This window comes from Candidatus Spongiihabitans sp., from assembly GCF_965237845.1.
Taxonomy (GTDB): Bacteria; Pseudomonadota; Gammaproteobacteria; order Arenicellales; family Poriferihabitantaceae; genus Spongiihabitans.
Genome location: NZ_OZ250154.1, coordinates 2,303,595 through 2,361,265, shown reverse-complemented (window position 1 = coordinate 2,361,265; position 57,671 = coordinate 2,303,595). Strand labels below are relative to the sequence as shown.

Genomic DNA, 57,671 nt, shown 5'->3' with positions numbered 1-57,671 from the left:
ACAACGCCGTGCAAATCGCCACAATCAACATGGCGAGCAAAACAACACCTATCGCTTCAAGCATGTTAATGAAATAAAATACTATAGTATCTAAAGTGAGCAATTATAGTAATATTATCAAATCACGAACATAAATCATGAGCATAACAGTAAGATTTTTCGCCAGCCTAAGCGAGGAGCTTGGCTTTGATCAAAAAACACTTGATCGAAAAACCGTGGCGCATAAATTTCCGTTAACGATCGAGGATGTCTGGCGCGAGGTTGCGCACCGTCCACCGCCTGAAAACCTGCTTTGTGCGCTTAATCATGAATATGCTGATTTCAAACAGCATCTGGAAGATGGCGATGAGGTTGCGTTCTTTCCGCCGGTGAATGGCGGTTGAGCATGTTAATCGAAATACGAAATCAGGCATTTGATCCGTGGCAAGAGGTCAGTCGTTATCAGGAAAATTGCGGATTGGTTGCTGGCAGCTATGGTGCCTGTGCGACATTCGTAGGTACTCTGCGGGATTTCAACCAGGGTGATAAGGTAAAGCGGATGCGACTGACGCATTATCAGGGCATGACCGAACACCAGTTATCCAAGATAGCCGAGCAAGCGTTGTCGCAATACCAGCTCCTCGATTTGATGATTGTGCACCGAGTGGGAGACCTCAATCCTAACGAGCCTATCGTTTTGGTGGCGGCGTGGTCCGCTCACCGGGCTGCTGCATTTGATGGCTGTCGGGAAATAATGGAGTACTTAAAATCAAGGGCAACATTTTGGAAAAAAGAAATTCTCGAATCCGAACAGCGTTGGGTGAGTCAATAACGGCTCGTTTAGATATTTAATTTTGTTCGGGCGCGAGTGTTTGTTTAAATAAAGTGTTTAATAAAGAAAAGGCTCGGGGCTCGAATCATCTAAAATATTAGTCCGAAGCGCGGCTTTGGTAATGTTTGAGAAAGCGTGGCTTTTCTCTACGGTTTTTAGAGCAAGGGATTAACCAGGGCGTTTAGTTCCTGGACGGAAATTATGCCGAGTTTCGTTCCAACCAGTTTTCCGTTGCGATCAAAAATAGCGGTAAAGGGCAGTGCGCCCAGTCTATTTCCGTGGCTTGCCAGCAACTCGGTTCGGCCAGCGATTACCCACAAAGAAGGGTAGGTAATGCCAATTTCATCGCCGAATATTCGGGTCGCTTCTAGTGAATCGTAGGCGATTCCCACTACCTGTACGCCCTTGGCTTGCATTTGTTGCTGGTAGTCGATTAGCATGGGTATTTCTTCCCGGCATGGCGCACACCATGTGGCCCAGTGATTGACCACCACCACCTTGCCTAACCATTCTTTGCCTTTTCTAAGGTTTTTGTGTACGTCAGGTAATTCGATTGCCTGCAAAGTCGCCGAAGTCGAGGATGTCCTTTCCGGCGCGAATTTTTGCATGCCAAAATAGCCGCCTATCAGGATGCCGGCCAAGCCGAGCAGCAAAATTAATACCGATCTTTTCATCATTGATATTTCAATTTGCCGTATTTCGCTTCGCTATACCTCGTTTAATCATTCTTTGAACGTGGCACCGAGTATAGGCTTTGTTTAAGTTTGTTCGTGAATTCATGCTCGTGCTTGTTCCTTTAAAACATTAGGGTGCGAAGTGCAACTCGGTTATCAGCGACAAAAACTCATCACTTTCCATATAACCGTAGAAATTCATCCGCTTTAATGGCGTGCCATCACGATCAATAAATAAAGTTGCAGGCGGCCCAAAAACATCAAAGCGCTGTTTTAATGCTCTATTGTCGATATCTTGTGGGTCGGTCACGTCAATTTGCACGGTTATAAACTTTTCATCTAACACCGCCTTTACCTGAGGGTTTGCAAATGTGGTTTTTTCCATGCGTATGCAATCCACGCACCAATCGGCGTAGTAATCGATTAACACCAGTTTGTTTTGAGCGCGCGCGAGCGCGAGCTGCTGCTCTAGCTCATCATTATTACTCACTCGGATAAATTGGTGGTTGGTGCTTTGTTCGACAAATCCGGCAGTACCCGAAATTGAGTACAATAAGTTTGGCGGGAGGGGTCTTAATATATCCCGTTGGCCAAAAAGTCCGCCAGCGATTAGCAAGATGCCCCATACCAGAAGTATGATACCCAGGCCTTTTTCAATTCGCCTCCAGTTTGATGCGCGTTCATGAATTTTCTGGGCAGGGGTTTTTTGGGTAGCGCCTAAAAATATGCTGAGAATGATAAAGAAACTACCCCACAGTAGCAGAACAGGCACTTGGGGAAGGAGGCCTAACAGGTAGATTGCTACGGCAATAAGCATCACGCCAAACCCCTGCTTTACCCTTGCCATCCACTTGCCGGCCCGGGGTATAAAATGGCCAGCGCCAAATCCGAGAGCGATTAGAGGCAGTCCCATACCTACGGCCATTACCATCATTAGCTGGGCACCGAGTAGCGGGTCGCCTGTGGTAACCGCAATACTGAGGAAAGAGATCAAGACCGGCGAAACACAAGCACCGAGAATCAAAGCCGAGACCAGTCCCAATAAAAACACCAGGGGAATGGAACCGCTCATGCCGCTGGTTTTAGCCTGCACTTTGGATTGAATAAATTCCGGCATCCGGATTTCAAATAGTCCAAACATGGACAATGCCATGATAAAAAACAAGGCGCTTAATATGCCGATAGCCCAGATATTCTGAAAATAAGCTTGCAGTTGGTCGCCGGTAGCGCCCGCAAGGGCACCCATTCCTGCATAAGTCACCACGGTTCCCAAAACATAGGTTGCGGCCAGTATTCCGCCCTTGGTCTTGGTCAAATTATTGCCTTGACCGGCGATGACGCTGGACAAAATAGGTATCATCGGCAAAACACAGGGCGTGAAAGTAAGCAGAATACCGGCAAAGAACGCGCCCAATAGCAAAGGCAACCGAGCCTTGAAGGATACTGCCATATCCGTGTATTGGTCCGTGTATTGGTCGGTGTATTGATCGCCGCCCCTGGACGCTGACTCGGCGACTTCGATGGCCGCCGCCTGGTCTTTGAAAATTTCCGCATTCAATCTTGATGTTGTTTGGTGGTCGGCTTGAGCGACAGGAATCACGGTGAGACCGGAAATGTCGAATGATTTGTTCACCGGGGCATAACATATTCCGTCTTCTGCACAGCCCTGGTAGCTAGCATGAATTATCAGGTTACTCAGGTCATCATCCGGTTCATCATTAGGGCCGCTCAATTCGACAGGAAAGGAAAAATCGCTATTGAACACAGTGACTTCTCCGAAGTATTCATCTTCTTTAACCGTTCCCGCTGGCAAAGCAACCCGGTTAATGCGATTTTCCCCGTCGTTGCTGAACGTGATTTTATCCCGATACAGGTAATATCCATCCGCAATTTCAAACGTCGCCATGATTTTATTTTTCTGAATGGCCTGGATACGCAACTCAAAGGCTTGGTCAACATCCAGAAAATCCTGCTGCTGAAATCCGGTTGCGAGCAACCAGCGCAGGTCGTCCACGGTACTCAAGTTGCTCAGGTCGATAGCGTTGTCGATAGCGCTTGGCGGCACCGGGATAATTGGTTGTTCATTGGAGCCTGCCGCCAGCATTTCGCCGCCAATGCGGCTGAACCTGAATGCCTGCTCGGCTGGCAGAATCTCAGCAGTGCTGGAACTAATAACCCCAAGGGCGCCAGCGGCCTGCAGTAATAAAACGATCAGTAATAATAGTATTCTAGTCAACGGTGATAATTTTTAAACCTGAAAGTAGTTTCAAAGCAGCTATGTGGATTGCCGTGCTGGATTGCCGTGCTGGATTTCCGTGTATAGTATTGCCGGGGTAGATTAGTTGACCCTATGATAAAGTTGAAGTTCACAGTTGAACAAATCTTGCATGACCCTGTTACCGGGGCGAGTCTAATGGTACCCTAGTAATGATTGCCGAATACGGGAATATGCCGTACCAGCCTTGGTATCGGGGTAATGAACCAACATATTATAACGCAGGATGGACGGCATCCTTGACATTGCCTATAAGTTGATTAGATTATTAAATGAAAACACTATTTTTGATTTTCCTCATCGTTCCGCTAATTGAAATCTATTTACTGATAAAAATAGGCAGTGTGGTGGGGGCCGGCACAACTATATTTCTCGTTGTGTTTACCGCGGTACTGGGTGCGTTTCTGGTGCGGAAACAAGGTTTTTCTACCTTGGCCAGCGTTCAAATGCAGCTGGCTCGGGGGCAGATACCCGCGCTGGAAATTGTAGAAGGATTGTGTTTATTCATCGCTGGCGCTTTGCTGCTAACCCCAGGATTTTTCACTGATACCATTGGTTTCATACTCCTGACCCCGCCCCTGAGGCGACTGATCATCCATAGCATGATAAATCGCGGACTATTTCGTGCCTTTGCGGGTGCGCCGATACAACCTGAATATGACAGCAACGACCATGGCGGCCCGCAAAATCGCCAGGGCAATAAGGGTGGTAACAGGGGTAGAGTGATCGATGCTGACTACAGGAAGATAGACTGATTTGTGGTCTTGCCCATCTATATTGATTTTGTATTGAGGTAGTTTGAGAGGTTCTTTTCGGCACCGGCGCACAGTAAATACCAGGAAATCGAGGCGATTGGACCGGTCAGTTATGAGATTGTGTTTGTCTCGGAAAACGAAGGCGAGGCGGCATCACTGATAACTTGGTATATCAACAACCGCGGCGAAATTAGGCCGGAAAACGAACCGCTGCGGTTTTGGGTTATTTAGGCGGTAATGGTGTATACGAAAAGCGGCGAGGTAACCGCAGATTTCTCATTCATTAATTTACGAGAGAACAACAATGAAAACGCTAACTGTAAACACAATTTTTGCCGCTCTTGCCATAACCTTATTAACCGGTTGCAGTTCCGAATAGATAGCCAAAATTAATAAAGGTTGGGAGGAAACAAGACTATCTGACCTTATCTATTACGATGATACGGAGTTGTGATCTAGTCTCGTTAATCCCGATTGGCATAAGTTTCCTAAACTTATAAAAGGTATTGATGAAGAGATGGAGCATAGATGCCTATTAAACGAAGTTGATCGTGACTATGTCCATAAGAGGAAATTTACAATCGGTTCGCCATTTTTCTCGCAAACAGGAAAATGCACAATGAACGCTATTCAGGCGTAACAGTGCATCGTATGTCCGAACAAATGGACACCGGGGAAGTTGTTATCCAGCGTTCTATTTCCATTTCACCTGACGAAACGGCTTGGTCTCTGAAGTATAAGCATCTTGACTTATACCCTGATTTATTACTCAATGCTATTAATCTAATCGGGATTGGTAATATGAATTTTACCCAGTATGATTCATCAGCCTATCATAGGTTTCATGCACTTAATCATAGTGATTATCAGTACGATTTTTCCCAGGATCAATTTTACTTAAAGAGGTTTATTAGAGCGACAACTGACGACAAACCAAAAGGCTATATTATAGTAAAGAATACAACATTTTATCCGATGTCAATTGAACTTCCAGAAGTCAATTTTAGGGGCATTCCAGGTAGAGTGATTGGCCGTATTGAAGGAGCGATAGGCGTGGCTACCAATACTGATGAAAGTGGGCGATCTGGAGTGCTTGTCGATAAATGTTATGACGTTAATGGAAATATAGTTGCTGCTGCATCTATTCTGGAGACCGGCAATCAGCTTTAACCGCTTAACAACAGATGGCAACTGAATAACAAAGAATATCGCCTCAATGAAGTAAACGCATGAAAAGTCAACCCCATAAATTAGGCACAATGGGCTTGACTGTGCACTATGTTGCATCCGTGCTGGGCGTGGGTGTATTGATATTGCCGGGCGCGGTGTATCGCATAGCCGGCGAAAGCGCAATGCTTGCTTGGCTGTTGCTGGTATTGTTTTCCTGGCCCTTCGCCAGAGCATTCGCGGAAATTTCTATTCGGCATCCAACAGCTTCAGGCGTTATTGACCTTATCGAACAGGTTTTTGGCAAAACAGTTAGCAGCGCCATCGCCCTGTTCTTATTGGCGACACTCATCATCGCCAATCCTTTGCTGGGCGTTGCAAGCGGCCGATTCGCGCTGGAGGCTTTTGCGATTCCGGCCGAGGGCGGCGTTTTCTATGTTGCCGGATATGCCGTGATCTTGATCACCGCCATGCTCAACATTTTTGGATTAAGAGCGAATATCGCAGTTCAAAGCACTGTTCTGATTTTATTGATACTGGTGTTATTGTGGATCTGCACAGCCGCTTTAGTCAGCATGCCTGGGAAATTTCTAACCGGAAATTTTTTAATCCTTGAAAAGATCGATCCTTATCTGGTTGTTAGCGGTATGCTCCTCGCGTTTTTCGGTTTTATTGGATGGGAAAACGCGGCGCCGGTGGCAGGGGATGTGAAAACCCCATCCGCGACCTACCCAAACGCCATAAAACTGGGGATTGGCCTGGTCGGCGGCTTGTATATTTACATGGCTTATGTTGTGTCTCAAACCATGGAAATCATCGATGCCGATGTCGACGGATTACTATTTTTCAAAAACCTCATTGCCTATTTATATGGCGCGGATGCCGCCCAATATGCCGCTTTGATAGCGGCATTGCTTATGTTTCTCACGATGAATGCCTGGACGCTTGGCACCTCAAAATATCTGCACGGGTTAGTCAGCAAAGGTGAATTTGGCCAAGTCAAATCAGACAGAGGCAACCTCCGAACAATGAATGAAAAAACGGCCATTATTCTTGTGGTTGCCGCTTATGGTTTAGTCGTTTTATGTCTGGCTTTTACCGGCGGCGCCGAAATCTCGTTAATAAAACTATCCAGCGGTTTGTTTCTTTTATTTTTTATCATCTCGCTATTGTCCGTTTGCATTATCTTAAAAGAATGGCGCTATAGAGTGCCAATTATTTTTGTGATTAGTTTATTGATTATTCTATTTTGCTCGTCCGTTGCCAACATATTAATTTCATTAAGCCTGCTCTCATTAGCATTTTGCATTGTCGCGGGAATAACGAAATACAAGACTGGTGCTATCGCGGTGCGTCGATAGCACCAGGGTAACAAGGATAATAGGGGTAGAGTGATCGATGCTGACTACAGGAAGATAGACTGATTTGTGGTCTTGCCCATCTATAATATTTTTAGGTCCAGGATAACTTGCTGTTTATTTTCAAAAGTAGATATTTAAAATCATGTCTCGGAGTATCTTTCCATTCAAGGTTATACTTGTCGTGTAAAACAATACGGGCTTCACGGCCTTTCGTGGTTCCTGCTGATGCGCCTGATCCCCAGGCTAATTTCCCTGACACCGTCCTATTATGAATTCTAAAATCTTTGTCGGCTGTATTTGTTTTTTTAGGGCAAGTCCAATACAAGCGGTCATTAGTTAGCAGTATTGCATAGCCAGAGCCGATTCTATTTTCGATACACCACCTTTTCAACCTAGACACATCCTTCAAAAAATCATATCTGCCAAGATCTTGCGCTGCCTGATTTTTTAACTCAAAGCATTCTCCATTTATATTGATGCTCATGGATCTTGTTTTGTATTTCAATTCAATACCTATACGGGAAGGCGACTTCAAGACAATGTCGCAATACTCCCGATGATTTGAATCACTTTTTAGAAAAGGACGCCCAAGTCTTATTTCTCCATTTCCCAATTCATTATGAATATGCCATGCCAGATGATGTTGAAAATCTGCCTCAGAGTGAAAAACGCATCTCTCTTGTAGTGCTGCCATTAAAATTTGTTCGATATTTATCATTATTGAACGCTCGCATTAAAACTAAACAAGCAAAGCATACCATCCCCTACGGCGTTATGCGTAAATAGACAGGATATTTTGGCTGGCTTTTTTTGCTTAAACCATAGTATTTAAAGGTGATTTCACTGCCGATGCCGGGCGGATTTTCTCTTTCTTTATCGCTAAAACCGGTGCCTATTTTAATCTGTTGTCCGTTGTTCATTTGACATAATACTGCCCCCATTTTGTTTTTATATTTACCTTTGCCAGCTAATATTTCTTGCACAATACATTCGGTATCTGAATGCTGTTTAACTTTCAACGCAGAAGATAATCGCCCTGTTTGATAGGGCGTGTTGGGGTTGCGAAGCACAATTCCCTCGCCGCCTTTTGCGACGATTTCACGCAGAAAATTATTAACTTGCGTTTGTTTTGTTATCGGTATTTGATTGATTATGCGAATCGGCGTGTTGCGGTGTTTTGTTAAATAATCAGCCAATATCGACAGCCTGTTCAATAAACCGCCTTGCTGATCAGGCGCTTCAAATATTTGGTGGGTAACATGGCGCCAGCGTTCATCGGGTTTTTTAGTACGCACAATAGACACAAGATGCTCAAAATCCCCGCGCTTTGTCCACAATTCGCCATCAATGGCGAACGGCGGATAATCTGCCACAAACCAAGCGGGCGGATTCAATGCCTTACCGCCTCTGGTCAATAATTGCTGCCCGTCCCAAAACCCCCGGATGCCATCGAACTTTTCACTCATCACCCAACCCACTACATTTTGGTTGCTGTCATATGTTTTAAGCAAGAAGAGATCGGGCTTATCCGCAAAAACAGCGGGGGATAATAATAATAGAATTAAAAATAATTTGATTGATTTGTGTGTCGCGCAATGGTTCGTTATCGCAGCAAACCCGATAAACCGCCTCCCAAAGCCTGTTTGAGTTGAACCTGTATTGTCCGGTGATTTTTCCATAATAAATATGTCTCCATGTCATTGTTAATCAGATAACTGCCTTGTAACTTCACCCATTTTAATTAAGAGAATAATAAGGAGCCGCTGTGCACCCTAATCAATTCCCTTTTTTATTATAAGATAACGGCGAATTATAGCCCTTCTAAATATAATAATTTCAATAATTTCTACACATTAAGTAACAAGTGTTCCCGTTCCCAGGCACTCACAACATTCAGGAAAATATTGTATTCATGGTGTTTGACGCTGCTATACAGACGAACGAATTTCTCGCCAAGGATGGGGTGCAGGGCTTTGCAGTCGAGTAATTCGTTTACCGCTTCTCTTAATGTATGGGGCAGGGTGGTTTCCATACTATACGCATCGCCCTCAATCGGTTGCTTGGGCTTGATTTGTTCCCTCATCCCCAAATAACCGCAGGCAAGGGATGCGGCGATGGCAAGGTAAGGATTAACATCGGCGCCGGCGATACGGTTTTCAACTCGCCGCGCCTGCGAGTTTGATACCGGGACGCGCAGCCCTGCGGTTCTATTGTCATAACCCCATTCAATATTGATAGGCGTACCAAATTCATCGGGCGCTAATCGCCGATAGGAATTTACGTTGGGGGCAAGCAATGCCATCGCTGCGGGCAGATATTTTTGCAGACCGCCGATGTGCCATCGAAACAACCTGCTTTCTTTACCATTCCTGCTGCTGAATATATTTTTGCCGTCTTTCCCGTCGACGATGCTTTGGTGGAGATGCATCGCGCTGCCAGGTTGTTTTTCCATGGGGGCAGCCATAAACGTGGCATATATTTCATGGCGCATGGCAACTTCTCTTAGCCCGCGCTTAAAAAGAAAAATCTGATCAGCAAGCTCCAACGCATTACCATGCAAAAGATTAATTTCCATTTGCGTGACCCCGGATTCATGAATCAGGGTTTCGATAGCGATTGCCTGAGTTTCGCAATAATCGTAAAGCTCTTCAAATAAGGGATCGAATTCATTCACCGCAGCAATGCTAAACGATTGCCGACCCGACTCCGGGCGACCGGAGCGACCTATCGGCGGTTCCAGGGGATAATCGGCATCGGGATTGGGTTTTACAAGATAGAACTCGACTTCTGGCGCAACCACGGCATCCCAGCCTTGTTTTTTATATAAATTCAATACCCGTCGAAGAACTTGCCGGGGCGAAACCTCCACAGGCTTGCCATCGAAATGATAGCAGTCGTGAATAATCACCGCCGTTGGTTCGCTGGCGAAAGGCACTGATCTGACCGTAGAGGGGTCGGGTTTAAGAAAAATATCACCATCCTCTGCATCCAGCACATCCCATTCCCTAGGGTAGTCACCGTTAACGGTTTGACCGAATATGCTTTCAGGGAGTCGCAGCCCGACATCTTCCTGATATTTTTTTGCGGGCAGAATTTTCCCTTTTGCGATGCCGGTCATATCTGGAATGACGGCCTCGATTTCTTCGATGTGATTGCTGTCAAGCCAGTTTCTTAGATCAACAGATAATTTTCCGCTGGCTTTGTTTTCCTTTTGGGGGTTGTTAGGCATTCGGTTGTGCGCGCGGTTGTTGGAAAGGTAGGGGTCAGCTTGTATTATACTGGTTCACGATATTAAAAACGATTGCTTCAGGCAATTGCTTCAGGCAATTCTTATAAAAAACGGCCCTGTTTGAAAACCGATGTTTAAAAACGACAATAAAACCGCAGCGTCATATTATGAACACACCCGCAACTTCAAAATTGACGCGCCGAAATTGCAACAGGACATCAAAGCTAATGTGGTCATAATCGGCGGCGGCTTAACCGGCTGTTCCACCGCCTTGCATCTGGCTTCGAGTGGCGTGGATGTGGCGGTAGTCGAGTCGCGGCATTTTGGATGGGGTGCGTCTGGACGCAGTGGCGGCCAAATTATTAACGGTTTCTCGGTTGGTCAGGATGTTCTGGAAAAACTGGTTGGCATGGATAGCGCTAAAGAACTTTGGGATCACTCTGTGCAATCGGTCGAATATACCCGACAGTTAATACAAACCTACAATATAGACTGCGACCTGACCATGGGTTATTTGCATGTTGGCGTCAAGCAACGCCAGGCCAAAGAGTTGGAACAATGGGCTGAGCGGCTGTCCAGCGCCTACAACTACCCGGTCATGGCGTACCACAATAAAAGCGAGTTGGCTGAGTTTCTTGGATCTGATCGGTATCAGGGTGGGGTATCCGATCCGGGCAGCGGCCATCTACATCCATTGAATTATTGTCTGGGCATATCCAAAGCGGCCAAGGACGCGGGCGCAAAGCTGTTCCAAAATTCTGCCGTGGTTAAAGTTGAATCAAGCGCGACCGGTAAGGTCGTTTATTGCGGTAATGGAACCATACGTTGCGATCAAGTCGTCTATGGCTGCAATGCCTATCTCGCCAGCTTTAATAGAAGCGGGCTGGCGCCAAAAATCAGCAACAAGATTATGCCGGTGGGCACTTATATCATTGCCACAGAACCGTTGCCGGAAGAAGTCGCCCTCGGTTTGATTTCCAACCGCGCGGCGATAGCCGATATTAATTTTGTGCTGGACTATTATCGTTTGTCGGCAGACAACAGAATGTTGTTCGGTGGGCGGGTTAGCTATTCCACATTGGAGCCCTTGAAACTGACACAATCACTGTACAACAGAATGCTCAGAGTGTTTCCGCAATTACAAGGCGTCAAAATTGATTTTTCCTGGGGCGGTTATGTGGCGATTACTCGCAACCGTGCGCCCCACATTGGCCAGATGGATGACCGCAGTTGGTTTGCTCATGGGTATTCCGGGCACGGTATGGCACTGACCGGATACATGGGTAAATTACTTGCTCAGGCGATTTTGGGAGATAGAGAGGGTATCGCTTGCTTCGAAAAAGTGCCGCATAAAACTTTCCCGGGCGGAAAGGTCTTGCGAATCCCGGCACTGGTGGCGGCCATGGGTTACTATAAATTAAAAGATTATTTTTAGGCGCATAATTTTCAGGAGCAACCATTGTCCGTGCACAAGCAACAGACCGCGCCACCAAAAGCAAGACTTCGGGCAGTCAACACGGAGGAACAGGGACAGCGGATTGATAACTTTTTGATAAAGGTTTTAAAAGGCGTGCCAAAGACCAGAATCTATAAGGCAGTGCGTAGCGGGGAGGTGCGGGTAAATGGGTCGAGAATAAAAGTATCGTATAAATTAAAATCTGGAGATAAAGTACGCATACCGCCGATTCGCTATGCTCAGGTTAATCAACCCGCGGTGGTGCCCCCGAATCTGCTGGATAGCATCCCCGTGCTTTTCGAGGACCAGCACTTCCTGGTAGTGGACAAACCAGCCGGGTTGGCGGTGCATGGCGGCACCGGTATGCAGTACGGGTTAATCGAAGCGTTCAGGCAATTGCGACCTGAAACCGAATTTCTTGAGTTGGCGCACCGCCTGGACCGGGAAACCTCAGGCTGCCTGATGTTGGCCAAGACCAGAAAAGCATTGCTTGCATTGCAACAACAGCTGGGTCAGGAAAGAACGATTGGTAAATATTATTTAGCGTTGGTGGAAGGGGTGTGGAAGGGAGAAACCAGGACGGTCAATTTATGTCTGACCAGAAAGACCGAAACGGGAAAGGACAAACGCTCGGTGATTGATCGCAACGGTCAGCAGGCCACGAGTAAAATTTCGCCGATAACGCGGTATCATCACTTGACCCCGGCAACTCTGGTGGAAATCGAACTCAAAACCGGCCGAATGCATCAAGCCCGTGTACATTGCTCAAGCAGCGGATATCCCATCGCCGGGGATCGCTTGTATGGCGAAAATGAGTTTAACAAGAAAATGAAAAAACTCGGTCTTGGCCGCTTGTTTCTGCATTCCCACCAACTAAAAGTACGCCACCCCATAACCAACAAACCACTCGCTCTGGAAGCCCGGCTGCCTTCGCGGTTACTCTCGGTGCTCAGTAAATTAGAGAGTTGAAAGAAAACATGCTATGCCATATGGCTATGATACGCACAATCCAGACGGCCGCCAGGCAGATCAAAACTTGCGGTGTTAGCCGCGACATTCAGGTTAGTGATAGAATCAGGCATTGTTGTAATTACAATCATAGTTAAGTGGCCAAGGTTAGACAACGTACACGGAAATCTCAATTTAGTTCCGTCATTCCAGGAAAAATGCCAAGAAAAATCTCGGGCAAAATCACATCGCTGCTACGCGGCGTGGGCTTGCTATTATTACTTGCCGTGGTGGGGTATTTGTTGGTCTGTCTGGCGACCTATTCCTCTGCCGATCCTGGACCAACACATACCGGCAGCGGCAAGGATATTGCAAATAGGGGTGGCGCGGTGGGTGCCTGGATCGCCGATCTGTTGTACACCGGTTTCGGTACCATGGCTTATCTATTTTCAGCTTTGCTGGGGATTACGGTTTGGCGGATTTATAAGGACCGTGGGGCACGGGGAAATCATGGGAAAATTTATGACTGGAACTATTTCCCGCCCATCGCAGGATTGTTCGCGGCGATAATCGGCGCCTGTGGTTTGGAGCAAATCTATTTTCCGATTCAGAATCCCGAATTCATGTTTCACGCCGGCGGCATTGTCGGGCAATTCAGCGCGCAAGGCTTGAAACCAAATTTTGGCATTATTGGCGCAACAGTTATTCTTATTGGATTACTGATTACCGGGATAACATTGGTGGGTCGTGTTTCCTGGCTCGATTTAATGGACCGGGTTGGATATGCCGCATTTGTGTTCGCCGGATGGATTAAATTGCGTATTAGCGATTCGAGCGATCGTAAAAAAGGCGCAGAGGTAAGGCGGCAACGGCAAGCGTCCGTTAAAAAATTTAGAGCGGTATTGTCGGGGAAAAAGCCACCAAAGATTGAACCGAAAATTGATGTTCCGGTGCAAAGCGAACGAAAACAAAAGGAACAACAGGCGAGTTTGTTTTCTGAGCAAATTTCCGCTGGCGTGTTGCCCGAGCTGTCCTTGCTCGACTCGCCGATGCCGAATAGCCAGGGTTATTCCCGGGGGGCGCTGGAATCCATGTCTCAGGTGCTGATAAAAAAACTAAAAGACTTTAACGTCGATATAACTGTTGAGACCGTGCAGCCAGGGCCGGTAATCACCCGATTTGAAATTGAACCTGCGCCAGGCATTAAAGCCAGTCAAATTGTCGGGCTATCCCGGGATCTGGCTCGATCATTGTCTGTGGTCAGTGTGCGGGTGGTGGAAAATATTCCTGGAAAAACCGTGATTGGTATCGAAATCCCAAACCAATACCGCGAGACGGTGAGGTTGGTGGAAGGCTTGTCTTCCCGGGAATATGAAAAGAGTCCTTCGCCATTAACGCTGGTGCTTGGCAAGGACATCGCCGGCAATGCGGTGGTTGCGGATTTAATTAAAATGCCTCACGTCTTGATTGCCGGGACTACGGGCTCCGGGAAATCGGTATGTATCAATGCGTTAATTCTAAGTTTAATCTATAAGTCCACACCGGAGCAGGTGCGAATGATTATGGTAGATCCAAAATTTTTGGAGCTTTCGGTGTATGACGGTATTCCGCATCTGCTGGCGCCGGTGGTAACCGATATGAATAAAGCAGCCAATGCGTTGCGATGGTGCATTGTAGAAATGGATAGACGCTTTCGACTGATGGCGGCCATTTCTGTTAGAAACATTGCTGGCTTTAATAAGAAAGTCGAAGTAGCAAACAAATCTGGAGAGCCGTTGTTTGATTCCACACAGGAACTTGAACCCGGCATACAGCCCGATGTATTAGGTTCGTTACCCTATATCGTCGTGATTGTGGACGAGCTGGCGGATTTGATGATGGTTGCCGGGAAGAAGATTGAAGAGATAATTACCCGCATTGCTCAACGAGCGAGAGCGGCGGGAATTCATTTGGTATTAGCAACCCAACGGCCTTCGGTGGATGTGGTAACCGGATTGATTAAAGCAAATGTGCCCACACGGATTGCATTCCAGGTTTCTTCGCGCGTGGATTCGAGAACGGTATTGGACCAAATGGGCGCGGAGCAATTGCTGGGGCAGGGGGATATGTTGTTTCTACCCCCGGGTTCCGGATTTACCCAAAGGGTTCACGGCTCCTTTGTTTCTGATGATGAGGTGGCAAAAGTCGTAGGTAATTTGAAAAAAATGACGCAGCCGATTTACCTGAATGAAATAACCGAGGGAGGCACGGAAGGTTTTGCGGGCAACGGAGGATTCTCAGAAGGCGAAGGCGAAAATGATCCGTTGTATGATGATGCGGTGAATTTCGTTACCCAAAGCCGCAAAGCCTCCATTTCTGCCGTGCAGCGCGCATTGCGTGTAGGTTATAACCGCGCCGCGCGAATGATTGACACTATGCAGCAAAGTGGTGTGGTTTCCGCTCCGGATAACGGCAAGCGTGAAGTGTTGGCGCCGCCTCCGCCGGAAAATTGATCAGGTAAAGCGAATAATGCAAAAAATTATTAAGCGTGTCATAACTTGTTTGGCTGCGATACTGACCGCTATCGCCATCGCCGGTACAGGTGTCGCTAATGCCAGTCCGGGAGTGGAGTCATTGGATTATTTCTTTAATCAAATTAATACCTTTGAGGCGAGATTCAGACAAAAGGTGTTAGACGAGTCGATGGTGGAAATTGACGACGGGCAAGGCAGGGTGTGGATACAACGGCCGGGTTTGTTTCGCTGGGACTATGAGCCGCCGGAGGCTCAGGAGATTGTGGGCGATGGTGAAAATGTGTGGATATACGACATTGAACTCGAACAGATTACGGTTCGCAACCAGAATCAAACTCTGGGTAAATCGCCTGCCATATTGTTGGCCGGGACCGGTAATCTGGAGGAAAACTATAAAATTGAGGATATAGGCGCGCACGGTCGTTATGATTGGGTCAACTTAATGCCTAAAAACGAAGACAGTGGATTCAAGGAGATTCGCATCGGATTTGAAGACAAGCGATTGAGGTTGATGGAGCTGCTGGACAATCTGGGTCAGACAACGCGAATACTCTTTGTTGATTTAAAGGAAAACTCGCTCATCCCCCTGACTACATTCGATTTTATTCCGCCACAGGGCATGGATATTATTGACCACAGAAATCCATGAACGACACGTTCAGTCCGGTATGATTACGATCGGGTTATCAATTATTAAATCGCTTCAATAAAGCACAACCCGATATGAAATTTATGGTCATTGCATTGGGGGGCGCTATGGGTTCTGTTTTGCGATTTTGGCTGTCAACATCCATACAAACCCGATTCCCGGCAAACTTTCCATTAGGCACTCTGTCGGTCAATGCCATCGGGTCGTTATTGATCGGCATATTGTTCGTGATAATTCAGCAGCGATTCCATGGTAATGAAATCTTGCGAGGACTGATAATTGTTGGCCTGTTGGGCGGCTTCACCACTTTCTCAACCTTCTCTCTGGAAACACTTCAACTGATACAAATTGGTTTCTGGAACAAGGCATTGTTGAATATAATCAGTAGTGTTTTGGTCTGTATTCTTGGGGCCTTAGTCGGCATGGGCATTGGACGTTTGGCAACTTAGCCTAGAGAAAATAACGTCCCGATCAATAAATTTCAATTAAATATGCCGAATTAATATGTTAGATGCACAATTATTCAAACAGGATATCGGGCAAATTGCAGAAAAATTACAGGTGCGAGGTTATACCCTGGACATTGCTCGCTATCAAAACCTGGAGAACGAGCGCCAGGTTTTACAAAGTGAAACAGAATCTCTCCAGGCCGAGCGTAATAAAACATCTAAACAGATCGGCGCTGCAAAAGCAAAGGGCAAGGAGGTGCAAGAGATTTTGGATTCCGTTGCCAATCTTGGAGAGCAATTAAAAATAAAGCAAACTGCATTGAATGTCGTTCAACAAAAATTGAACCAGCTGTTTAGTGAAATCCCGAATATTGCCCATCAAAGTGTTCCTGTGGGCAAGGATGAACAGGATAATGTCGAAGTCAGGCTTTGGGGGACGCCGAAAGAATTTGATTTCGAAATCAAGGATCATGTCGATTTAGGGGAAGGTTTGCAGATGATGGATTTTAAAGCTGCCAGTAAACTTGCGGGTTCGAGGTTTGTGGTGATGCAGGGATCCTTGGCCCGACTGCACCGTGCTCTGGCCCAGTTTATGCTGGATCTGCATGTCAACGAGCATGGATATACAGAAGTCAATGTGCCCTTGCTGGTCAATCCTCAAGCCCTGTTCGGCACCGGCCAATTACCAAAATTTGAGGAAGACCAGTTCTCCACCAGTGACGCTCCCCCCTATTATTTAATTCCCACCGCCGAAGTGCCGCTGACTAATTTGGCGGCGAATCGCATCATTGATGCACAACAACTGCCCATGCGATTTGTTGCCCATACACCGTGTTTCCGCCGCGAAGCCGGCTCTTATGGTCGCGATACCCGCGGCATGATTCGGCAGCATCAGTTCGAGAAGGTGGAAATGGTGCATATTGCCAATCCCGCCGATTCCTACGACGCGCTGGAGTCGATGACCAGCCACGCCGAAGCAGTTTTGCAAGAACTGGCGTTGCCTTACCGGGTCATTGTGCTGTGTACCGGGGATATGGGCTTTGCTGCAGCTAAAACCTTCGATTTGGAAGTGTGGATACCGAGCCAGAATCAATACCGGGAAATTTCATCTTGTAGCAATGTGGAAGGCTTTCAAGCACGGCGAATGAAGGCGCGCTGGCGAAATCCGCAAACGGGCAAGCCGGAGTTAGTGCATACCTTGAATGGTTCGGGTGTTGCAGTCGGGCGTGCCCTGGTGGCGGTTATGGAAAATTATCAAAATGCCGACGGCAGTATTGCCATCCCTTCGGTTTTGCAGCCCTATATGGGGGGGGTGACTTGCATTGCCGCGTGCAAATAATGGGGCGGCGTGCCATACAAAGGTAAAATATTTCTGGTAACCGGGGCCAGCTCCGGTATCGGGGCAGCGGTATCCAGGCTACTGCTGGACAATGGCGCGCAGGTTGTCGCGGTTTCTCGTCGAAAGATTACCGGTGAAAGTTTCTCCAATCGTGAACAGCAAAATTTTCAATCCTCCCGCAAGGGGATACTTAAAATAATGCAGTGTGATTTGTCAGACTTCGAATCATTGGATAAGTCGATTGGTCAGACCCTTAAAAGCATCTCTTATTTGGATGGCGTGGTTTTGTGTCATGGCTTTGGTGATTTTGGTTCGCTGGAGGAATTTTCAGTTGCCAGAATCAAACGTCAAATAGACACTAACTTAACCAGCATCATGCTGATTTCCAGGCTGGCAATGCCAATAATGAAAAAGCAAGGTTGTGGTGATTTAGTCATTATCGGGTCTAAATCTGGTCTCGAAGGGAGTAAAAAAGGCGCGGTATATTGTGCTGCTAAATTTGGACTAAGCGGATTTGTCCAGGCTTTGAGAAAGGAATGTGCCGCCAGCGGAGTCAGGGTCGCCATCGTTAATCCTGGAATGGTTGATACCGAATTCTTCGATGAATTGGATTTTACGCCAGGGCAATCCAGAGACAATGCGCTGCAAGCGGATGATGTCGCCAACGCGGTAAAAACGATTCTGGATATGCCGGCCGGGTCGGTGATCGACCAAATCAATCTTTCTCCGCAAAAATCCGTGGTCAGAAATAAGAGCTGGAAATCATGATAATGTTGTGTCAGGAGATGTCCATTGCCCTTGCCAAAATAATTTATAACACTATTTCCATAAATCTTGCCACTGCATTTTGACATTATAAGTACCCCTATCCTCGATTAAATCCACATATTGATGCAGGAAATCATGCGGGTTCTCCAATAAGCGTAAGTAATATTTCAGACTTGTTTGAATGCCGTTAACTATCATCTGGCAACCATGATTCTTTTGAATATTCAATATCCGTTCACTAATTTCCTCGGCATCCTTCAATGTTTCATTAGTGCTAAGGAGATAATAGGTTTTCACGGGCGCAGATTTAAATTTGTCATAGCAGTTATCCACCAAATCCGGACTAAGTTTTATATTATGTTTAATCTCGACAATTTCGAATGGCTGTTGATCTGGTCTGTTTACTTGAACATCGCCCAAAAACCCCGACCTGCTGTCAGCTGTATTATGTTCTTGTAAATCACACAAAACGCAGTTTTTGTATCGGTGCAATTCTACAACGAGTTGTTTATATACCGCATATATTGCCAGTACAGGCAGTTTAGATCCTTCACCACCGCACTTTTCGAAGTGCTCGTTTATCTTTGAAACTATGTCCCTAATAGACATATTAATGGGCCTGTTCAATTTTATATTTTTATCTAAATCACGATATTCAATCAGTTTTGTGAACAAATAAATTAACGTATCATTCGGGTTAATATTTTTTATCTGCATCGCGTCCGCCAAAAATAAAAAAGCATCTTTTACACATTGCGGTTTTATGTGCCCGGCATAATCTTTATCATATGGCACGGCTTGCTCTAATGATCTGGTTAATGCTCCGGCCCCCGACACCATATAGGGAAAATCTTTGTCTTTAAGAAACGGCGTTACCGTGCTGGAATCCAAACCTCTCGCGCTGAAGCCATCTTGCATACCCGCTTGATGTTTCCGAATATCTTGATTTGGGGATATGATCTTTTTAAGCATGAGCGTGACGATTACCGCAAGCACGGCCTTGCATCTCTCTCTGTTCTCGACAATGATGTCTAGATTACTTATTGTATCGGGATCAATGGATATCGAAGCCCCAATACTGGAATGTCGGTATGCCTTATCCAAATATTGAACTGGTTGTTTGTTGTTCATCTATTCTATCTTTAGAAAAATTGCAGTATTTGGGGTTTATATCAATCCCAATAAATTTCCTGCCTTTATTCTTAGCCGCCAACAAAGTTGTGCCACTCCCACAGTACGGATCTAAAACTACTCCATCTGGCGGACATGTGAGACCAACAAATTCCTCAATTAGTTGTAATGGAAACATCGCAGGATGTTCAATGCCTTTAGAATTTTCAACGGGAAACTCAATATAGTCTTTTTTAATAGGGTTGCCTAAAATTCGTATAACAGTAAACCCTTTCTTCTCGATTTGTATTTTTCTGCCCCCGTCTTGGCCACCAAAAGCTGGTGCATGAATCCCCCGTATTTTCATTCTAAAACCAACTATTTTCTCTCTTCTTACATCATCAATCGCTTCTCTGACTGCACATTTTGCATCTAGTTTTTCTTTGTCCGACAGACCAGACCCGTCGATCAGAGGAAAGTATCTTGTGCCAAGTTTATTGGTAGGCTTATTTCTGCGTATCGTTTGCGGGGAAGGCATAAATTCGCTCAAGGAATAGTAATATTTCTTGGATTTGACAAAATGAAAAAAGGGTTCAGTGCTACTAACAAGTCGCCTGTTAAATTGTCTTGGTGTCGGGTTTTTCTTTGCCCACATAATGTTATTCAACAATATCAAATCAGGCATTCTTTCAAGCGCGGATATTGCAAATTTATATGGAACAAGCATGGTTCCTCGCTCTTTGTCAATTTTGTCTCCGATGTTGTACACTATGCTCCCGGTTTCCTTCATGACACGAGTTAATTCATCAAAACTTTCATGCAGAGATTCCAGATAATTGCATACATCACTTTCCATGCCAATGCCAATTCCTGTGTATTCCCGCTGTTGAAAATACGGGGGCGAAGTGATAATGGCATCTATGCAATTATCTGGGAAACTTTTAAGAATAGTCGCACAGTCGCCACAGTGGACTACGTTGTGTTTTATTTTCGGTTTGGATTCCATTTCAATAGATTTCAACCATTCGGATTTGGTTAGAATTAATTATGATAATACTAAATTCTGGTTTGTGCGGCAAGGATTTGGGAGATGATAATGTTATTGTTATTGCGCGAATTGCGTTACTGTCGTATTTTACACACTCTGACAATTAACTTATTCCTATGATCAAACTCGCAATCTCTGGTGCCTCAGGCAGAATGGGTCGGGCTATCATCCGTGAGCTGGATCAATCCGGCGACATGGAGGTGGCGGCGGCGCTTGAGCACAAAAGTTGTAGTGTTATTGGGCAGGATGCTGGCCAGGTTGCGGGCAGGGATAACATGGGTGTGCCAATCTCCGCCAATGTCAGCGACATGGCTTTCGATGTGATGATAGATTTCTCTAAACCCGAGGCGGTGCCAGAACATCTGGAATTATGTAAAGCCGGGAATGCAGCCATCGTTATTGGTACAACTGGGTTGAATGAATCTCAGAATCAACAGATCGCAGATGCAGCCAGCCACATTCCGGTTTTGTTTGCCGCAAATACCAGCGTTGGCATCAATTTATGTGTTTCTCTGATCGAGACGGCCAGCAAAGTTATCGGTAATGTTACAGATATTGAAATAATCGAATCCCACCACCGCCACAAAGTGGATGCGCCATCAGGCACGGCGCTGTTATTAGGTGAGGCAGCGGCAGGGGCGTTAGCTACCGACCTGAGTCGCTGTGGCGTATTCTCCAGGGAAGGGCACACCGGAGAAAGAAAACCCGGGAGCATTGGATTTGCGACCATTCGCGGTGGCGATATCGCCGGGGAACATACCGTAATGTTTATTGGCGACGGCGAAAGAATCGAGATTACCCATATGGTCACGGATCGAAAAATTTTTGCCCAGGGCGCGATTCGGGCTGCGCACTGGTTATCGACCCAACAAAAAGGGCTGTTTAATATGCAGGATGCTCTCGATCTTCGTTGATACTGTCCTGGCTCAGACACAAATGAGACTATTAAGAGGATAAAAAATCGGGCAGTCTGAGGTGAAATCAATTCACTTAAATCACAGGCGCCTGCGCGATGCAGATTAACAGCCTGCGAATCCAATCATATGACCGCCAAGGATATCGGAAATGCAGGTTTTGTATGACCGCCAAGGATATCGGAAATGCAGGTTTTGTATGACCGCCAAGGATATCGGAAATGCAGGTTTTGCAGGAGCGGAAACCGGTCCGCAGTTGGGTGATTGCCGACACCGCCAGTGAACCCGCAATCAATCGAATGAGGAAATCGGCACTGTATGCCAATCTCAAATCAGCAGCGGCACGATGGCGTTATGCTTGAAAACCATCGGCGGGACAAAGGCGGCCTGCTGCCGTTGGCTAGCCCGTTATCGGCGGCGTGGCTGGAGAGGCTTGGAAAGCCAAAGCCGTTGTCCGCAGCGCGTGCGCGGATGACAATGGACAAAACAACAGGAGCGCCAAGTGCTGCACTTGTGCAGGGGTTATCCGCTGCGGGGTAAACGCAAGCTCTGGAAGGGGTTGTCCAGGGCTCAGGGTCTGAGCCTCAGCACGGTCGGGCGCATCCTGGCCCGGCTGGCGCGCTTGAAGCGGATCAGGTTGGCATCGTTTGACGGCCGGGCCGGTCAAGCCCAACGGCATTGATTCCAAGGCTACGCCAAGCGTTGGCAATAGGGGATGCGCTCCAGGCAGCCGGGCGAGCGGGTGCAGATCGACCGCCTGAGGGTTGGTTTCACCGCGGGCTTTGGCGTCAAGGAATTCAAGGCAACCGGTCCGGCTGCCGGGTTTGTTGCCTTGAAAGCCTATAGTCGCGCGACCAGTCGTTGCGCCAAGGACTTCCTGGCCCATCATCGAACCAGCGCGGTTCAAAATCTGCTCAATACAAGACGATGGCGGCAGCGAGTTTCGGGATGCGTTTGAGCAAGCCCGCCAGGCTTTGGCCCTGCCGCTGTTTGCGCTACCGCCTGAACAGCCTGAATGGAGCGGTTGCGTCAAGCACGCCAATGCAGTCGTTATGAGTGCTGCCCGTTGTATGAAGGCCGGTTGACGGTGACCGCGATCAACCAGGAACGGGTGCATTACCCGTGGCCCTATAATCATTACCGACCACACGATAGTTTGGATTTAATGACGCCGATGGCGTATTATCGGCAACTCGCCTTGGCGACCTGATTTTGTCTCATATGGGGTGAACCCGGACAGATGCTGGTTCTAAATCACAGCATGTGGGATAATTTCGGGGTTGTTTGCTCAACGAAACCAAACCTATTAACACGAGAAATTAAATTAAATGGATGAAAATAAACGTAAAGCGCTGGATGCGGCGCTGGGTCAAATTGACCGACAATTTGGCAAAGGATCTGTAATGCGACTTGGGGATTCTAAGGTCGATCAAGATATACAATGTTGTTCCACTGGATCATTGGGGCTTGACATCGCCTTAGGGATCGGCGGGCTGCCACGGGGACGGGTTATAGAGATTTACGGACCAGAATCCTCAGGCAAGACCACGCTAACGCTATCAGTTATTGCCGAAGCACAGAAAATCGGCGGCACCGCTGCGTTTATAGATGCGGAACATGCCCTGGACCCGGCATATGCGGAAAAACTCGGCGTTAATATCGATGATTTACTGGTCTCCCAGCCGGATACCGGAGAGCAGGCTCTGGAAATTACCGACATGTTGGTACGCTCCGCGGCCGTGGATGTGGTGGTGGTGGATTCTGTTGCCGCTTTAACACCCAAAGCTGAAATCGAAGGTGATATGGGTGACCACCACGTCGGTTTGCAGGCGCGATTAATGTCTCAGGCGCTGCGTAAGCTAACCGCAAATATCAAACGCTCAAATACCATGGTGATATTCATCAATCAGATTCGCATGAAGATCGGCGTGATGTTTGGAAACCCGGAAACCACTACTGGTGGCAACGCGCTTAAATTCTATGCTTCCGTTCGTCTGGATATTCGCAGAATTGGCGCTGTCAAAAAAGGCGATGAGGTATTGGGTAACCAGACTCGGGTTAAAGTGGTTAAAAACAAAATTGCGCCACCCTTTAAGCAAGCCGAATTTGATATTCTTTATAACGAAGGGATTTCAAAGCATGGCGAACTTGTCGACCTCGGTGTGGCAGTAGGTTGCGTCGAGAAATCAGGGGCGTGGTATAGCTACGGCACTGATCGAATTGGTCAGGGTCGTGACAATGTTCGGGAGTTCCTTAAGGAAAACCCGGCAATGGCGGATGAAATCGAAGCAATAATTCGGGAGAAGAAATCGATTAAAACGGCCCGCGCCCAGGATACCGCAATTAAACCTAAAGCAGTGGCTGAGATATAGCCGAGATATAGATAGCAATTCTTTGAATAAAAATTATTATTCAGAATCTTCTCGATCGGAGACTGACGAGTTAATCCGCCGGCTGAAAGACAAAGCATACCGATTATTGGCGCGACGGGAATATAGCGCATTTGAACTGCGCCAGAAATTTGAAAATCTGGCGCCCGCCTCTATTTGTACTCAAATACTGGAGGACCTTATTCAGCAGGGGATGCAATCGGATGCGAGATTTGCAGAAATGCTGTGTCGTTCACGGTTTAACGGTGGCAAGGGGCCGGTTATGCTAAGACATGAGCTTAATGAACATAAAATCGACCCGGATTTAATTGAGCGTGCCCTAGCTGTTTATCAAGACCAATGGACCGAGTCAGCGGCACGGGTGCGGATTCGAAAATTTGGTGAAAAACCCCCTGCGAACTTGGAGGAATGGGCCAAGCAGGATCGGTTTCTGCAACAAAGGGGATTCTTCTCAGCGCAAATTGATCAATTTGAAAATGCCATTGTCGATTAATTGTTGTTGATTATGACGGACAGATGAAAACCACCGAAATCAGGCAACGATTTATTGAGTACTTTGTCAGGCATGGGCATGAAGCTGTGCCTGGCAGTTCCCTTGTGCCTGGCAACGACCCAACTTTATTGTTTACAAATTCGGGCATGGTGCAGTTTAAGGATTTGTTGTTGGGGCGTGAAACCCGCGCCTACAAACGGGCGGTCACTTCGCAACGATGTGTAAGAGCCGGCGGAAAGCATAACGATCTGGAAAATGTTGGCTATACCGCACGTCACCATACTTTCTTTGAGATGTTGGGAAACTTCAGTTTTGGCGATTATTTCAAAAGCGACGCAATACGATATTGCTGGGAGTTGTTAACTGTTGAGTTCGGATTACCTCCGGAAAAGCTCTGGGTGACGGTTTTTGAGGATGACGATGACGCGGAGTCGATTTGGATAAATGAAATTGGCATGGCCAAGGATCGGGTAACCCGGAAAGGGGCAAAAGATAACTTTTGGCAGATGGGTGACACCGGACCTTGCGGCCCATGTTCGGAAATTTTTTACGACCATGGCGCCGATGTAGCCGGAGGTCCGCCAGGGTCGCCTGAACAGGACGGTGATCGTTATGTGGAAATATGGAATTTAGTGTTTATGCAGTTTAATCGCAATAGCGACGGTCAGCTTGAACCGCTTCCAAAACCTTCGGTGGATACGGGAATGGGTCTGGAACGCATTGCTGCCGTGTTGCAGGGGGTTCACAGTAACTATGAAATTGATTTGTTCCAAAACCTGACTGGTGCCACGGCAGTTATTTTAGGAATCAAGGATACCGAGAATAAATCGTTGCGCGTAATTGCGGACCACATTCGCTCTACCGCGTTTTTGATCGTTGACGGCGTAATCCCCTCGAATGAAGGAAGAGGTCATGTGCTGCGTCGGATTATTCGCCGAGCCATTCGCCACGGTTATCAACTCGGTTGCAAAAAAACGTTCATGCATAAACTGGTGGTGCCGCTGGTCGATGAAATGGGCGCCGCTTTTCCAGAATTAGCGGCATCCGCTAAGCGGGTTGAACAGACACTAAAACAAGAAAACGAAAAATTTAATGAAACACTGGGCCAGGGATTAAAGATGCTTGATCAGGAAATCGCCAAGCTGCAAGGTGATACCTTGTCAGGTGAAACCGTATTCAAGTTATACGATACTTTCGGTTTCCCCGCGGACTTAACCGCCGATATCGCTCGGGAACATGAATTAAGCATCAATAATGATGAGTTTGAATCTGCTATGCAGGCGCAGCGCAATCGCGCCCGCTCAGCCAGCCAATTTATCGAGGGAGACCAGATCAGGATTGACGGATTGGAGCGCACCCCATTTGTCGGTTACCAAAATCTGAAATATGAGGTTGAGGTTATTGCATTATTAAAAGATAAGAAAGCGGCACAAAAATTAGAGCAGGGCGACCAGGGTATTGTGGTGCTGTCCGAGTCACCGTTTTACGCACAAAGCGGCGGTCAAATCGGCGATCACGGATTGATCACGCTACCCAACGGGGTTTTTAAGGTTACAGATACTCAATACATTGCCAACAAGGTGATTGCTCAATTCGGTCGGGTAGTGTCGGGAGTAGTTGAGTTAAAGCAAACAGGCGAGGCCGAGGTTGAAGCAAATAGACGTCATTTAAGCGCCAACAACCATTCCGCAACACATTTATTACACGCGGCATTGAAATCTGTACTTGGGCCTCATGTTGAGCAAAAGGGCTCATTGGTTGAACCGCAGCGATTACGTTTTGATTTTTCCCATTTCGAGCCGATTAGTCCCTCGAAATTGATTGAAATTGAGTCTTTGGTTAATCAAAATATTCGTGCCAACCATCAGGTTAGCGTGGATATTATGGATCTGGACGATGCAAAATCCGCGGGTGCGGCGGCGTTATTTGGCGAGCAATACAATTCCGAGGTGCGCGTCGTCCGCATGGAGGAATTTTCATTTGAGCTGTGTGGCGGTACCCACGTCAATCGCACTGGTGATATCGGCCTGTTCAAAATTAACGCCGAGTCTGGCGTGGCCGCCGGGGTGCGGCGTATTGAAGCGCGAACCGGCGAATTAGCTGAAAGATATGTCGGCAAACAACTCAAATTATTGGACAAAGTTACTTCCGTATTAAAGACAACGCCCGCGAATCTTCCAGACCGGGTAAAGTTTATACTGGAAACCCAAAAGCAACAACAACGTCAAATCCAGTCTTTGCAAACCCGATTGGCGACTGGGGGCGTGACAACCGATGTCGTTAAGGAAATTCAGGGTGTTAAAGTAGTCGCCATTCGCCAGGATGATGCCGATGTACAATCAATGCGTCTGGTGGTTGACCAATGGCGTAATAAATTACAAAGCGGCGTGGTGCTGGTTGCCGGGGCCAACAATGGCAAAGTTACATTGATAGCCGGGGTCAGCAAGGATTTGAGCAATCAGTTCCAGGCGGAGAAATTAATTCGCAAAATATCATCGCTGGTTGACGGCAAGGGAGGAGGCAGCCCGGATCTTGCTCAGGCCGGGGGAACTAACGCCCAAGGCATAGAACATGCCATTGAAGCGACTTACAGGTGGGTGGAAGATTCAATCAGGCGTAATTGAAAACTATAGCTCGTCGAATTTTCCTGCCGGGTCGGATTAAGTGTTCCGGATCGAATCCACTTACTTTGGTTTGGCGCAAGAGACTTGGTATAAGGATGATGCTACCTTATACTAAATGCTAAACTAAGAGTGCAACATGAAGAAATGTGATACTAAATGCTAAACCAAGACGGTAACATAAAGAAACGTGCTTCACGTAACAGAACATTGACCTGTACCGAGGCGGAGTTGACATCGCTCTCGACGGATTTGTGGTGCCTGACTGCGCCAGTACGCCCGGAAGCGCTGCCGCATCGCATCGTCAATCAAGACATTGACCAGGCACTCCCGTTCCTGCCGACCGGGTTCGTCGATCTCCTGATTTTAGACCCCCCGTACAACTTGACAAAAAACTATAACGGCCATCTTTTCCGTTCCCGTGAAGCGGAAGACTATGTAGCCTGGTTTCGCCGAGTGTTCTCGTTGCTTCTCCCTTTGCTACGGCCCAAAGCGTCTGTTTACGTTTGTAGTGACTGGAAGACCTCTAATCTTGTCTTTCCCGTACTGGATAAGCATCTCCGTGTCCGCAATAGAATCACTTGGGAAAGAGAAAAGGGGCGTGGTGCGAAGACAAACTGGAAAAACAACACCGAAGATATCTGGTTCTGCACGGTCGGTGATGACTATTTCTTCAATATTGATGATGTTAAGCTTAAGAGGCGGGTTTTGGCACCGTACCGGTCTGAAGATGGAAAGCCCAAGGATTGGGAAGAATCGCAAAATGGAAACTACAGGCTTACGCACCCGTCAAACCTCTGGTCTGACATCACAATCCCTTTCTGGTCAATGCTGGAGAACACGGACCACCCTACCCAGAAGCCGGAGAAACTGATAGCAAAGCTCGTTCTCGCAAGCTCGAACCCTGGCGATTTCGTATTTGACCCATTCCTTGGGAGCGGCACAACGGCAGTTGTCGCACACAAGCTAAACCGACAGTTCTGTGGAATTGAAATGAACCGAGAGTACTGCTGTTGGGCGGTAAAGCGATTGAGGCAAGCTGAAGCCAACAGGAGCATCCAGGGGTACGCGGAAGGTGTGTTTTGGGAGCGAAACAGTTTGAGCGACCAGATACACATAAGGCGGTCAAGTCATCCGGTAGCCAGATGAAGCTATTCAATGACTGATACCCTTCACCGCCTGTTGGCATTGATCAATGAGAATAACGGGATTAACGACAAGGCGAGATTAGCAAGCATAGTGAGAGATAATCTTGGTCTCGTCAAAGATCGGTCTGTTTACTATTGTGCCGACTACGCTTTACGGTTCAGTTCGGCTACTGGGCGAAATTTCGGGAACACAGTCTTGTCTCTATCCAATCTTCGCAAATACGACAACCGTCCCTTCATCGTGTGTCTCGTAACGCCTTCACAGAATCACTGCCTGATCACCAATACGACATTCCTGAAGAAGGTAAGTCATAGCTCACACGAACTCAGACAGAACAATATCAGAGGGAGCTGCAACGGATCGGATATTGTTCGGGACTTTGAGGGAATTTCTAACGTGGCTGAAAACATCGGCAGGCTCTTTGCTATTCATGCAGAGATTGGATTTGAAGGCAATCTGGTCCGTCTCGTGGAAGCGACGAACGACATTTCCCCATCTGGAAACAAGTATCACATGAACAACGAAGCATCAGTCACAATACTTGAGGCTCCAGGGCGAGCGATGCGTTTTGTTCGCGATGAGGATTGCGCCGTACTCAAGGAAGGGCTGGATACGCAGGTTGAAAAATTCAAGATGGAGATACTGTTGGCTGCACTCATTGAAAATGTCAATGTGCGCGGTCGGATTATTGAGTATCTCATTGCTGGAGAAGATGAATCGCTGCGACAACAAATTCTCTCTGCTTTGAAGGATGGTGATAGCATACCCCCATTCATGACAGACAATACGCTGGGCGACTACCACAGGAGTTTCGACACTTTCGACACCGAAACGGACATAAAGACGAATATCATGATTCTGAATTCAAACCCAAAGGCATACAATCTGGATAAGATGCTCGAGTTTCTCGCTGGGGATAGATCTGTATTCATGTTCTACTTTGTCGGTGTTGATGCAGGGAAGAACGTCAACACAGTTTTGATCTCAATGTTTCAAAAAGACCTGCTTAGTTCCACAATTCTGCTTCGTCACTGGGCTGGTCGGAATTCACGGGGTGTGACGCAGTTTGAGGGTAAGACGATCAACGACCTGATGGTCACGCCAGACGCAACGATTGATGAACTCAAATCCGTCGAGTTTCTGAAGCGGGTTATGGAGATTTGATCGGCGATATGGATAAAATCTCGGCTGATACGAGGCGCAGCTACTAATTCATCAATCGTTTTAGCGGTTTATAAGAATATCCTAATCAGTTAATTCACTTGGCCAGGTAGCTCAGTCGGTAGAGCAGTGGACTGAAAATCCTCGTGTCGGCAGTTCGATTCTGTCCCTGGCCACCATCATTTCAAGAGTTACCATAACTAGGGCATTAAGGTATTTTTCTGTGCGAAAATTTTACGCCCCAAGCCTCGAATTGACGTGCAACCAGACTAGTTTGTCCAGTTAAATTTGCTGGGTTAAATGGGCGGTAAAATCAAAAATTCGTAAAAAAAGTGCCAGAGGGATCAAATATTAGGTAGAGTAAGTATTTACTTTTATCTTGATAACAGTTTAAATCCCGCGCCATTTTTACCGATAAACAAACATTGACTTTAATTGTTGAAAAATATGGGGGTACTTCCGTAGGCTCTGTGGAGCGGATAAATGCGGTCGCGCAAAATGTTGCCAACAGCGTAAAAAGTGGCGACCGACTGGTGGTCGTGGTTTCTGCAATGAGCGGCGAAACCAATCGGCTGATTGGGTTGGCCAAGGAGGTTTGCGAGCAGCCGTGCCCAAGAGAAATGGATGTGCTGACTTCCACAGGCGAGCAAGTCACCATTGCGCTATTATCTTTAGCGCTTCAGCAAATCGGGATTTCGGCATGTTCCTATACCGGATATCAGATTCCAATTCGTACCGACAGTGTCCATGGTAAAGCAAGAATTGAACACATTGACGCCGACCGGGTACATGCTGACCTGGATAATGGTAATGTGGTTGTGGTTGCCGGGTTTCAGGGCATCAGCGAGGAAAACAAAATAACGACTCTGGGGCGCGGCGGTTCGGATACCACCGCAGTGGCAATGGCGGTTGCGCTTCATGCCGACGAGTGCAGAATATTTACCGATGTCGATGGGGTTTACACCGCTGATCCCAGAATGGTAATGGATGCCAGGCGTTTGGAGAGCATTACTTTCGAAGAAATACTGGAGTTATCCGGCGCCGGGGCAAAAGTGATACAAATTCGTGCGGTCGAATTTGCCGGAAAATACAATGTTCCACTACGGGTGCTGTCATCATTTGAACCCGGCCCGGGAACCCTGATCACCTACGAGGACAAAAATATGGAACAACCATTAATTTCCGGAATCACAGTCGTTGAAAATGAAGCGAAAATAACCGTTCGCGGAGTCCCGGACAAACCAGGAATTGCTTACAGCATCCTGGGACCGATTTCCGCTGCCGATATAAATGTGGATATGATTGTCCAAAATATCGGAACCGACGGATTAACCGACTTTACGTTTACGATAAATCAGGAGGATTTGCAGAAAAGCATGGATTTGCTGGAACCTGTGGTAAAGGAATTAAAGGCTGAAACGGTGGTCGGAGACACTAATCTGGCGAAGATTTCCGCGGTTGGAGTGGGTATGCGATCTCACGCAGGAATAGCGACTGCGATGTTTCGAGCTTTATCAGAAAAGGGGATAAATATTCAGATGATTTCCACCTCTGAAATTAAGATTTCTGTTACCATCGACAAAGAATATACCGAACTCGCAGTACGGACACTTCATAAAGCGTTTGGGCTGGAACAAATTGGCGCAAATCGGTGAGAAGTTTTGGGCTGCAATTGAAAACTTGTTGGATATTCTATGCTTCCCCGTTTTGACATCCGGGGAGCCAGGAGGTTGTTGCGATTTGGCGAATAGGGTGTCGAGAATATGGTATCAGAATATGGTGTCGGTGAAATTGAAATCTATAATCAGGAGCAGAGAAAAATGTTAATTCTTACTCGCCGCATAGGCGAATCGGTTTACATCGGAGACGATGTTCGATTAACAGTTTTAGGTGTGCGTGGAACTCAGGTTCGAATCGGTATAAATGCGCCCAAAGAGATACCCGTTCATCGAGAGGAGATATACTATCGAATCAAACATGAACAAGCGGCTAGTTATGGCCAGGATAACGGGCACGATCAAGGTGGTCAATATAATGGTAATCAATCAGATGATGATTCAGATGATTATGATGATGACCAACTGGATATGGAAGCGGGTGATCCGCACAACGCATAACCCTGGCAACTTTAAACTGTTTTGACTTGTGGTTAGTTTGTCCGATGGTGCGAGTTCGATAGTACGGGAGAGATGGCCGAGCGGCTGAAGGCGCTCCCCTGCTAAGGGAGTATACGTTAATCGCGTATCGAGGGTTCGAATCCCTCTCTCTCCGCCATCCGCGTAAGCGGCTGGGCGATGATTACATATTCCTTGATTGCGCGACCGCCTATCAAGTGCTCCATAATAATTCTTTCAAGCACATCCGGCGTGCAAGAGTGATACCAAATGCCCTCCGGGTAAACCAGGGCGATGGGTCCATGAGCGCAGATTTGCAGGCAATTTGCCTTGGTTCGGAAAATCCCTCCTTGTTTAACCAGCCCGAGTTCTTTTAGCCGTGTTTTCAAATAATTCCACGATTCAAGACTTTTCTCCTTTGGAGAGCATTTTGGTTTGGTTTGGTCGCAGCACAGAAAGATATGGCGCTTGATTCGATTAACCTTGAGTTCATCCACAGCGGCTGCGAGATTTTTTTCCCGGTTTGCTATTCTGCGGTCTTCGGTGTTCATTGGTTAGCGTCTCTGATTGGTAGATTGGGGGCAAATCGCGATCATTGGTTCAATGATAATCGGTTGCGTTAGTGGAAATTTGATTGCGCCATTGATACCGATTATTCCCGGAATGAATATATAAAGTGCCGTACAGTAACTCTATTGTCATTGAAATAACATCACAATTTCTGTACTGTTAAACTAATGACCAAGTTGCGCCCGTAGCTCAGTTGGATAGAGTACCTGGCTACGAACCAGGGGGTCGGGAGTTCGAATCTCTCCGGGCGCGCCATTAGACATGACCCGAAATATCACTTGTTGCTTCAAAAAATTTTGATGAAACTCATCACCGCCATAATCAAGCCGTTCAAACTGGACGAGGTCAGGGACGCGCTTTCGGAAATAGGCGTACAGGGAATGACAGTAACCGAAGTCAAAGGATTTGGACGACAGAAGGGACATACCGAACTGTACCGTGGTGCGGAGTATGTGGTCGACTTTGTTCCAAAAGTCAAACTTGAAGTTGCGGTATCAAGCGATAGGCTGGATCAGGTAGTAGATGCCATTGTTCAGGCTTCGCAAACCGGTAAATTGGGAGATGGCAAGATATTTGTCTATGATTTGGACCGAGCGATTCGGATCAGGACCGGTGAACTTGATGATGATGCATTGTGATGTTTGCACTGGGCAAGAATGTTTTTAACGGTGATCGAAGTGTTGTTTGATATAATTTATTGGAAAGTCATGGTGCGATGCTAGAATCCTTAACCAAAATCCCTGAATTGATCCTGAATCAATTGCTTCCATAAGCATCGCGGTAGGCTGCGACGGCATCATAATATTGTCGATACTCCTGAGTCGAGCGAAGATAATTAACCAAATCGTCCATATTCAGTAGCGATAATACAGGCATGTTGTATTGTTGTTCAATTTTTTGAACTGCGGATTGGGTGTCGCCATCTGCGATTTCCTGGCGATCCAATGCGATGGCGATTGCACAGGGTTTTGCGCCGGCCGATTTAATGATTTTGACTGATTCATTGATTGATGTTCCCGCGGTTATGACATCGTCAACGATGACTACGTCGCCGTTAAGCGCGGCGCCGACTATATTGCCGCCTTCGCCATGATGTTTGGTTTCTTTGCGATTAAACGCATAGGCCACGTTACGTTTTTGGTGGTTCGCTAGCTGTACCGCAATGGCGGCGGCCAATGGGATGCCTTTGTAAGCCGGGCCATAGAGCATGAAATCATTTTTTAATTCAGCCGATATGAGTAACGCGTAGAACTTTGCGAGTTGCCGCAAAAGCTCACCGGTATTGAATAGTCCAGCGTTAAAGAAATACGGGCTGGAGCGACCGGATTTCAGGGTAAATTCACCGAAGCACAAAATTTTGTTTCTAACACAGATATCGAGGAATTCGCCTTTCAAATTTGACATGAATTGGAGGTTCACAAAGTATACGGATTAGTGGATATTATAGGATACTTGAGCGCCAATAAGTCTGTCGGTGGCAGGATGTCGGTAACAATTAAACCAGCCAAACAAAACCTGACCAAAAACTTAAGCAGAATAAAAAATTGATGAGTATAAATTTGCATTCAACTGCGGAAAAACTAAACTGGAAAGATTCGTTTCGCGCTTTTTCCCATCCTCGGGTGATCGCCATGCTGTTTCTAGGTTTTTCAGCCGGGCTGCCGTTGTGGTTGATATTTTCCTCACTGTCATTTTGGTTGCTGGAAGCGGGCATAGATCGTTCCGTTGTCACGTATTTTAGTTGGGCTGCGTTAGGTTATTCATTCAAGTTTGTCTGGGCCCCTTTGGTTGACAATCTGCCGTTACCGATTTTGACCAGCGCGCTTGGCAGGAGAAGAGGTTGGATTTTGTTTGCCCAGGGGTTGGTTGTGACTTCTCTTATCTTAATGGCTAATCTGGATCCCGCAGCCGATCAAACAAACTTGATTTATTTAGCTTTGGCAGCAGTGATGCTTGGTTTTTCTTCCGCCACTCAGGATATTGTTATCGATGCTTACCGAATCGAATCTGCTGGCGTTCAGCTACAAGCATTGATGTCGGCAACCTATATCGCTGGATATCGTATTGGAATGTTGGTAGCGGGTGCAGGCGCGCTCTATCTGGCAAGTTATTTCGGTTCTACCGCTGAAATGTATTCATTTTCCGCTTGGCACAAAACCTACTTGCTCATGGCGGCTTGCATGGTTGTGGGCGTTGCCACGACCCTTTTGATCCCGGAGCCTGACACTTCCAAACACCGTTCACATTCAAACTTGCAGCATAGCGCTCAGGCGGTGGTGCTGTTTATTTTTTGTGTGTCGGGTTTCATTTTAACGTATGTTTATTCCGCCGCAGTGGGCGCAAACTTAAAAATGTTTGTTATGGAATTAACCAACAATAAAGGACTGGCAGGATTTGTTGTCGAATGCTTAAAATTAACGGTGGGCCTATTCGTTGCGTTTACTATTGCTATACTGCTCACAAAAACCCGCTTGGTTGATTCCTCGACCCTTCAAGGTCTTTACTTAAACCCGGTGCGGGATTTTTTTCAGCGGTATGGCATCCATAGCGCGATATTGCTTTTAGCGTTGGTCGGACTTTATCGAATTTCGGATATCGTCTTAGGGGTTGTATCCAATGTGTTTTACCATGATATGGGATATTCAAAGAATGAAGTTGCAACCGTCGCCAAGGCATTTGGATTGGGTATGACTTTGCTTGGCGGGTTTCTTGGCGGTCTGCTGTCATTGCAATTTGGCGTATTGCGAATATTGCTGTTAGGCGCGATTTTGTCCGCGGCAACCAACTTGCTGTTTATGATATTGGCGAAGTTGGGCTACAACATTGTGATGTTATACTTGGTAATCGGCGCGGACAATTTAAGCGCGGGAATAGCGAGTGCCGCTTTCGTTGCATTTTTGTCGGCACTTACAAATATAAGGTTTACGGCTATGCAGTTTGCGATATTCACCTCATTGATGACCTTGATACCTAAAGTGTTAGGTGGTTATTCGGGCAGCATGGTAAACGAAGTGGGTTATACACAGTTCTTTTTGATTACCGCGATTCTCGGGTTGCCTGTCATTCTGTTGATCTTATTGATCTCCCGGGATTCCAGATTTTCCTGACCAGAAAAAAGCCCGGAGAAAAAGCCCGGAGAAAAAGCTAGAAGAAAAAGCTGCGCCCGAAATCGGTAATTGGGAGTATCACCAATCTCTGGATCAGGTTCAATGCCAGCAAAGCCAGCAGGGGGGATAGGTCTATGCCCTGAATCGGCGGAAGAATTTTTCTGAACGGACTGATAATCGGATGGCTCATGCTGTTGATTAGACGAGCCGCGGGGTGTTGCGACATGGGCGCCACCCAGCTCAGGATGGCGCTGCCGAGAATTACAATGATGCAGGTCCATGTTATGGTAGTGAGAACTTCGGCAATGGTTATCATCAGCGTTGCGGCAATATTAAACTTATAACCGGATATGGCGAGCAATAAACCTGTTTTAATAAACCCAATCATCAGAATCAGCGCCGCCGCCGATAGGTCAATGCCGTACAGTCCCGGGATATAACGACGTAATATTTTTAGTGGTGGATTGGTTGCAGTAATAATAAATCGGGAGAAAGGATTGCGGAAATCCACTTGCAGCAACTGAAACAGAAAACGTAGTATGACCGCAGTTAAATACAATCCCACTATGGTTTCAATGGTAAAACTCAACGCGTTTTGTATGTAAGGCATTTACATTGCTCCTAGCGTTGTTGCCAGCTCGGCTGATTTTTCAATGGCGGCATTAACGCCGAGGGTGATTGTTTCATCGATACCGTGTTTCTCCATAGTCAGTAATGCGGCCTCGGTAGTGCCGCCCGGCGAGGTGACCTGGCGTCGCAATTCGCCGGGCAAATGCTCGCTCTTGCTTGCGAGTTTGGCGGCGCCTAAGGCGGTTTGTAGCACCAGCGTTCTCGCTGCTATGCCACCCAGCCCGTTCGCCTGCGCCGCATTTATCATTATTTCCATCAGTTTAAAAAAATACGCGGGGCCACTGCCGGAAATTCCGGTAACCGTATCAATATCGCTTTCGTTGTCGACCCATATCACCTGTCCCACGGCTTGCATAACTTGCGCTGCCGATTGCTTGTGAAAACTGTTTGTATGTGCATTAGCGAGCAATCCAGAGACGCCACAATTCACCAGTGCAGGGGTGTTGGGCATCGCCCGGACAAAAGGCACTTCCTGTCCAATCCATTTCACTATATCGCTGGTTCTGATGCCGGCTGCAATGGATATTATCAAAGGATTATTCTTAACCAAGGTTGTTCGAATCGATTCCACGGCTTGTTTCAATACCTGTGGTTTTACCGACAATACAACGATGTTTGCCCGACTGATACATTTTTCGTTGTTTTCGTAAATCGTAATGTTAAATTGCTTTTCCAGTAAATTACGTTGCTCTTTTGACGGGTCGGAGACAAAAATATTTTTCGATGGCCAGCCAGAGGAAACCAATCCTCCAATAATGCTGCGCGCCATATTTCCTCCCCCAATAAATGCGATTCGGTTGTTTGCAGATGGTTTCATTTTGGATTTCTCTAAAGGAAGCCTTGAATAATGCCATCCTGGCGTTGTCAGAGCAAGAACACCGAAAATAACAGAACAGCCAAAACGGCCCGTGTAGATTTGCTGTCGGATTTTGCACGCACATCCTTATGCTGATAAGGACACTCTAAATTAATCATTCCTACGTTGGACGAGGACCGAAAATTGCAGTCCCTATTCGTATTTGTGTGGCGCCTTCCAGGATGGCCGCTGCCATGTCGCCGGTCATGCCCATCGACAGTTGATCCAGATCGAAACCCTGTTGGTTGAGTTGTTCAAGGACTTTTCTGCAACGCCTGAAAATTGCGCGCTGTTTTTCAAAATCCGATTCTATTTCAGGAATAATCATCAGTCCGCGGAAATTCAAGTTTCGCATTCCATTGATGGAATTGGCCAATTCCGGAAGTTCATTTAAGCAAACACCGGATTTGGATAATTCCTGTTGTAAATTGAGTTGAATTAAAACCTTTAATGGCGGTCGGGCGCCTCTGTGTCGATTCAATTTTTCAGCAACTTTTGTGCTGTGTACGGTGTGAACCCAGTCGAAACACTCGGCGATCTTGCTGCATTTTCTGCTTTGTATATGGCCTATGAAATGCCAACAAATGTTATTTTCGACTCCCCCGTTTTCCATAGCCAGGTTTTCAAGAGCAAGGTTTACCCGGGCAATTTTTTCAACCCCTTCCTGCACATAGTTTTCCGCGAAATCCCGATGCCCCAGCTTAATCAGTTCAACCACTTTATCAGCATTGTGGCGCTTGCTCACTGCAATCAATTTTACCGCGGATACTCGACCTTGATATTTGTTCGCGTACTCCGCCACCGCGTCCAGCGTTCGCTGATATCTTTTAGCCAGAGGCGGTTGTTCTACGGGCATATCATTGCGGGTGATTTATTCTGCGGGCAACTTTCAATTTAATTTGAAGGTATACTAATAACAATCAAAAATGCACGGTTACTCGTGCTATGTTTGATTCTATCAGAGCGGCTACAAGTTTAATGCACACATAAACCATAGAAATTCGGGGTGAAAAATTGGATTTATCTGAACTGTTCGCTTTTGCGGTAAGGGGTATGATTTCCTGAAACGATGGAAAAATTGACCTCGATAAAGATCGGAATTATGGGTGGCACGGGTTATGCCGGCATTGAGCTACTGCGAATTCTCGCCAATCATCCTTATGCCCAGGTAACGGTTATTACCTCTCGGGGTGAATCCGGGCAGTCGGTATCTGAGTATTTTCCCTCTTTAAGGGGGCGCTGCAGTATCGCATTTTCTAATCCAGATAATTGTGATTTGACTCAGTGCGATGTGGTATTTAGTGCAACGCCAAAAGGGGTCGCCATGCGCCATGCTGAACAATTAATCGCAGCTGGCATCAAGTTTATCGATTTATCAGCGGATTTCAGATTAAAAGATGCAGCCGAATGGGAGACATGGTATGGCATGAAACACCATTGCCCGAAATTGATTGCCCAAGCGGTATACGGGTTGCCGGAAATTTACCGGGAGCGGATTAGTGATGCCCGGTTGGTCGCAAACCCGGGGTGCTATCCCGCGGTCGTGCAACTTGGTTTTCTGCCATTGCTGGAAAATAATTTAATTGAAACTGATAGCCTGATTGCCGATGCAAAATCAGGGGTTTCAGGGGCCGGCCGAAAAGCCGCCTTGGCGACATCATTCGCTGAAGTTTCGGATTCATTCAAAGCTTACGCCGTTTCCGGGCACCGCCATTTTCCTGAGATTAAGCAAGGGCTGCAAGCCATCAGCAACCATGCGGTGGAACTGATATTTACCCCACACCTGCTGCCCATGATTAGAGGGATTCACGCGACTTTGTACGCGCGGCTAACCGATGAAAGTAATCATTTAACCACCGCTCATATTCAGTCAATCTTCGAAAGACGTTTTGAGCATGAACCCTTTGTTGATGTGTTGCCATCAGGCTCTCATCCAGACACAAGAAGTGTTCGAGGAAGCAACCATTGTCAGATTGCTGTTCATCGGCCGCAAGAGGGAAGAACTGTCGTGGTGCTGGCAGTAGAAGATAATCTTGTCAAAGGCGCCGCTGGCCAGGCTGTTCAGAACATGAATTTAATGTTCGGTTTAGACGAAACCTGCGGCTTGCAGGATATTGCTCTGGTGCCTTAACAACGCTTGCAGAGCAACGTAAATTGCTAAAAGAATTGCGTGAAAAACCCGACTAATCCTGAGGTTAATGTGGAACTGGATATAGAACAAATTCGGCGACATACGCCGAGTTGTGAAAGTATGATTCATTTCACTGCTGTCCCATTAACTTTCACAGCAATGAGAATTGATTGTGATTGAAGCCGGGCATGGGGGGCGGGTCGCCACGCAAGAGAGCCATCAAGTCGCGCTTGTCGAACAAGTTAAGATGCAACAGGCGGAGCATTTGTTGCATGCTTTTGCCCAGCTTCGACTGGAATTTGATGAACGCCAAGAGTAAATACACGCACAGCGCGATCCAGACTTGCGTCATCACCGCGTTATTGCTGCGATGAAGGACTTTATCTTCAGGTTTTGCTTGATCCACTTAAAGAACAATTCCACCTGCCAACGCGCTTGGTAAAGGTCGGCAACAGTCATGGCTGCCAGTTTCAAATTATTGGTCAAGAAAACGTAATGCTTGCCGGTATCGGCATCGCGGTAGCCGATACGACAGTGGGATGGGGCATTGTCTTGATGCCTTGACGCCGGTGAACACGATGCTCTGGTCGCATGTTAATCCCTTGCCTTCAACACCGTAGCGCGACCGACAACGCGATACGCCGCATCTCATCTTTCCTTCATCGGGGAAATTGCACTTATGAGTTGAATCCGCAGTTCACCACACGATAGTTTGAATTTAATGACGCCGATGGCGTACTATCAGCAACTCACCCTGGCTACCTGATTTTTTCTCATATGTAGTGAACCCGGACAATTTTGTTCACGATTTTTGAGAGACCTTGTGTTTTTTTGATGAACCCTGACTTGCTTTTAGCGGCCCATAAGCCCAACGTAATGATTAAAAAAGATACTATTAGTTTTGAATTAAAGTCTTCGGATAAAACTAAACTTCCCGATTTCAGAATGCGGCAGATGGCGGCAACAAATCCAGAAACAATCGTCTGATATTGTGGCCCATTATCTTTTTGATGTCGTTCTCAGAATAACCCTGTGCCAGAAAAGCCTGTGTTAGTAGCACCAGTTGATCAGAGGCAAATGGTGTTTGCACGTTGCCATCGAAGTCAGACCCCAAGGCTATATGGTCGATCCCGACAAGATTTACAGCATATTCTATTGTACGCATAATGTCTTCAATACTGTTACCGCAGACTGCATGCGGCCAGAAGCCAATGCCTAATAGACCTCCTGTGGCAGCAATGCCTAACGCTTGTTCGTCGGATAAATTCCTCGGCGAATCATTGCAAATAGTTGACAAGCCAGTGTGGCTCGATACCACAGGTTTTTGCGCGTAGCGAAGAATATCAGCAAGTAAGGCATTCGATGCATGTGCTACATCAACCACAACACCGAGTTGCTCCATGCGTCTCATCACTGCCAGACCAAATTCAGTTATGCCACCTTTTTCAAGGCCGTGGGCAGATCCACCCAATGCATTATCAAAAAAGTGAGTGAAACCCACCATACGAATCCCATTTTCAAATAAAACATCAAGATTATTAAGGTCTCCTTCAAGTGCATGGCCTCCTTCAACCGCTAATATTCCAGCAATTTTACTATCAGATTTAGAAGTTTTCTCCAAATCCTCTTTGGATAGGATAATTTGTAGTTGTCCTTTGGACTCGGTCTCTAGTTGATGCAACTTGTCAGATTGATACAGAGCGCGTTGTAACAAGCTATTCCAGGTGCGCACTGGCCACCGACTCAGCACAGCCAGCAGAGTGATGTTGTCACTAGCAGAGCTGTTTTCAAACAAATTTATGTTTTTAGGCGTCTTCGTTACTATGGAAAACACCTGTAACCTCACCCGCCCTGCCTTTAGTCGTGGAATATCAACATGCCCGTAATCGTGCCGCTCAAGCAAATTCCTGTCCCATAATAAAGAATCAGCATGCATATCAGCCACGAATAATGTATCGTGAAAGGCCAACGCCTTCTCAGATATCTCAGTCTCTACGGTCGATGAAACCCGGTTTCTCTCTCGGTCCTGCCACGGTGACACAATAAAGAATACGACCCATAGCGCAAATAAAAAAATAGCGAAAGGCACAGTAGAATAACGATTAAACAATGCCCTATTGCTTTGATTGTATTTATTTATTTTGTTACTATAAAGAATGCCGCTAAAACCAATAGGAGACCCATAGATATGTTTATCAGATGGTGTACTCTCTTGTTTTTTAGAAATCTATTAAGGGCCAAACCAAATACCAACCAAGCAAATCCACAGGGGATGTATACCAAAGCGAAAAGAAAAGCAATGACTACTGCGGAAGCAGCATAATATTCCCCGCTAAGGGTAAATGATGACATTGCGGTTATTGCCATACTCCATACTTTGGGATTAACAAACTGAAAAATTGCCGCATTCGCAAATGTGATACGGTGACTATCTTCGTATTGATGCGACGAACCGCTGCTAACCACTTTCCACGCGAGGTAAACAAGATACGCAGAGCCCATATATCTAAGAATTATGTGAAGCACGGGGAATTTTACAAACAACACACCAAGCCCCATAGCCGATGCCGCCATTAAAACAATGAACCCCGTCACTATACCGAAAAGATGAGGCATGGATTTCCTTAGCCCGTAATTGGATCCCGAAGCAGTCAGCATTATGTTATTTGCGCCAGGAGTTATACTCGTTGCAAATGCAAAGCCAATAAAGGGCAAAATTATTGACAACAAATTTTCTATATTCATCTCGATAATCTCTACTCGTACTTCTGTGTCATTGTAAAAATTAAGGGTCTTGACTAGTTAAGAAAAAGACCTCTTAACTAGTCAAGTGCGAAACTAGTATTGATTTCCAGTATGACCAAGTATTTTACGGAGTAGTTTTAAATTCTCTCGGCGTATATACAAAGTTTTCATATACAGAAACACCAACATTCTGTCTTTAGAACTCATTTCATCAGCAAAGTATTTATTAATATGTGGTCTCTAAATTCTAACGCAACACCTATAGTATGAATACAACAATATCGAGCGAGGCGTTGAAGAATGAAGGTTTATCATCGTCTAAGCTTGGTGGAGCGAGAAGCCATCGGCGCATTGTATCATTGTGGCGCGGGCGTCCGTGAAATTGCCCGGCAACTTTATCGCAGTCCATCAACCATCAGTCGTGAACTCAACCGCAGCAAGAGCGGATTTTATTACTTGGCGGTCACCGCGGACAACAAGGCTCGGCGGCGATGTTATCGTCGTTCGGGCAAGTTGTCCAAAGACAAGGGTTTGCGTTGGGTCGTCATCAACGGACTTCGCAAGCAGTGGTCGCCGGCGCAAATCAGCGCCAAGCTCAAGCTGGATTATCCTGGGGATGAACGCATGCGCGTGTGCGCCGAAACCATCTACACGTATTTGTATGCGTTGCCTCGGGGGGGGTCTGCGTCAATCCCTGTTGCGTTGTTTGCGGCAGCATCGAAAGGCGCGGCGGCCCCGCAGCCGGGGCCTTGACCGGCGGGGTCGGATTCCAGAGATGATCAGTATTGAGGAGCGGCCGGCGCAAGTGGCTGAACGCACTGTGCCCGGGCATTGGGAAGGCGACTTAATCCAGGGCGCTCACAATCAATCCGCGCTTGGCACGCTGGTTGAGCGCACCACCCGGACGGTGTTGCTGGCGCGCTTGAAGGGACAGGACGCCGAAACGGTGCGCAAGGCGTTTGCGCGCAAACTGCGAACGATACCGAAACAGATGAAACTGACCCTGACCTACGATCAGGGCAAAGAGATGGCGGCGCATCGCTTGTTCACCAAAGAGACCAACATGCAGGTCTATTTTGCCCATCCGCGCAGCCCATGGGAACGCGGCGCCAATGAGAATGCCAACGGCTTGATCAGGCAGTGTTTTCCGAAAGGCACGGACTTTAATCAAGTCAGCGCTTATGCAGTGCGCAAGGCTCAAGATCGATTAAATGGACGACCGCGTAACGTGTTAAACTGGAAAACGCCTTTTGAGGTTTTTAATGAACTGTTGCAATAGAAACTAGAGACCACCATAATATTATTCCGAGTATTTGGAAAAGACGGCCAAAAATCATCCGCGACATTTCCTGAAGCAGCGTAAATCACGCCAGTATCATGGTTGAAGGTGAGATTAGGCTCTAATTCATTTGCAATGTTTTCAGCAATCTCTTTTGCTTCATCAGTATTCGTTCGATTCTCGATATTGGGATACATAAAACAGGTAGTACCTGATTTTGGCAAGAATCTAGCCATCATGCTGTATGACCGTGGGTTGTAAGTTTTCATTGAAACTAATTTTGGTAAATCACCCAGCACAACAGCAACATTCATAAATAAGTGTGCCGCCATGTGCGAAGCAAGTATTCGGTTATGATGTTCTTCAGCAACAAGAATTGTCTCTATGTGCATGAATTTAGGTTTGCTATTTGTATGATGTTTGAGCGCTATTACCCCAATTGCCATATTGGTTTTATCATATGCGACAACCAAGAAATCACAATCTTTTAGGATATTTGGTTTGCTATCGAAGTAGTTTTCTACTTTATGGTTGGTGGTCTCTAGTTTCTATTGCAACAGTTCATTAAAAACCTCAAAAGGCGTTTTCCAGTTTAACACGTTACGCGGTCGTCCATTTAATCGATCTTGAGCCTTGCGCACTGCATAAGCGCTGACTTGATTAAAGTCCGTGCCTTTCGGAAAACACTGCCTGATCAAGCCGTTGGCATTCTCATTGGCGCCGCGTTCCCATGGGCTGCGCGGATGGGCAAAATAGACCTGCATGTTGGTCTCTTTGGTGAACAAGCGATGCGCCGCCATCTCTTTGCCCTGATCGTAGGTCAGGGTCAGTTTCATCTGTTTCGGTATCGTTCGCAGTTTGCGCGCAAACGCCTTGCGCACCGTTTCGGCGTCCTGTCCCTTCAAGCGCGCCAGCAACACCGTCCGGGTGGTGCGCTCAACCAGCGTGCCAAGCGCGGATTGATTGTGAGCGCCCTGGATTAAGTCGCCTTCCCAATGCCCGGGCACAGTGCGTTCAGCCACTTGCGCCGGCCGCTCCTCAATACTGATCATCTCTGGAATCCGACCCCGCCGGTCAAGGCCCCGGCTGCGGGGCCGCCGCGCCTTTCGATGCTGCCGCAAACAACGCAACAGGGATTGACGCAGACCCCCCCCGAGGCAACGCATACAAATACGTGTAGATGGTTTCGGCGCACACGCGCATGCGTTCATCCCCAGGATAATCCAGCTTGAGCTTGGCGCTGATTTGCGCCGGCGACCACTGCTTGCGAAGTCCGTTGATGACGACCCAACGCAAACCCTTGTCTTTGGACAACTTGCCCGAACGACGATAACATCGCCGCCGAGCCTTGTTGTCCGCGGTGACCGCCAAGTAATAAAATCCGCTCTTGCTGCGGTTGAGTTCACGACTGATGGTTGATGGACTGCGATAAAGTTGCCGGGCAATTTCACGGACGCCCGCGCCACAATGATACAATGCGCCGATGGCTTCTCGCTCCACCAAGCTTAGACGATGATAAACCTTCATTCTTCAACGCCTCGCTTGATATTGTTGTATTCATACTATAGGTGTTGCGTTAGAATTTAGAGACCACCTTCTTATGATATTCTGGTGCCGGAAAGTGCAAATCAATTTCTTAAGAACGCCCAATGGGTTGCGATTTTTCATCATAAGGGCATGTCGTTATGTTTGGCCGATTCATGTTTGGTTAAGGCGTTATTTGATAATTTACAGCATGCTGCCAACTACCGCAGATTCAATTTTTAAGTGCGAATCCAATGTCGTATAAAATAAAAATAATTATTTTTGTTGTGGCTGTTGTATTGCTTATGCCGCTGGCGGCTACGGTGTTTTTGAATCAAAGCGATGTAAAGAATTTAATTGAATCTTATATAGAATCGAAAACCGGCAGGGCATTTACCATTGAAGGCGGCTTGAGTGCAAAATGGAGCCTGTCCCCGATAGTTTATGCGCAGCAAATCAGGCTTGCCAACAGCAGTTGGGCACGAACGCCTTTTGCCCTTGCCGCAGACAAATTAACCATTTCGCTTTCTTTTGCTGAATTGATCCGCGGTCAATTGAAAGTCACCGCCATCGAATTGGACAAACCGCAATTGTGGATTGAGCGGCATCCTGAAACGAAAAGATTTAATCTTGATTTAAGATCACCCAAAAAAACCTCCAACAAGACCTCTAAAAGAACTCGACTATTCCCTGATTGGGTGGACATAGAAGAGTTGACTATTCGCAATGGCTGGGTATTCTATTCTCATAAAAACCGTGACTGGGAATTTAGAATTGACGATGCCAGCGTAGAATCTATGGGAGTCAATCGACCTACTCGCATTGAGGTTCTGGGCGAAGCTGAAAAAACCGCAATTGCGATGTCTGGAGAATTAGGCAGCCTGGAATCATTGTTGCGCTTTCGGGAATCACCGATAGCACTCAGCGGATACGTTGGAGTGCCCGCCAATCAGGTTTCAATTTCCGGAGTGATCCAGAATTTGTTTCTATGGCATGGATTGAATCTTTGGATCGATGCAAACGTAACCAATTTAGCCGATCTGTCAAACTTGTTCGGGTTTTGGTTGCCGCCATATAGAAATATCTCTGCACAATGGGAATTGATTCAACCGGAAACGTCCAGAACCATGCGATTGGAGTCCTTGAATTTAGAGTCATCGGAGCATGGATTGCAGGCTTACGCTAATGGAGAAATTGGGCAATTGATAGGATTTAATGAAGTTGACATTAGATTTAATGCAAAAGGAAATCTTGATAGGGAAATAATATCGCCAAGTATTATTCATGGCATGAATCTGGAAACCGCCATTGCCGGAAGTGTTTTCGGAGACCGGAAAAATTTAACCCTCGATATCGAACATGCGGAAATGTTTGCCGAGGGAATCAGCGTCAATGCTGCTGGCGCAGTTTCTAATGTGCTCAACGACTGGTCTGAGCCCTTGCCATTGGAAATGAAAATAGAGAGCCTGGATTCATTGGCCAGGCTATTTGATGTGTCTAAGGGATTGCCCACGGGATTGAGGTGGCCTGACACTCAAGAGATAAATGTCGTGGCCAATCTAAATCGTCTGGCATCGAGTTTTGATTTGATGGACATTAAAATAACAAGCGACAAAATAGCAAGTGCCGCGGAAAGTTTAAATCTAAATGCAACAGGAAAAATAAATGACCTGGGCTCGGGTCAGATGGGTGAAATTGAGTTTGCTGCCGTGGTCAATCGGGAGTGGGTTGGTCAAATTTACCAATCCAGGCTGCTGGCATTGGTTGATGAATTATCTGTGGTTGGATCTGTTTCAATTAAAGGTTCATCGGTGAATCTATCTAACCTTGAGATTCACGGAAAAAGCGATGGGGTTCAACTAAACGGCATTGGGTCGGCCGGGAATTCGTTAAAATTTCAGGATTTTCAAATGGATATGCAGTTGGGTGCAGACAGCTTGTCCAAACTTGAGTCTCTGGCCAACCAAAAGCTGCCCAAGGCCGGGCCTTTGAATATAGCCGGCGTATTGATGCAGGATTCTGAAGGAAAATTCAATCTCAATAAAATTACCGGAACGCTGGTTGATGCCGATTTAACGATTGATATTGACGGTCAAATCCTTGAACTTGGGGATGCCCCAAATATAAATCTGAATATAGGATTGAGGTTGGATTCCGTCGGTCCAATTGATGATATGTATCCAGAGCTTCCGTTTTCTGGTTTGTTATCTCAGTTATTGCCTTTGAACGGCAGCGCTCAATTATCTGGTCAACCCGTTGAGGGTGAATCTGGTGGCTACTCGCTCAAGAAAATAAACGTGGCTACGCTATCTGATAAATTCAGCGGACAGATTTCCGGACGTCTTGATAATTTATTTACGGATAATTTATCTGCCGAGGAGCCTTCGCAATCGAGTGATTTGCCTGACCGGCTTGCTCAAACATTATCCGGGAAATTGTCAATGGAATTATCGGGGAGCGCAGACCATGAATTTATGACTAGTGCAGATATTCCAGTGTTACACCCATCTATCCTGTCAGGCGCCTTGTCCGGTTCTATGGATATTGTATTCTCGGATGGTGGAGTTGGTTTGGAAAACATCGATTTCAATATAAATTCAGAGCACGCAATGCTAAATGCCAGTGGCGCATTTAGCCAGATCTCTCCATTGCAAGCGGATGAATTTGAGTTGAAATTCGATGCCGAGTCATTGGCAACCATAGTACGGAGTACCGATTTACCCTTGGTATGGGATAATCCTGCGAAGGGAACAATTAGTTTTAAAAATAATCATAATACCCGGAATATCTCGTTTGATGTTGAAATAGCAGGGAATGATCTTTCCGGGAAAATTGGTTTGATTCATTCAAAAGCAGAGGACACTTCAGATGCTAAAAGGAACTATTGGGCTAAACTGGTTTCAAAAAATTTCGATTTAACGGCGCTTTTAGTTGAAGACGATGATTCGGACAAGTTTTTCTCCCAGACGCCGTTGAAACTCGATTGGTTGATGGATGTCCAGGCAGAAATAAATTTCAGTGCCGAACATTTTAAGAACACCGCCTTTATTTTGGATAATTTCAAGTCCACAATATCCGTTGACAATGGGCATCTGGTCACGAAAGTAAGTGGAGAAAGCAGCCAGGGGTCGATTAACGCAAATCTTGCATTGGCCGCAAAAAATCAAACCGGGCAAAACCAAAAATTCAATGCGCATCTTGAGGTTAATGGTAAAAATGTTGATTTTTCTGCGCTAACCAAACTGGAAAAATCAGCTCTCGACAATGCCGGTATATTTTCTGTGGGTATTAATCTTGATGGAACAGGTGGCTCTATTTCAGAAATCGCCGGCAACGCAACTGGCTCAGTATTGTTAGAGTTCAGTGGGGCGCAAATTAAAAACGATGGTCTGCAACTTATTGGCGGGGATTTATTCCTGGGACTGTTTGATGCGATCAATCCGCTGAGTAAACAAGCCGAGTATCTGGACATTGAATGCGGGGTAATTCAGTTTAATGTGAATGATGGTGTTGCGAAAACAGAGCGAGGATTGGCGTTAAAAACTACCAAGGTTACTCTGCTTGGCGGTGGTGATGTCAAACTGGGTAATGAGAAATTAAAACTTGTCATTAGACCGAAAGCCAGGGCGGGTTTCGGAATAAATGTTAACTCTATTGCAAAAATGATTCGAGTGGGCGGGACAATTAAGCATCCTCAAATCGAAACGGACCCTAAAGGTTTAGTAGAATCCGGTATCGCATTAAGTGCGGCCATCGCAAGCGGTGGATTAAGCTTGCTCGCGCAAGGGCTGTATGATAAAACCCGAGCCAATGCAGATGTATGTCGTATCGCAGTGGATGGCGGGTTAAAAAGTGAAGGAGACAAAGACAACGCCGAAAATGGCGCATTACCCATAGAATTGAAATAGCTCACTATGAAGCCATTTTCACAGGCTTGCGAAAATAATAAACAACCTATTCTTGCGGTATTAAAAAATTATTTTGCCAATGCCTCAGGCATCCTGGAAATCGGCTCCGGCACGGGTCAGCATGCTGTATTCTTTGCTGAAAATTTGCCTGGGCTGTTTTGGCAAACCAGCGACCAGGCCCCGTTTCATCGGGGCATTAATCTTTGGATAGACGATGTTGCATTCGATAATATTGGCAAACCTATAGCCCTTGATGTGAGACAAAAGGAGCAATGGCCAGCCAATATTGTGAATAAACAGGAGCACGGAGTAAGGTTTTCTGGCGTAAAGTTTGATGGTGTTTTCAGTGCCAATACCGCACATATAATGTCCTGGGATGCGGTTGTGGAAATGTTCAGAGGGGTGGGGTGTCTGCTAATGGATAATGGACTGTTTATCTTATATGGGCCGTTTAACCGCAATGGGGAATTTACCAGCCCAAGCAACGAAAAATTTCATGGTGGGTTGCTCCGTCAGGACCCGCAGATGGGAATTCGGGATGATCGCGCCATTGTCGCCCTGGCTAATCGAAACAAACTGTCGCTAATTGACGATGTGGCTATGCCCGCGAACAATCGAATTCTGGTTTTCTCCAAGTGTTTTTATAAAACCTCAGTAAAATCCGCAATATAAAATTACCAAGCACAAATATAGTGCATGTATGGTAACAAGATGCTCTGGGATAGTGTAATATTCGATAATATTAAAGCTGGCATGATCTTTGCTGTTGATAACTTGAAGTTGAGCTTGAAGTTGAGGCGATCTTGTCTCGAAATGAAACGCTGATTAATTCAGAGTTTCCTAATAGTTAAATTGCCAGGGGATTCCTGGTATTCGAACCGAGGTTATTTGTATGTCTGTAGCAGACGCATTGAAATTAATAAAAGAAAGTGAAGCAAATTTTGTCGATTTGCGATTTACCGATACCATAGGCAAGGAGCAACACATCACCTTTCCAACTAGCGCGGTGGATGAAGAATTATTTGAAGACGGAAAAATGTTTGATGGCTCGTCAATGTCCGGATGGAAAGAAATAAACGACTCAGACATGATTCTGATGCCTGATCCGGCCAGCGCAGTCGTGGATCCATTTACCCAGGATACCACCGTAAATTTTCGCTGTGATGTTGTTGAACCCGCAGATATGCAAGGCTATGAGCGGGATCCCAGATCCATCGCCAAACGGGCAGAGGCTTATTTGGCTTCAACGGGAATTGGTGATACTGCTTACTTTGGCCCGGAAAACGAATTCTTTTTGTTTGACGCCGTGCGTTGGGCAAACGACATGAGCGGCGCGTTTTACGACATCGATTCATCAGAAGCAGCATGGAACAGCGCGAAAGAATACGAAGACGGTAACATCGGTCACAGGCCCGGTGTCAAAGGCGGGTATTTCCCGGTTGCGCCAGTGGATAGCCAAGCCGATGTCAGGAGCAAGATGTGTTTGACTATGGCGCAAATGGGGTTGGGTGTGGAAGTTCATCACCATGAAGTGGGAACAGCGGGACAAGCAGAAATAGGCTGCAAATTTAATACGCTGGTCACAAAAGCAGATGAAGTGCAAATTTTCAAATATGTGGTTCACAATGTCGCTCATGAGCACGGGTTGACTGCAACCTTTATGCCTAAGCCTGTGATCGGCGATAATGGCTCTGGTATGCACGTTCATCAATCCATATCCAAAGGCGGCAATAACATTTTTTCCGGGGATCAATACGGTGGTTTAAGCGATGAGGCGTTATATTACATTGGCGGAATTTTCAAGCACGCCAAGGCGATCAATGCTTTTGCCAATGCCAGCACCAATAGTTACAAACGGCTGGTTCCGGGTTTTGAAGCCCCGGTATTATTGGCTTATTCGGCCCGTAACCGCTCTGCATCCTGCCGCATTCCGCATGTCCCAAATCCAAAAGGTCGGAGGATTGAAATTCGTTTTCCCGATTCAACGGCTAATCCTTATTTGGCATTTTCAGCAATGCTTATGGCTGGGCTGGATGGGATTCAGAACAAAATCCACCCTGGCGAGCCTGGCGATAAGGACTTATACGATCTTCCGCCGGAACAGGAAAAAAATATTCCTACCGTGGCTCACGGTTTGGATATTGCCCTGGAAGCGCTTGATAGTGACCGTGAGTTCTTGCTTGCTGGTGGCGTATTTAGTAATGATTCGATTGACGCTTACATCAATTTGAAAATGGAGGAGGTGAATCGCCTTAGAATGGCGCCTCATCCGATTGAGTTCGAAATGTATTACAGCGTTTAACTTCAGAAGTCAAAGACCAAGCGCGCGCCATAATGGTGCAACTCGATCTGGATTTAGCGTAGTATGGGTCGTTAAATTTTAAACCATTATGATATAATCGCCAAATTAGCTGTTTTTTATCTCAAATATTGTGGAACGAATCAATGCCTTGGAATCAACCTGGATCAAATCAGCCTGGAACGGACGGTAACAACGATGACCCTTGGGGGCAGCGTAAACGTCGTGGAAATAGCCGCCAACAAGGACCGCCTGACTTGGACGAAATATTTCGGCAAGCAAAAGAGCGTATCGATAATCTATTTGGTCGCCGAAAAGGCGGTGGCGACGGCAATGATGACAACCTCTCTGGCGGCGGCAGGTCCGGCGGAAACGGTCTGATTATACTATTGCTGGTTATAGGCTTGGGATTTTGGATTTTTACCGGCTTTTATACCGTGGATCAAGGTGAACAGGCCATTGAGTTGCGCTTCGGCAAATATACCGAAACCAATGATGCCGGACTACATTGGCATATCCCCACCCCTTTTGAATCCGTTGAAATAATAAATACCCAAAACGTCAACACTGTGGAAGTGGGCTATCGCAAGGGTAGTAGATCGGTTCAATCGGTGCCTCGTGAAGCGCTGATGCTTACTCAGGATGAAAACATTATCGATATTCATTTCGCCGTGCAATACGATATTAAAGATCCTACGGATTTATTGTTCAATGTCAGTGAATACAACTCTCGGGATCTTGCCGACGGCGTGGTGCGACAGGCAACAGAAAGCGCGGTGCGGGAAATCGTCGGCCGCAATACGATGGATTTTGCCATTACCGAGGGACGCGCGCAGTTGGCATCGGAAACCAAAGTGCTGGTACAGGATATTCTTGATCGTTATCAGACCGGCATTAATGTTCGTACCGTTGAGATGCAAAATGCCCAGCCACCGGAACAGGTTAAAGATGCATTTGACGATGTGGTCAGGGCCCGGGAGGATGAGCAACGGTTGAAAAATCTTGCGGAAGCGTATGCCAATGATATTATCCCCAAGGCGCGGGGTTTCTCGGCACGAATCCTCCAGGAAGCAAATGCCTATAATGCTTCAATCATAGCCAAAGCAGAAGGTGAAACTGCACGTTTTGATCAGGTGTTGAGCGAATATCGCAAGGCGCCGAGTATCACCAGAGATCGTCTTTACCTGGAAACCATGGAACAGGTATTTAGTCATTCCAGTAAAATGATTATCGATCAGCAGAGCGGTGGCAACAATGTCATGTATCTGCCGCTGGATCAATTGTTAAAAAACCGGAATCAATTGCCAGAAGAAAGCGGGCTGTCAAATCAGGGCCGCAGCAATCGCTCGGCGGGTAATCAGGTAACTAATCGTTCATTAAGATCGACAGACCGAAGTGTTGATCGCACAGTGAGGCAGTAATCATGAACACTAAATCAACACTCATTCTTGTACTTGTCGCGATTGTTGGGGCAATCGTTTTTTCCTCGGCATACTTTGTCGATGAACGGGAAAAGGCCATCGTATTTAAATTTGGTGAAATTGTGCAATCCGATGTCGAACCTGGACTGCACTGGAAAATTCCATTTATTAACAATGTCCAGTACTTCGATTCCCGGGTGCAAACTATGGATGCTGACCCGGAGTTGTATTTAACTCGTGAAAAGAAAAATCTGGTTGTCGATTCTTTTGTGAAATGGAAAATCAGGGATGTGCACCAATACTACACCCGATTGAAAGGCCGAAAAGAAAATGCGCGCTCGCGCTTGTCACAACGCGTAAATGACAGCCTGCGTCAGGAGTTCGGCAGGCGTACCGTTCAAGAAGTGATATCCGGGGATAGAAAGCAAATTATGGAAGTGGTGCAAAAGGTTATGAATGAAGAAGCGGCAACTCTGGGAATAGAAATTATAGATGTGCGTTTAAAAAGAGTGGATCTGGATCCAGCCATTAGCGAAAGGGTATATCAACGTATGGCCGCAGAGCGGCAGCGGGTTGCAAAAGAGTTGCGCGCTCAAGGCGAAGAGGTGGCGGAAAAAATTCGAGCAGACGCTGATCGTCAACGGGAAATTTTGCTGGCCAATGCCGACCGAGACGCTCAAATTATCCGTGGCGAAGGCGATGCTAATGCAACTGCAGCTTACGCAGCCACATTTGGAAAAGATCATGAGTTTTATAATCTGTACCGAAGTCTTAATGCATACCGAGACAGCTTTGACAGCAAACAGGATTTGATAATAGTAGATCCCAGCTCAGCGTTTTTCAAATATTTTAAAAGTTCGGAAGCGGCTGCAACCAACTAGTTTTTGTTTGATTATTCGCCGTTCGATTCAAGGGTCTGCTTAAAAAATTTGCATTTAAAATTTAATGCAGGGCTTTGAACTGGGAAGACCTGCTGGCTGCGTTTGCCTTGTATTTGATTCTGGAAGGGCTCACCCCATTTTTCAGCCCGGCCGCATTTAAACGTATTATGCAAAACTTGATAACGGTGCCGGAATCCGCGCTCAGAAATATTGGATTGGGGAGCATGGTTGCGGGAATAGTTTTGTTGTATTTCGTGCGCTAAAAACATCTTTTACCTCAGAATAATTTTCTAAGGTTATGGCCAGAAACGTCGCCAGAAATGTTGTATTACTCGGCACTCAATGGGGTGATGAGGGCAAGGGCAAGATCGTCGATCTTTTAACCCGGCGCGCAGATGCCGTAGCCCGATTTCAGGGAGGACATAACGCTGGGCACACACTGGTAATCAACGGTCAGAAAACAGTATTGCACCTGATTCCATCGGGCGCCATGCGTACTGGTGTTGAATGTTTTATTGGCAATGGTGTGGTGGTGAATTTAGCTCACTTATTTAAAGAGCTAAAAGAACTTGAAGATAAACGAGTGGATATTCGGGATCGGTTGACGCTCAGTTATGGGTGTCCGATTATCATGCCTTATCATAGCGCCCTGGATTCGGCGTGGGAAAAAGCAAAAGGTAAAAAAGCCATCGGCACCACTGGCCGAGGTATTGGCCCTTGCTATGAAGATAAAATTGCCCGAAGGGGATTGCGGCTTGCTGATTTACGCCAACCCGACAAATTCGCCAGTAAATTGCAACAGGTGATGGAATATCATAATCATGCGCTGGCGAATTTTTTTAGTGCGGATACCGTCGATTATCAACAAACATTAGACCAATCCCTGGCGCAAGCGGAGCAAATCCAACCTATGCTGGGTGATGTTGCTACGCGGTTGTGTGAACTGCGAGCGCAGGGAAAATCGATATTGTTCGAAGGCGCTCAGGGTATGCTTCTTGACATCGATCATGGCACCTATCCTTATGTAACGTCTTCTAACACTACCGCCGCCGCCGCCGCCGTGGGCACTGGAATCGGCCCGCTTGATATTGATGTTGTTCTGGGCATTGTTAAAGCCTATACAACGCGGGTTGGCTCGGGCCCTTTTCCTACAGAATTGTTTGATGACACAGGCAAACACCTGAGTGAAAAGGGGTATGAGTTCGGTGCAACAACGGGTCGTCCGAGACGGTGTGGTTGGTTGGATATTGTGACATTACGCAGGGCTCGGCAAGTATGCGGGCTGACTTCGTTGTGCATAACCAAACTCGATGTGATGGATGGTCTTGAGGTTGTAAAAATATGCATCGGTTATCGTTACCACGGTGAAGTGGTTGATTTACCACCATATGGGGCCGATGCAATGGAACAATGCGAGCCGATATACGAAGCATTGCCGGGCTGGCAGAAACCCACCAAAGGCATTAAAGATTATCAACAAATGCCCGTTAATGCCAAAGCCTACCTTAATCGATTATCATCGCTTTTAGAGGTTCCCATTGATATTATCTCCACCGGCCCGGAAAGAGACGATACCATCATTGTTCGACATCCTTTTATGGACTAATCCGCTTATCGACAGGCTATATATTATCTTGAGATCAGAGCATGGCAACCATAAAACTTAATGATTCAAAATTATTCCGCCAGCAATGTTATATCAATGGCCGATGGCGCGATGCGAATAGCGGAGAACAAATAGATGTAACCAATCCTGCCGATGGGTCAGTTGTTGCCAAGGCGCCAAAAATGGGGGCTGATGAAACACGAGAGGCGATTGAACATGCAAAGATCGCACAGGTTAGTTGGAGGAAAACGCTGGCTAAGGAGCGCTCGGTTATTTTGCGGCGCTGGTGTGACTTGATGATGGAAAACCAGGACGACCTTGCAATGCTAATGACCATGGAACAGGGCAAGCCATTGGCGGAATCTCGCGGCGAGATCGGTTATTCCGCTTCATTTTTGGAGTGGTTTGCCGACGAAGGGCGTCGAATCAGCGGTGGCACGATACCTCAACACCAAGCGGATAAACGACTTATCGTCATCAAGCAACCGATCGGTGTTTGCGTTGCTATTACACCGTGGAATTTTCCGTCTGCAATGATTACCCGAAAAGTGGGGCCGGCTCTGGCCGCGGGTTGCGCTGTGGTGGTGAAACCGGCTACCCAAACGCCGCTGTCCGCTTTTGCATTGTGTGAGCTGGCGCAGCGCGCTGGGCTGCCGCCCGGACTGTTTAGTGTATTAACCGGCGCCGCCGACGCCATTGGCGGAGAGATGACTTCGAATCCTGCGGTACGCCATTTGAGTTTTACCGGCTCCACAGAAATTGGCCGGCTATTGATGAAACAATGTTCAGATTCGATCATCAAGGTGGCTTTGGAACTTGGCGGAAATGCCCCGTTTATTGTTTTCGATGATGCGGATTTGGAGGCTGCGGTACAAGGCGCGATTATTTCAAAATACAGAAACGCCGGGCAAACCTGTGTCTGTAGTAATCGTATTTATGTCCAGGATGGCGTTTACGATGAGTTTGCCAGAAAACTTTCCAGAGAGGTTGAGAAAATGAAAGTGGGCTCGGGCATCGATGAAGGTGTTGTTCAGGGACCATTGATTGATATGAATGCGGTGGAGAAAGTTGAACAACATATTGCGGATGCGGTAAGCCAGGGCGCGGAAATTACAGTAGGGGGCAAGCGTCATGAACTTGGCGGGACTTATTTCCAGCCAACTTTATTGATCAACGTAACCGCCAAAATGAAAGTGGCCAAGGAGGAAACTTTTGGTCCTCTAGCGCCGCTTTTCAGGTTTGCCGAGGAAGATGAAGTTATTAAAATGGCAAATGATACTGAATTTGGATTAGCGTCTTATTTTTATAGTAATGATCTTGCTCGGGTATGGCGAGTAGCTGAAGAATTGGAATACGGTATGGTGGGCATTAATACCGGTTTGATATCCACGGAAGTGGCTCCGTTTGGCGGGATCAAACAATCCGGGCTGGGAAGGGAAGGTTCCTCCTGCGGTATTGAAGAATATCTTGAAATGAAATATTTATGCATGGGCGGTATCGAATAAGTGGCGATTTATTCATTTGAGATTTTTTAGGGTAGTGATTAAACAAAAATTATCTGCATATATCGCTTGTAAAGAGCGGGCGTTGGGCGTTAAACTCTCCTTGAAGGGATGTTGGGGAGAAGCATGTATGACTGACAATGCTTTTCAGAGCATCACATATACATTAATGAAACTAGAGAAAATCTGGTATGCAAAACATCTATGAGAAAATAAATTCAGTGCTTAAACTAACCACGATTTTAGTTGCTGCAATCATGGTAACCGGCTGTATAAGCGCAAAAAGCAAACCAACAGCAGTTGCTGCCCCCGCGGCCCCAGCAGTTGCACAAGAAACAGTGGTTGTTGAACCTGCAGAGATGGTAGCTGACGAACTTACCCGTTGGACGGTGGTGGCAGGCAACAGCCTTTGGTCTATTGCGGGTATAGAAGAGGTTTACAATGTGCCTGAAAAGTGGCCGCTGATTTACAAAGCGAACCTTGACCAGGTTATTGACGCTGACCTAATCTATCCCGGACAAGTATTAGCAATACCGAGAGACGCGACGCAAAGTGAAACAGATGCGGCAATCAACCATGCCAGAACACGCGGCGCATGGGCGGTTGGACCTATCGAAGCTTCTGATAAAGAGTACCTGAAAAATCCAGGTTAGTTAATCCAGGTTAGTTCATTCTGGAGATAATTCGCTGGGCATGTTTTCATGTCCGGTCCCAAGGTCCTCGTCTCAGGCCCTTATCTCAGGTTTGGTGTCATAGTTAATCAGACGCACAAGTTGTTGGTCACATTCTGCGTTTTTACGTCTGATTTTTGTGGTTTGTAGTATTAAGTAGCGCTGGAGATAATGCTGTCAGTGTTGTGCCCGGATTATTAAAGCACCATTTTACGTAATTCGAATTCAAGGATTCCTTCCGCGCCCGCCGCTTTTAAAGTCGGTATAATTTTTCTGACTTCCTTCTTGCTCACAACAGTTTCAACCGCCAGCCAATCATCGCCATAAAGCTGATTAATGGTGGGGGCATGTAAACTCGGAAGTTGCTTAACCAATTCATCGATACGGCTGTTGGGGACGTTCATTTTTAACAGAACCTTTTCTCTGCCCATTAAGGCGCTTTTCAACAGCAAGGCGATTTGTTCAATTTTTTGCTTTTTCCATGAATCCTGTAACGCCGTTTTGTTTGCCACGAAAACAGTATGGGTTTCCAGTAAGTCGCAGACGATACGCAGGCCATGGGCTTTTATCGTGCTGCCGGTCTCGGTAATTTCGACCGCCGCATCGGCAAGACCTTCCACTACTTTCGCTTCAGTCGCACCCCAGGAAAATTCTACGATGGCGCTGATGTTTCGGTGTTCGAGATATTGTTTGGTGAAATTAACCAATTCAGTCGCAATCCTTTTACCTTCCAGATCTTCCACTGATTTGATCTCAGAGTTGTTTTTAACCACCAACACCCATCTGCATTTTTGATCAGATGCTTTGGAGTACACGAGATCGGCCACAACCGCAACCTCTGAGTTGGTTTCCACCAGCCAATCCTGGCCGGTCAAGCCGGCATCAAGCACGCCATTGGTAATGTAGTATCCCATTTCCTGGGAACGCACCAAGGAACAATTAATTTCCGGATCATCGATGGATGGAAAATAATTGCGTGATCGGGTATTAATCGACCAACCAGCCTGAGCAAACAGCGCTTTGGTGGCATCTTCGAGGCTGCCTTTGGGAATCCCCAGCTTAAGTATGTTTGACATTGTCTAATTGATAAAAATAGGGGCGGATTATAACTGAATTAAACTTCGACGAAATCCAGATCACTCACAGC

General features: G+C 46.6%; 51 protein-coding genes, 3 tRNA genes and 3 pseudogenes (1 of these 57 only partly in view). 37 read left to right on the top strand and 20 right to left on the bottom strand.

Annotation, left to right across the window (positions count from 1 at the left end; all coding sequences use genetic code 11):
- Nucleotides 1-64 carry the start of a hypothetical protein gene (locus tag ACPXXB_RS11225; RefSeq protein ID WP_423907463.1) on the bottom strand. Its footprint begins 347 nt before the window's first position, so only the first 64 of its 411 coding nucleotides appear in the window; it begins with the start codon at nt 62-64; its stop codon lies off the left edge, out of view.
- Between the two features lie 73 nt (nt 65-137).
- Here ACPXXB_RS11225 and ACPXXB_RS11220 point away from each other — a divergent pair, with 73 nt between their 5' ends.
- Together ACPXXB_RS11220 and ACPXXB_RS11215 are read left to right on the top strand one after the other, a co-directional pair.
- Nucleotides 138-383 (top strand): MoaD/ThiS family protein, encoded by a 246-nt coding sequence (locus ACPXXB_RS11220; RefSeq protein ID WP_423907462.1) that lies wholly within the window; start codon nt 138-140, stop codon nt 381-383.
- Between the two features lie 2 nt (nt 384-385).
- A complete protein-coding gene (locus ACPXXB_RS11215; RefSeq protein ID WP_423907460.1) occupies nt 386-811 on the top strand; it encodes a molybdenum cofactor biosynthesis protein MoaE in 426 nt (141 codons plus the stop codon).
- 155 nt (nt 812-966) lie between these two features.
- On the opposite strand, the gene ACPXXB_RS11210 is transcribed toward ACPXXB_RS11215, so the two are convergent.
- Together ACPXXB_RS11210 and dsbD are read right to left on the bottom strand one after the other, a co-directional pair.
- Nucleotides 967-1,488 carry a TlpA family protein disulfide reductase gene (locus ACPXXB_RS11210; RefSeq protein WP_423907459.1) on the bottom strand — a complete coding sequence of 174 codons (522 nt, stop codon included), beginning with the start codon at nt 1,486-1,488 and terminating at the stop codon, nt 967-969.
- 127 nt (nt 1,489-1,615) lie between these two features.
- On the bottom strand, nt 1,616-3,721 hold the full coding sequence (gene dsbD / locus ACPXXB_RS11205) for a protein-disulfide reductase DsbD (RefSeq protein WP_423907457.1): 2,106 nt from the start codon (nt 3,719-3,721) through the stop codon (nt 1,616-1,618).
- Between the two features lie 311 nt (nt 3,722-4,032).
- Between dsbD and ACPXXB_RS11200 the strand changes: the two genes are divergently transcribed.
- The 3 genes from ACPXXB_RS11200 (at nt 4,033) to ACPXXB_RS11190 (ending at nt 7,043) form a co-directional block, all read left to right on the top strand.
- Complete coding sequence (locus tag ACPXXB_RS11200; protein WP_423907455.1) at nt 4,033-4,515, top strand: FxsA family protein; 483 nt, start codon at nt 4,033-4,035, stop codon at nt 4,513-4,515.
- 612 nt (nt 4,516-5,127) lie between these two features.
- Entirely contained in the window at nt 5,128-5,685 is a 558-nt protein-coding gene (locus ACPXXB_RS11195; RefSeq protein WP_423907453.1) for a formyltransferase family protein, read from the top strand.
- Between the two features lie 59 nt (nt 5,686-5,744).
- Nucleotides 5,745-7,043 (top strand): APC family permease, encoded by a 1,299-nt coding sequence (locus tag ACPXXB_RS11190; RefSeq protein ID WP_423907451.1) that lies wholly within the window; start codon nt 5,745-5,747, stop codon nt 7,041-7,043.
- Nucleotides 7,044-7,134: 91 nt separating this feature from the next.
- Here the strand turns inward: ACPXXB_RS11190 and ACPXXB_RS11185 are convergent, their stop codons facing one another.
- From ACPXXB_RS11185 to ACPXXB_RS11175, 3 genes are all read right to left on the bottom strand, one after another.
- Nucleotides 7,135-7,761 carry a hypothetical protein gene (locus ACPXXB_RS11185; RefSeq protein WP_423907449.1) on the bottom strand — a complete coding sequence of 209 codons (627 nt, stop codon included), beginning with the start codon at nt 7,759-7,761 and terminating at the stop codon, nt 7,135-7,137.
- Between the two features lie 46 nt (nt 7,762-7,807).
- Nucleotides 7,808-8,620 carry a DNA ligase gene (locus ACPXXB_RS11180; RefSeq protein WP_423911152.1) on the bottom strand — a complete coding sequence of 271 codons (813 nt, stop codon included), beginning with the start codon at nt 8,618-8,620 and terminating at the stop codon, nt 7,808-7,810.
- A 269-nt stretch (nt 8,621-8,889) separates the two neighbouring features.
- Nucleotides 8,890-10,272 carry a glutamine synthetase family protein gene (locus tag ACPXXB_RS11175; protein ID WP_423907448.1) on the bottom strand — a complete coding sequence of 461 codons (1,383 nt, stop codon included), beginning with the start codon at nt 10,270-10,272 and terminating at the stop codon, nt 8,890-8,892.
- Nucleotides 10,273-10,402: 130 nt separating this feature from the next.
- On the opposite strand from ACPXXB_RS11175, the gene ACPXXB_RS11170 reads away from it, so the two are divergent.
- The 7 genes from ACPXXB_RS11170 (at nt 10,403) to ACPXXB_RS11140 (ending at nt 18,394) form a co-directional block, all read left to right on the top strand.
- Entirely contained in the window at nt 10,403-11,707 is a 1,305-nt protein-coding gene (locus ACPXXB_RS11170) for an NAD(P)/FAD-dependent oxidoreductase (RefSeq protein WP_423907446.1), read from the top strand.
- Between the two features lie 30 nt (nt 11,708-11,737).
- On the top strand, nt 11,738-12,697 hold the full coding sequence (locus ACPXXB_RS11165) for an RluA family pseudouridine synthase (protein ID WP_423911149.1): 960 nt from the start codon (nt 11,738-11,740) through the stop codon (nt 12,695-12,697).
- A gap of 197 nt (nt 12,698-12,894) precedes the next feature.
- Entirely contained in the window at nt 12,895-15,168 is a 2,274-nt protein-coding gene (locus tag ACPXXB_RS11160; RefSeq protein ID WP_423907444.1) for a DNA translocase FtsK, read from the top strand.
- Between the two features lie 16 nt (nt 15,169-15,184).
- A complete protein-coding gene (lolA, locus tag ACPXXB_RS11155; protein WP_423907442.1) occupies nt 15,185-15,838 on the top strand; it encodes an outer membrane lipoprotein chaperone LolA in 654 nt (217 codons plus the stop codon).
- Nucleotides 15,839-15,912: 74 nt separating this feature from the next.
- Complete coding sequence (crcB, locus tag ACPXXB_RS11150) at nt 15,913-16,287, top strand: fluoride efflux transporter CrcB (protein WP_423907441.1); 375 nt, start codon at nt 15,913-15,915, stop codon at nt 16,285-16,287.
- A gap of 55 nt (nt 16,288-16,342) precedes the next feature.
- Complete coding sequence (gene serS / locus ACPXXB_RS11145) at nt 16,343-17,626, top strand: serine--tRNA ligase (protein ID WP_423907439.1); 1,284 nt, start codon at nt 16,343-16,345, stop codon at nt 17,624-17,626.
- Between the two features lie 9 nt (nt 17,627-17,635).
- On the top strand, nt 17,636-18,394 hold the full coding sequence (locus ACPXXB_RS11140; RefSeq protein WP_423907438.1) for an SDR family oxidoreductase: 759 nt from the start codon (nt 17,636-17,638) through the stop codon (nt 18,392-18,394).
- 51 nt (nt 18,395-18,445) lie between these two features.
- Here ACPXXB_RS11140 and ACPXXB_RS11135 read toward each other — a convergent pair whose 3' ends face one another.
- Together ACPXXB_RS11135 and ACPXXB_RS11130 are read right to left on the bottom strand one after the other, a co-directional pair.
- Nucleotides 18,446-19,525 carry a hypothetical protein gene (locus ACPXXB_RS11135; protein ID WP_423907436.1) on the bottom strand — a complete coding sequence of 360 codons (1,080 nt, stop codon included), beginning with the start codon at nt 19,523-19,525 and terminating at the stop codon, nt 18,446-18,448.
- On the bottom strand, nt 19,491-20,510 hold the full coding sequence (locus ACPXXB_RS11130; protein WP_423907434.1) for a DNA-methyltransferase: 1,020 nt from the start codon (nt 20,508-20,510) through the stop codon (nt 19,491-19,493). The genes ACPXXB_RS11135 and ACPXXB_RS11130 overlap by 35 nt, the downstream gene beginning before the upstream one ends.
- Nucleotides 20,511-20,668: 158 nt before the next feature.
- On the opposite strand from ACPXXB_RS11130, the gene dapB reads away from it, so the two are divergent.
- Nucleotides 20,669-21,466 (top strand): 4-hydroxy-tetrahydrodipicolinate reductase, encoded by a 798-nt coding sequence (gene dapB, locus ACPXXB_RS11125; protein WP_423907432.1) that lies wholly within the window; start codon nt 20,669-20,671, stop codon nt 21,464-21,466.
- Between the two features lie 400 nt (nt 21,467-21,866).
- On the opposite strand, the gene ACPXXB_RS11120 is transcribed toward dapB, so the two are convergent.
- The gene (locus tag ACPXXB_RS11120; protein WP_423907430.1) at nt 21,867-22,499 is read right to left on the bottom strand and encodes a hypothetical protein; all 633 of its coding nucleotides are present in this window, start codon (nt 22,497-22,499) and stop codon (nt 21,867-21,869) included.
- Between ACPXXB_RS11120 and ACPXXB_RS11115 the strand changes: the two genes are divergently transcribed.
- The 10 genes from ACPXXB_RS11115 to ACPXXB_RS11070 all read left to right on the top strand — a co-directional run bounded on the left by ACPXXB_RS11115 (nt 22,482) and on the right by ACPXXB_RS11070 (nt 31,554).
- Nucleotides 22,482-22,676: a hypothetical protein gene (locus tag ACPXXB_RS11115; RefSeq protein WP_423907429.1), complete on the top strand. Its 195-nt coding sequence runs from the start codon at nt 22,482-22,484 to the stop codon at nt 22,674-22,676. The genes ACPXXB_RS11120 and ACPXXB_RS11115 overlap by 18 nt on opposite strands.
- 118 nt (nt 22,677-22,794) lie before the next feature.
- Nucleotides 22,795-23,838 carry a recombinase RecA gene (recA, locus tag ACPXXB_RS11110; protein WP_423907427.1) on the top strand — a complete coding sequence of 348 codons (1,044 nt, stop codon included), beginning with the start codon at nt 22,795-22,797 and terminating at the stop codon, nt 23,836-23,838.
- Nucleotides 23,839-23,860: 22 nt separating this feature from the next.
- Complete coding sequence (locus tag ACPXXB_RS11105) at nt 23,861-24,349, top strand: regulatory protein RecX (RefSeq protein WP_423907425.1); 489 nt, start codon at nt 23,861-23,863, stop codon at nt 24,347-24,349.
- Nucleotides 24,350-24,372: 23 nt separating this feature from the next.
- The gene (gene alaS / locus ACPXXB_RS11100) at nt 24,373-26,973 is read left to right on the top strand and encodes an alanine--tRNA ligase (protein ID WP_423907423.1); all 2,601 of its coding nucleotides are present in this window, start codon (nt 24,373-24,375) and stop codon (nt 26,971-26,973) included.
- A 177-nt stretch (nt 26,974-27,150) separates the two neighbouring features.
- Complete coding sequence (locus ACPXXB_RS11095; protein ID WP_423911147.1) at nt 27,151-28,119, top strand: DNA-methyltransferase; 969 nt, start codon at nt 27,151-27,153, stop codon at nt 28,117-28,119.
- 9 nt (nt 28,120-28,128) lie between these two features.
- Nucleotides 28,129-29,283 carry a hypothetical protein gene (locus tag ACPXXB_RS11090; RefSeq protein ID WP_423907421.1) on the top strand — a complete coding sequence of 385 codons (1,155 nt, stop codon included), beginning with the start codon at nt 28,129-28,131 and terminating at the stop codon, nt 29,281-29,283.
- Nucleotides 29,284-29,383: 100 nt separating this feature from the next.
- A tRNA-Phe gene (locus ACPXXB_RS11085) sits at nt 29,384-29,459 on the top strand.
- A 246-nt stretch (nt 29,460-29,705) separates the two neighbouring features.
- Entirely contained in the window at nt 29,706-30,935 is a 1,230-nt protein-coding gene (locus ACPXXB_RS11080) for an aspartate kinase (protein WP_423907419.1), read from the top strand.
- 108 nt (nt 30,936-31,043) lie between these two features.
- A complete protein-coding gene (csrA, locus tag ACPXXB_RS11075) occupies nt 31,044-31,397 on the top strand; it encodes a carbon storage regulator CsrA (RefSeq protein ID WP_423907418.1) in 354 nt (117 codons plus the stop codon).
- A 66-nt stretch (nt 31,398-31,463) separates the two neighbouring features.
- Nucleotides 31,464-31,554, top strand: a tRNA-Ser gene (locus tag ACPXXB_RS11070).
- Here ACPXXB_RS11070 and ACPXXB_RS11065 read toward each other — a convergent pair.
- Nucleotides 31,514-31,945 carry a (2Fe-2S) ferredoxin domain-containing protein gene (locus ACPXXB_RS11065; protein ID WP_423907416.1) on the bottom strand — a complete coding sequence of 144 codons (432 nt, stop codon included), beginning with the start codon at nt 31,943-31,945 and terminating at the stop codon, nt 31,514-31,516. The two genes, ACPXXB_RS11070 and ACPXXB_RS11065, sit on opposite strands and share 41 nt — an antisense overlap.
- Nucleotides 31,946-32,142: 197 nt before the next feature.
- Here ACPXXB_RS11065 and ACPXXB_RS11060 point away from each other — a divergent pair.
- Together ACPXXB_RS11060 and glnK are read left to right on the top strand one after the other, a co-directional pair.
- Nucleotides 32,143-32,219, top strand: a tRNA-Arg gene (locus ACPXXB_RS11060).
- A gap of 44 nt (nt 32,220-32,263) precedes the next feature.
- On the top strand, nt 32,264-32,602 hold the full coding sequence (gene glnK / locus ACPXXB_RS11055; protein WP_423907415.1) for a P-II family nitrogen regulator: 339 nt from the start codon (nt 32,264-32,266) through the stop codon (nt 32,600-32,602).
- Nucleotides 32,603-32,720: 118 nt separating this feature from the next.
- Here the strand turns inward: glnK and pyrE are convergent, their stop codons facing one another.
- Nucleotides 32,721-33,368, bottom strand: a complete 648-nt coding sequence (pyrE, locus tag ACPXXB_RS11050; RefSeq protein ID WP_423907413.1) for an orotate phosphoribosyltransferase — start codon at nt 33,366-33,368, stop codon at nt 32,721-32,723.
- Between the two features lie 143 nt (nt 33,369-33,511).
- Here pyrE and ACPXXB_RS11045 point away from each other — a divergent pair, with 143 nt between their 5' ends.
- Complete coding sequence (locus ACPXXB_RS11045) at nt 33,512-35,071, top strand: AmpG family muropeptide MFS transporter (RefSeq protein WP_423907411.1); 1,560 nt, start codon at nt 33,512-33,514, stop codon at nt 35,069-35,071.
- Nucleotides 35,072-35,108: 37 nt separating this feature from the next.
- Here the strand turns inward: ACPXXB_RS11045 and ACPXXB_RS11040 are convergent, their stop codons facing one another.
- The 3 genes from ACPXXB_RS11040 to ACPXXB_RS11030 all read right to left on the bottom strand — a co-directional run bounded on the left by ACPXXB_RS11040 (nt 35,109) and on the right by ACPXXB_RS11030 (nt 37,413).
- Entirely contained in the window at nt 35,109-35,681 is a 573-nt protein-coding gene (locus ACPXXB_RS11040) for a YggT family protein (protein ID WP_423907409.1), read from the bottom strand.
- Nucleotides 35,682-36,518, bottom strand: a complete 837-nt coding sequence (proC, locus tag ACPXXB_RS11035) for a pyrroline-5-carboxylate reductase (protein ID WP_423907407.1) — start codon at nt 36,516-36,518, stop codon at nt 35,682-35,684. It lies immediately after the preceding gene.
- Nucleotides 36,519-36,678: 160 nt separating this feature from the next.
- The gene (locus ACPXXB_RS11030) at nt 36,679-37,413 is read right to left on the bottom strand and encodes a YggS family pyridoxal phosphate-dependent enzyme (RefSeq protein WP_423907405.1); all 735 of its coding nucleotides are present in this window, start codon (nt 37,411-37,413) and stop codon (nt 36,679-36,681) included.
- Nucleotides 37,414-37,626: 213 nt separating this feature from the next.
- On the opposite strand from ACPXXB_RS11030, the gene argC reads away from it, so the two are divergent.
- Nucleotides 37,627-38,688: an N-acetyl-gamma-glutamyl-phosphate reductase gene (argC, locus tag ACPXXB_RS11025; protein WP_423907404.1), complete on the top strand. Its 1,062-nt coding sequence runs from the start codon at nt 37,627-37,629 to the stop codon at nt 38,686-38,688.
- A gap of 151 nt (nt 38,689-38,839) precedes the next feature.
- Here the strand turns inward: argC and ACPXXB_RS11020 are convergent.
- The 3 genes and pseudogenes from ACPXXB_RS11020 to ACPXXB_RS11010 all read right to left on the bottom strand — a co-directional run.
- A pseudogene (locus tag ACPXXB_RS11020) lies at nt 38,840-39,219 on the bottom strand (transposase); the annotation flags it as partial.
- A gap of 409 nt (nt 39,220-39,628) precedes the next feature.
- Nucleotides 39,629-40,798: a dipeptidase gene (locus ACPXXB_RS11015; RefSeq protein ID WP_423907402.1), complete on the bottom strand. Its 1,170-nt coding sequence runs from the start codon at nt 40,796-40,798 to the stop codon at nt 39,629-39,631.
- A 26-nt stretch (nt 40,799-40,824) separates the two neighbouring features.
- Entirely contained in the window at nt 40,825-41,433 is a 609-nt protein-coding gene (locus tag ACPXXB_RS11010; RefSeq protein ID WP_423907401.1) for a LysE family translocator, read from the bottom strand.
- A 300-nt stretch (nt 41,434-41,733) separates the two neighbouring features.
- On the opposite strand from ACPXXB_RS11010, the pseudogene ACPXXB_RS11005 reads away from it, so the two are divergent.
- A pseudogene (locus ACPXXB_RS11005) lies at nt 41,734-42,712 on the top strand (IS30 family transposase).
- On the opposite strand, the gene ACPXXB_RS11000 reads toward ACPXXB_RS11005, so the two are convergent.
- Nucleotides 42,631-43,206: a hypothetical protein gene (locus tag ACPXXB_RS11000; protein WP_423911145.1), complete on the bottom strand. Its 576-nt coding sequence runs from the start codon at nt 43,204-43,206 to the stop codon at nt 42,631-42,633. The pseudogene ACPXXB_RS11005 and the gene ACPXXB_RS11000 overlap by 82 nt on opposite strands.
- A 54-nt stretch (nt 43,207-43,260) precedes the next feature.
- A pseudogene (locus ACPXXB_RS10995) lies at nt 43,261-44,239 on the bottom strand (IS30 family transposase).
- A 251-nt stretch (nt 44,240-44,490) separates the two neighbouring features.
- On the opposite strand from ACPXXB_RS10995, the gene ACPXXB_RS10990 reads away from it, so the two are divergent.
- The 9 genes from ACPXXB_RS10990 to ACPXXB_RS10950 all read left to right on the top strand — a co-directional run bounded on the left by ACPXXB_RS10990 (nt 44,491) and on the right by ACPXXB_RS10950 (nt 56,506).
- Nucleotides 44,491-48,144, top strand: a complete 3,654-nt coding sequence (locus ACPXXB_RS10990) for an AsmA family protein (RefSeq protein WP_423907399.1) — start codon at nt 44,491-44,493, stop codon at nt 48,142-48,144.
- A gap of 6 nt (nt 48,145-48,150) precedes the next feature.
- Nucleotides 48,151-48,816 carry a DUF938 domain-containing protein gene (locus ACPXXB_RS10985; RefSeq protein WP_423907397.1) on the top strand — a complete coding sequence of 222 codons (666 nt, stop codon included), beginning with the start codon at nt 48,151-48,153 and terminating at the stop codon, nt 48,814-48,816.
- Between the two features lie 220 nt (nt 48,817-49,036).
- The gene (gene glnA / locus ACPXXB_RS10980; RefSeq protein WP_423907395.1) at nt 49,037-50,446 is read left to right on the top strand and encodes a glutamate--ammonia ligase; all 1,410 of its coding nucleotides are present in this window, start codon (nt 49,037-49,039) and stop codon (nt 50,444-50,446) included.
- Nucleotides 50,447-50,589: 143 nt separating this feature from the next.
- Nucleotides 50,590-51,864, top strand: a complete 1,275-nt coding sequence (gene hflK, locus ACPXXB_RS10975; protein ID WP_423907393.1) for an FtsH protease activity modulator HflK — start codon at nt 50,590-50,592, stop codon at nt 51,862-51,864.
- Nucleotides 51,865-51,866: 2 nt separating this feature from the next.
- Nucleotides 51,867-52,745 (top strand): protease modulator HflC, encoded by an 879-nt coding sequence (hflC, locus tag ACPXXB_RS10970; protein ID WP_423907391.1) that lies wholly within the window; start codon nt 51,867-51,869, stop codon nt 52,743-52,745.
- Nucleotides 52,746-52,819: 74 nt separating this feature from the next.
- Nucleotides 52,820-53,008 (top strand): DUF2065 domain-containing protein, encoded by a 189-nt coding sequence (locus ACPXXB_RS10965; RefSeq protein ID WP_423907390.1) that lies wholly within the window; start codon nt 52,820-52,822, stop codon nt 53,006-53,008.
- Between the two features lie 35 nt (nt 53,009-53,043).
- On the top strand, nt 53,044-54,351 hold the full coding sequence (locus tag ACPXXB_RS10960; RefSeq protein WP_423907388.1) for an adenylosuccinate synthase: 1,308 nt from the start codon (nt 53,044-53,046) through the stop codon (nt 54,349-54,351).
- A gap of 50 nt (nt 54,352-54,401) precedes the next feature.
- A complete protein-coding gene (gabD, locus tag ACPXXB_RS10955) occupies nt 54,402-55,856 on the top strand; it encodes an NADP-dependent succinate-semialdehyde dehydrogenase (RefSeq protein WP_423911142.1) in 1,455 nt (484 codons plus the stop codon).
- 188 nt (nt 55,857-56,044) lie between these two features.
- On the top strand, nt 56,045-56,506 hold the full coding sequence (locus ACPXXB_RS10950) for a LysM peptidoglycan-binding domain-containing protein (protein ID WP_423907387.1): 462 nt from the start codon (nt 56,045-56,047) through the stop codon (nt 56,504-56,506).
- Between the two features lie 215 nt (nt 56,507-56,721).
- On the opposite strand, the gene hisG is transcribed toward ACPXXB_RS10950, so the two are convergent.
- Nucleotides 56,722-57,600, bottom strand: coding sequence for an ATP phosphoribosyltransferase (gene hisG, locus ACPXXB_RS10945; protein WP_423907385.1), 879 nt, complete (start codon nt 57,598-57,600; stop codon nt 56,722-56,724).
- Nucleotides 57,601-57,671 lie beyond the last annotated feature (71 nt).

Bases quoted from the DNA above. Each gene is read 5' to 3' on its own strand.
- ACPXXB_RS11210 (WP_423907459.1), bottom strand. From the start codon at position 1,488: ATGATGAAAAGATCGGTATTAATTTTGCTGCTCGGCTTGGCCGGCATC.
- serS (WP_423907439.1), top strand. From the start codon at position 16,343: ATGTTAGATGCACAATTATTCAAACAGGATATCGGGCAAATTGCAGAA.
- dapB (WP_423907432.1), top strand. From the start codon at position 20,669: ATGATCAAACTCGCAATCTCTGGTGCCTCAGGCAGAATGGGTCGGGCT.
- ACPXXB_RS11215 (WP_423907460.1), top strand. From the start codon at position 386: ATGTTAATCGAAATACGAAATCAGGCATTTGATCCGTGGCAAGAGGTC.
- ACPXXB_RS10960 (WP_423907388.1), top strand. From the start codon at position 53,044: ATGGCCAGAAACGTCGCCAGAAATGTTGTATTACTCGGCACTCAATGG.
- ACPXXB_RS10990 (WP_423907399.1), top strand. From the start codon at position 44,491: ATGTCGTATAAAATAAAAATAATTATTTTTGTTGTGGCTGTTGTATTG.
- proC (WP_423907407.1), bottom strand. From the start codon at position 36,518: ATGAAACCATCTGCAAACAACCGAATCGCATTTATTGGGGGAGGAAAT.
- ACPXXB_RS11160 (WP_423907444.1), top strand. From the start codon at position 12,895: ATGCCAAGAAAAATCTCGGGCAAAATCACATCGCTGCTACGCGGCGTG.
- csrA (WP_423907418.1), top strand. From the start codon at position 31,044: ATGGTATCAGAATATGGTGTCGGTGAAATTGAAATCTATAATCAGGAG.
- ACPXXB_RS10950 (WP_423907387.1), top strand. From the start codon at position 56,045: ATGCAAAACATCTATGAGAAAATAAATTCAGTGCTTAAACTAACCACG.
- ACPXXB_RS11010 (WP_423907401.1), bottom strand. From the start codon at position 41,433: ATGAATATAGAAAATTTGTTGTCAATAATTTTGCCCTTTATTGGCTTT.
- glnK (WP_423907415.1), top strand. From the start codon at position 32,264: ATGAAACTCATCACCGCCATAATCAAGCCGTTCAAACTGGACGAGGTC.
- ACPXXB_RS11090 (WP_423907421.1), top strand. From the start codon at position 28,129: ATGACTGATACCCTTCACCGCCTGTTGGCATTGATCAATGAGAATAAC.
- ACPXXB_RS11040 (WP_423907409.1), bottom strand. From the start codon at position 35,681: ATGCCTTACATACAAAACGCGTTGAGTTTTACCATTGAAACCATAGTG.
- ACPXXB_RS11175 (WP_423907448.1), bottom strand. From the start codon at position 10,272: ATGCCTAACAACCCCCAAAAGGAAAACAAAGCCAGCGGAAAATTATCT.
- hisG (WP_423907385.1), bottom strand. From the start codon at position 57,600: ATGTCAAACATACTTAAGCTGGGGATTCCCAAAGGCAGCCTCGAAGAT.
- crcB (WP_423907441.1), top strand. From the start codon at position 15,913: ATGAAATTTATGGTCATTGCATTGGGGGGCGCTATGGGTTCTGTTTTG.
- ACPXXB_RS11130 (WP_423907434.1), bottom strand. From the start codon at position 20,510: ATGGAATCCAAACCGAAAATAAAACACAACGTAGTCCACTGTGGCGAC.
- alaS (WP_423907423.1), top strand. From the start codon at position 24,373: ATGAAAACCACCGAAATCAGGCAACGATTTATTGAGTACTTTGTCAGG.
- ACPXXB_RS11065 (WP_423907416.1), bottom strand. From the start codon at position 31,945: ATGAACACCGAAGACCGCAGAATAGCAAACCGGGAAAAAAATCTCGCA.
- ACPXXB_RS10985 (WP_423907397.1), top strand. From the start codon at position 48,151: ATGAAGCCATTTTCACAGGCTTGCGAAAATAATAAACAACCTATTCTT.
- hflK (WP_423907393.1), top strand. From the start codon at position 50,590: ATGCCTTGGAATCAACCTGGATCAAATCAGCCTGGAACGGACGGTAAC.
- lolA (WP_423907442.1), top strand. From the start codon at position 15,185: ATGCAAAAAATTATTAAGCGTGTCATAACTTGTTTGGCTGCGATACTG.
- ACPXXB_RS11190 (WP_423907451.1), top strand. From the start codon at position 5,745: ATGAAAAGTCAACCCCATAAATTAGGCACAATGGGCTTGACTGTGCAC.
- ACPXXB_RS11185 (WP_423907449.1), bottom strand. From the start codon at position 7,761: ATGATAAATATCGAACAAATTTTAATGGCAGCACTACAAGAGAGATGC.
- ACPXXB_RS11030 (WP_423907405.1), bottom strand. From the start codon at position 37,413: ATGCCCGTAGAACAACCGCCTCTGGCTAAAAGATATCAGCGAACGCTG.
- ACPXXB_RS11045 (WP_423907411.1), top strand. From the start codon at position 33,512: ATGAGTATAAATTTGCATTCAACTGCGGAAAAACTAAACTGGAAAGAT.
- ACPXXB_RS11195 (WP_423907453.1), top strand. From the start codon at position 5,128: ATGCACAATGAACGCTATTCAGGCGTAACAGTGCATCGTATGTCCGAA.
- ACPXXB_RS11135 (WP_423907436.1), bottom strand. From the start codon at position 19,525: ATGAACAACAAACAACCAGTTCAATATTTGGATAAGGCATACCGACAT.
- pyrE (WP_423907413.1), bottom strand. From the start codon at position 33,368: ATGTCAAATTTGAAAGGCGAATTCCTCGATATCTGTGTTAGAAACAAA.
- ACPXXB_RS11220 (WP_423907462.1), top strand. From the start codon at position 138: ATGAGCATAACAGTAAGATTTTTCGCCAGCCTAAGCGAGGAGCTTGGC.
- ACPXXB_RS11170 (WP_423907446.1), top strand. From the start codon at position 10,403: ATGTTTAAAAACGACAATAAAACCGCAGCGTCATATTATGAACACACC.
- argC (WP_423907404.1), top strand. From the start codon at position 37,627: ATGGAAAAATTGACCTCGATAAAGATCGGAATTATGGGTGGCACGGGT.
- recA (WP_423907427.1), top strand. From the start codon at position 22,795: ATGGATGAAAATAAACGTAAAGCGCTGGATGCGGCGCTGGGTCAAATT.
- glnA (WP_423907395.1), top strand. From the start codon at position 49,037: ATGTCTGTAGCAGACGCATTGAAATTAATAAAAGAAAGTGAAGCAAAT.
- ACPXXB_RS11200 (WP_423907455.1), top strand. From the start codon at position 4,033: ATGAAAACACTATTTTTGATTTTCCTCATCGTTCCGCTAATTGAAATC.
- ACPXXB_RS11115 (WP_423907429.1), top strand. From the start codon at position 22,482: ATGGAGCGGTTGCGTCAAGCACGCCAATGCAGTCGTTATGAGTGCTGC.
- hflC (WP_423907391.1), top strand. From the start codon at position 51,867: ATGAACACTAAATCAACACTCATTCTTGTACTTGTCGCGATTGTTGGG.